The organism is Kitasatospora purpeofusca, assembly GCF_042691725.1.
In the GTDB taxonomy this organism is placed as follows: Bacteria; Actinomycetota; Actinomycetes; order Streptomycetales; family Streptomycetaceae; genus Kitasatospora; species Kitasatospora purpeofusca_B.
Window position 1 is genome coordinate 2496415 of record NZ_CP170483.1, and the last position, 55721, is coordinate 2552135.

Annotated in this window: 48 protein-coding genes and 2 pseudogenes (2 of these 50 only partly in view); 26 read left to right on the plus strand and 24 right to left on the minus strand. The window is 73.9% G+C overall.

The window, feature by feature from the left end; all coding sequences use genetic code 11:
• Positions 1–2281, plus strand: partial view of a DNRLRE domain-containing protein gene (locus tag ACFCLZ_RS10210; RefSeq protein WP_380284506.1) — the end only. The gene continues 3965 nt to the left of window position 1, outside the view; 2281 of the gene's 6246 nt are visible here — the last part of the coding sequence; the start codon falls outside the window, past its left edge; it ends in the stop codon at positions 2279–2281.
• An 87-nt stretch (positions 2282–2368) separates the two neighbouring features.
• Here ACFCLZ_RS10210 and ACFCLZ_RS10215 read toward each other — a convergent pair whose 3' ends face one another.
• Complete coding sequence (locus tag ACFCLZ_RS10215; protein WP_380284507.1) at positions 2369–3472, minus strand: HoxN/HupN/NixA family nickel/cobalt transporter; 1104 nt, start codon at positions 3470–3472, stop codon at positions 2369–2371.
• 286 nt (positions 3473–3758) lie between these two features.
• Here ACFCLZ_RS10215 and ACFCLZ_RS10220 point away from each other — a divergent pair, with 286 nt between their 5' ends.
• The 3 genes from ACFCLZ_RS10220 (at position 3759) to ACFCLZ_RS10230 (ending at position 6790) form a co-directional block, all read left to right on the plus strand.
• A complete protein-coding gene (locus ACFCLZ_RS10220; protein WP_380284508.1) occupies positions 3759–5600 on the plus strand; it encodes a CocE/NonD family hydrolase in 1842 nt (613 codons plus the stop codon).
• Positions 5601–5650: 50 nt separating this feature from the next.
• Positions 5651–6124, plus strand: a complete 474-nt coding sequence (locus tag ACFCLZ_RS10225) for a hypothetical protein (protein WP_380284509.1) — start codon at positions 5651–5653, stop codon at positions 6122–6124.
• 198 nt (positions 6125–6322) lie between these two features.
• Entirely contained in the window at positions 6323–6790 is a 468-nt protein-coding gene (locus ACFCLZ_RS10230; protein WP_380284510.1) for a SitI3 family protein, read from the plus strand.
• A 456-nt stretch (positions 6791–7246) separates the two neighbouring features.
• Here ACFCLZ_RS10230 and ACFCLZ_RS10235 read toward each other — a convergent pair.
• From ACFCLZ_RS10235 to ACFCLZ_RS10250, 4 genes and pseudogenes are all read right to left on the minus strand, one after another.
• A pseudogene (locus tag ACFCLZ_RS10235) lies at positions 7247–7969 on the minus strand (putative Ig domain-containing protein); the annotation flags it as partial.
• 210 nt (positions 7970–8179) lie between these two features.
• Positions 8180–8800, minus strand: a pseudogene (locus tag ACFCLZ_RS10240) (serine protease); the annotation flags it as partial.
• A gap of 410 nt (positions 8801–9210) precedes the next feature.
• On the minus strand, positions 9211–10020 hold the full coding sequence (locus ACFCLZ_RS10245) for a hypothetical protein (RefSeq protein WP_380284511.1): 810 nt from the start codon (positions 10018–10020) through the stop codon (positions 9211–9213).
• A 191-nt stretch (positions 10021–10211) separates the two neighbouring features.
• The gene (locus ACFCLZ_RS10250; protein WP_380284512.1) at positions 10212–11213 is read right to left on the minus strand and encodes a hypothetical protein; all 1002 of its coding nucleotides are present in this window, start codon (positions 11211–11213) and stop codon (positions 10212–10214) included.
• A gap of 149 nt (positions 11214–11362) precedes the next feature.
• Here ACFCLZ_RS10250 and ACFCLZ_RS10255 point away from each other — a divergent pair, with 149 nt between their 5' ends.
• Positions 11363–12487, plus strand: a complete 1125-nt coding sequence (locus ACFCLZ_RS10255; RefSeq protein WP_380284513.1) for an alpha/beta hydrolase — start codon at positions 11363–11365, stop codon at positions 12485–12487.
• A 102-nt stretch (positions 12488–12589) separates the two neighbouring features.
• Positions 12590–15013 carry an ArnT family glycosyltransferase gene (locus ACFCLZ_RS10260; protein WP_380284514.1) on the plus strand — a complete coding sequence of 808 codons (2424 nt, stop codon included), beginning with the start codon at positions 12590–12592 and terminating at the stop codon, positions 15011–15013.
• 74 nt (positions 15014–15087) lie between these two features.
• On the opposite strand, the gene ACFCLZ_RS10265 is transcribed toward ACFCLZ_RS10260, so the two are convergent.
• The 3 genes from ACFCLZ_RS10265 to ACFCLZ_RS10275 all read right to left on the minus strand — a co-directional run bounded on the left by ACFCLZ_RS10265 (position 15088) and on the right by ACFCLZ_RS10275 (position 17888).
• Positions 15088–16710: an alpha/beta hydrolase gene (locus ACFCLZ_RS10265; protein ID WP_380284515.1), complete on the minus strand. Its 1623-nt coding sequence runs from the start codon at positions 16708–16710 to the stop codon at positions 15088–15090.
• Between the two features lie 145 nt (positions 16711–16855).
• Positions 16856–17629, minus strand: a complete 774-nt coding sequence (locus ACFCLZ_RS10270) for an HNH endonuclease family protein (RefSeq protein ID WP_380284516.1) — start codon at positions 17627–17629, stop codon at positions 16856–16858.
• Between the two features lie 136 nt (positions 17630–17765).
• Entirely contained in the window at positions 17766–17888 is a 123-nt protein-coding gene (locus ACFCLZ_RS10275) for a hypothetical protein (RefSeq protein WP_380284517.1), read from the minus strand.
• A gap of 98 nt (positions 17889–17986) precedes the next feature.
• Here ACFCLZ_RS10275 and ACFCLZ_RS10280 point away from each other — a divergent pair, with 98 nt between their 5' ends.
• The 5 genes from ACFCLZ_RS10280 to ACFCLZ_RS10300 all read left to right on the plus strand — a co-directional run bounded on the left by ACFCLZ_RS10280 (position 17987) and on the right by ACFCLZ_RS10300 (position 23436).
• Positions 17987–18586 carry an NTP transferase domain-containing protein gene (locus ACFCLZ_RS10280; RefSeq protein ID WP_380284518.1) on the plus strand — a complete coding sequence of 200 codons (600 nt, stop codon included), beginning with the start codon at positions 17987–17989 and terminating at the stop codon, positions 18584–18586.
• Between the two features lie 218 nt (positions 18587–18804).
• A complete protein-coding gene (locus ACFCLZ_RS10285) occupies positions 18805–19674 on the plus strand; it encodes a hypothetical protein (RefSeq protein ID WP_380284520.1) in 870 nt (289 codons plus the stop codon).
• A 274-nt stretch (positions 19675–19948) separates the two neighbouring features.
• Entirely contained in the window at positions 19949–20716 is a 768-nt protein-coding gene (locus tag ACFCLZ_RS10290; protein ID WP_380284521.1) for a hypothetical protein, read from the plus strand.
• A 210-nt stretch (positions 20717–20926) separates the two neighbouring features.
• A complete protein-coding gene (locus ACFCLZ_RS10295; RefSeq protein ID WP_380284522.1) occupies positions 20927–22135 on the plus strand; it encodes a (2Fe-2S)-binding protein in 1209 nt (402 codons plus the stop codon).
• A gap of 236 nt (positions 22136–22371) precedes the next feature.
• The gene (locus ACFCLZ_RS10300; RefSeq protein WP_380284523.1) at positions 22372–23436 is read left to right on the plus strand and encodes a DUF2637 domain-containing protein; all 1065 of its coding nucleotides are present in this window, start codon (positions 22372–22374) and stop codon (positions 23434–23436) included.
• A gap of 53 nt (positions 23437–23489) precedes the next feature.
• Here ACFCLZ_RS10300 and ACFCLZ_RS10305 read toward each other — a convergent pair whose 3' ends face one another.
• Positions 23490–25739, minus strand: a complete 2250-nt coding sequence (locus ACFCLZ_RS10305) for a SpoIIE family protein phosphatase (protein ID WP_380284524.1) — start codon at positions 25737–25739, stop codon at positions 23490–23492.
• Between the two features lie 288 nt (positions 25740–26027).
• Positions 26028–26525: an ATP-binding protein gene (locus ACFCLZ_RS10310; protein WP_380284525.1), complete on the minus strand. Its 498-nt coding sequence runs from the start codon at positions 26523–26525 to the stop codon at positions 26028–26030.
• Positions 26526–26951: 426 nt separating this feature from the next.
• Between ACFCLZ_RS10310 and ACFCLZ_RS10315 the strand changes: the two genes are divergently transcribed.
• Genes ACFCLZ_RS10315 through ACFCLZ_RS10325 form a run of 3 tightly spaced genes read left to right on the plus strand, consistent with a single transcriptional unit; the run spans position 26952 to position 30448 of the window.
• Entirely contained in the window at positions 26952–27662 is a 711-nt protein-coding gene (locus ACFCLZ_RS10315; RefSeq protein ID WP_380284526.1) for an urease subunit gamma, read from the plus strand.
• Positions 27659–29374 (plus strand): urease subunit alpha, encoded by a 1716-nt coding sequence (locus tag ACFCLZ_RS10320; RefSeq protein ID WP_380284527.1) that lies wholly within the window; start codon positions 27659–27661, stop codon positions 29372–29374. The genes ACFCLZ_RS10315 and ACFCLZ_RS10320 overlap by 4 nt, the downstream gene beginning before the upstream one ends.
• 30 nt (positions 29375–29404) lie before the next feature.
• Complete coding sequence (locus tag ACFCLZ_RS10325) at positions 29405–30448, plus strand: agmatine/peptidylarginine deiminase (RefSeq protein WP_380284529.1); 1044 nt, start codon at positions 29405–29407, stop codon at positions 30446–30448.
• A gap of 12 nt (positions 30449–30460) precedes the next feature.
• Here ACFCLZ_RS10325 and ACFCLZ_RS10330 read toward each other — a convergent pair whose 3' ends face one another.
• Complete coding sequence (locus ACFCLZ_RS10330) at positions 30461–30685, minus strand: hypothetical protein (RefSeq protein WP_380284530.1); 225 nt, start codon at positions 30683–30685, stop codon at positions 30461–30463.
• Between the two features lie 140 nt (positions 30686–30825).
• Between ACFCLZ_RS10330 and ACFCLZ_RS10335 the strand changes: the two genes are divergently transcribed.
• Complete coding sequence (locus ACFCLZ_RS10335; RefSeq protein ID WP_380284531.1) at positions 30826–31434, plus strand: TetR/AcrR family transcriptional regulator; 609 nt, start codon at positions 30826–30828, stop codon at positions 31432–31434.
• A 25-nt stretch (positions 31435–31459) separates the two neighbouring features.
• Here the strand turns inward: ACFCLZ_RS10335 and ACFCLZ_RS10340 are convergent, their stop codons facing one another.
• Together ACFCLZ_RS10340 and ACFCLZ_RS10345 are read right to left on the minus strand one after the other, a co-directional pair.
• A complete protein-coding gene (locus ACFCLZ_RS10340; RefSeq protein WP_380284532.1) occupies positions 31460–32080 on the minus strand; it encodes a DUF1707 domain-containing protein in 621 nt (206 codons plus the stop codon).
• A gap of 27 nt (positions 32081–32107) precedes the next feature.
• Complete coding sequence (locus ACFCLZ_RS10345) at positions 32108–33670, minus strand: hypothetical protein (protein WP_380284533.1); 1563 nt, start codon at positions 33668–33670, stop codon at positions 32108–32110.
• 253 nt (positions 33671–33923) lie between these two features.
• Here ACFCLZ_RS10345 and ACFCLZ_RS10350 point away from each other — a divergent pair, with 253 nt between their 5' ends.
• From ACFCLZ_RS10350 to ACFCLZ_RS10360, 3 genes are all read left to right on the plus strand, one after another.
• The gene (locus ACFCLZ_RS10350; protein WP_380284534.1) at positions 33924–34484 is read left to right on the plus strand and encodes a hypothetical protein; all 561 of its coding nucleotides are present in this window, start codon (positions 33924–33926) and stop codon (positions 34482–34484) included.
• 135 nt (positions 34485–34619) lie between these two features.
• A complete protein-coding gene (locus ACFCLZ_RS10355; protein ID WP_380284535.1) occupies positions 34620–35306 on the plus strand; it encodes a DUF3105 domain-containing protein in 687 nt (228 codons plus the stop codon).
• Complete coding sequence (locus ACFCLZ_RS10360; protein ID WP_380284536.1) at positions 35303–36037, plus strand: DUF305 domain-containing protein; 735 nt, start codon at positions 35303–35305, stop codon at positions 36035–36037. The genes ACFCLZ_RS10355 and ACFCLZ_RS10360 overlap by 4 nt, the downstream gene beginning before the upstream one ends.
• Positions 36038–36104: 67 nt before the next feature.
• Here ACFCLZ_RS10360 and ACFCLZ_RS10365 read toward each other — a convergent pair whose 3' ends face one another.
• On the minus strand, positions 36105–37595 hold the full coding sequence (locus ACFCLZ_RS10365) for an MFS transporter (RefSeq protein WP_380284537.1): 1491 nt from the start codon (positions 37593–37595) through the stop codon (positions 36105–36107).
• Between the two features lie 142 nt (positions 37596–37737).
• Here ACFCLZ_RS10365 and ACFCLZ_RS10370 point away from each other — a divergent pair, with 142 nt between their 5' ends.
• Entirely contained in the window at positions 37738–38256 is a 519-nt protein-coding gene (locus tag ACFCLZ_RS10370) for a MarR family winged helix-turn-helix transcriptional regulator (RefSeq protein WP_380284538.1), read from the plus strand.
• 68 nt (positions 38257–38324) lie between these two features.
• The gene (locus ACFCLZ_RS10375) at positions 38325–38846 is read left to right on the plus strand and encodes a GNAT family N-acetyltransferase (RefSeq protein ID WP_380284539.1); all 522 of its coding nucleotides are present in this window, start codon (positions 38325–38327) and stop codon (positions 38844–38846) included.
• A 47-nt stretch (positions 38847–38893) separates the two neighbouring features.
• Here the strand turns inward: ACFCLZ_RS10375 and ACFCLZ_RS10380 are convergent, their stop codons facing one another.
• A complete protein-coding gene (locus ACFCLZ_RS10380; RefSeq protein WP_380284540.1) occupies positions 38894–39406 on the minus strand; it encodes a methylated-DNA--[protein]-cysteine S-methyltransferase in 513 nt (170 codons plus the stop codon).
• Positions 39403–40974, minus strand: coding sequence for a DNA-3-methyladenine glycosylase 2 family protein (locus ACFCLZ_RS10385; protein ID WP_380284542.1), 1572 nt, complete (start codon positions 40972–40974; stop codon positions 39403–39405). Before ACFCLZ_RS10385 ends, ACFCLZ_RS10380 begins: the two co-directional genes overlap by 4 nt.
• Before the next feature lie 129 nt (positions 40975–41103).
• Here ACFCLZ_RS10385 and ACFCLZ_RS10390 point away from each other — a divergent pair, with 129 nt between their 5' ends.
• Positions 41104–41559: an ASCH domain-containing protein gene (locus ACFCLZ_RS10390; RefSeq protein ID WP_380284543.1), complete on the plus strand. Its 456-nt coding sequence runs from the start codon at positions 41104–41106 to the stop codon at positions 41557–41559.
• A 61-nt stretch (positions 41560–41620) separates the two neighbouring features.
• Here ACFCLZ_RS10390 and rsgA read toward each other — a convergent pair whose 3' ends face one another.
• The 7 genes from rsgA to ACFCLZ_RS10425 all read right to left on the minus strand — a co-directional run bounded on the left by rsgA (position 41621) and on the right by ACFCLZ_RS10425 (position 49977).
• Positions 41621–42757, minus strand: a complete 1137-nt coding sequence (gene rsgA / locus ACFCLZ_RS10395) for a ribosome small subunit-dependent GTPase A (protein WP_380284544.1) — start codon at positions 42755–42757, stop codon at positions 41621–41623.
• 309 nt (positions 42758–43066) lie between these two features.
• Positions 43067–43837 (minus strand): helix-turn-helix domain-containing protein, encoded by a 771-nt coding sequence (locus tag ACFCLZ_RS10400; RefSeq protein ID WP_380284546.1) that lies wholly within the window; start codon positions 43835–43837, stop codon positions 43067–43069.
• An 88-nt stretch (positions 43838–43925) separates the two neighbouring features.
• On the minus strand, positions 43926–44963 hold the full coding sequence (locus ACFCLZ_RS10405; RefSeq protein WP_380284547.1) for a methyltransferase: 1038 nt from the start codon (positions 44961–44963) through the stop codon (positions 43926–43928).
• Positions 44964–45025: 62 nt separating this feature from the next.
• Complete coding sequence (locus tag ACFCLZ_RS10410) at positions 45026–46525, minus strand: FAD-binding oxidoreductase (protein WP_380284548.1); 1500 nt, start codon at positions 46523–46525, stop codon at positions 45026–45028.
• Between the two features lie 83 nt (positions 46526–46608).
• Positions 46609–47616 carry a glutathione S-transferase family protein gene (locus ACFCLZ_RS10415; protein ID WP_380284550.1) on the minus strand — a complete coding sequence of 336 codons (1008 nt, stop codon included), beginning with the start codon at positions 47614–47616 and terminating at the stop codon, positions 46609–46611.
• Positions 47613–49034 carry an FAD-binding oxidoreductase gene (locus ACFCLZ_RS10420; protein WP_380284551.1) on the minus strand — a complete coding sequence of 474 codons (1422 nt, stop codon included), beginning with the start codon at positions 49032–49034 and terminating at the stop codon, positions 47613–47615. Before ACFCLZ_RS10420 ends, ACFCLZ_RS10415 begins: the two co-directional genes overlap by 4 nt.
• 22 nt (positions 49035–49056) lie before the next feature.
• Positions 49057–49977, minus strand: a complete 921-nt coding sequence (locus tag ACFCLZ_RS10425; protein WP_380284552.1) for an LLM class flavin-dependent oxidoreductase — start codon at positions 49975–49977, stop codon at positions 49057–49059.
• 397 nt (positions 49978–50374) lie between these two features.
• Here ACFCLZ_RS10425 and ACFCLZ_RS10430 point away from each other — a divergent pair, with 397 nt between their 5' ends.
• Positions 50375–51445 carry a DUF6081 family protein gene (locus tag ACFCLZ_RS10430; RefSeq protein ID WP_380284554.1) on the plus strand — a complete coding sequence of 357 codons (1071 nt, stop codon included), beginning with the start codon at positions 50375–50377 and terminating at the stop codon, positions 51443–51445.
• 295 nt (positions 51446–51740) lie between these two features.
• Here the strand turns inward: ACFCLZ_RS10430 and ACFCLZ_RS10435 are convergent, their stop codons facing one another.
• Entirely contained in the window at positions 51741–53042 is a 1302-nt protein-coding gene (locus ACFCLZ_RS10435) for a YihY/virulence factor BrkB family protein (protein WP_380284556.1), read from the minus strand.
• Positions 53043–53313: 271 nt separating this feature from the next.
• Between ACFCLZ_RS10435 and ACFCLZ_RS10440 the strand changes: the two genes are divergently transcribed.
• From ACFCLZ_RS10440 to ACFCLZ_RS10455, 4 genes are all read left to right on the plus strand, one after another.
• Positions 53314–53397 (plus strand): putative leader peptide, encoded by an 84-nt coding sequence (locus ACFCLZ_RS10440; RefSeq protein WP_310593185.1) that lies wholly within the window; start codon positions 53314–53316, stop codon positions 53395–53397.
• A 198-nt stretch (positions 53398–53595) separates the two neighbouring features.
• Positions 53596–55320, plus strand: coding sequence for a nitrite/sulfite reductase (locus ACFCLZ_RS10445; protein ID WP_380284557.1), 1725 nt, complete (start codon positions 53596–53598; stop codon positions 55318–55320).
• Positions 55321–55384: 64 nt separating this feature from the next.
• Positions 55385–55564 (plus strand): hypothetical protein, encoded by a 180-nt coding sequence (locus tag ACFCLZ_RS10450; protein ID WP_350543785.1) that lies wholly within the window; start codon positions 55385–55387, stop codon positions 55562–55564.
• A protein-coding gene (locus ACFCLZ_RS10455; protein WP_380284558.1) for a phosphoadenylyl-sulfate reductase crosses the window boundary here: on the plus strand, positions 55545–55721 show its 5' end (the start). 525 nt of this gene lie beyond the right edge of the window; only the first 177 of its 702 coding nucleotides appear in the window; its start codon is at positions 55545–55547; its stop codon lies beyond the right edge, outside the window. The genes ACFCLZ_RS10450 and ACFCLZ_RS10455 overlap by 20 nt, the downstream gene beginning before the upstream one ends.

Consider the following 55721-nt stretch of genomic DNA (forward strand, 5'->3'; position numbering starts at 1 on the left):
CTCCGGCTCCGGCCCGGCCCGCCCGGCCGGCGACGAGGTCCCGGCCCGCACGCACACCGTGACCGCCTACGACGAGGGCCGCCCGGCCAACGCCGTGGTCGCCAACCAGCCCACCACGGCCGCCATCGGCGCGCGGATCGACGGCTACCCGGCCGACGCCGACGTCCGCACCACCAGCACCGGCTACGACTGGACGAAGGGCCTGACCACCAAGGTGGTCGAGGACCCGGCCGGTCTGGCGCTCACCAAGAACCTCACGTACGACGCCCAGGGCCGCCCGGTCAGGATGACCCAGCCCAAGTCGAACGGCAACGACGTCGGCACCACGGTGACCGCATACTGGTCCGCCACCGGCACCGGCGCCTGCGCGGGCCGCCCCGAGTGGGCCGACCTGCCCTGCGCCACCGGTCCGGCCGCCACGGTCGCCGACGCCGGCAGCAACCCGGCGGAGCTCCCGACGAAGACCACCGAGTACGACCGCTGGGGCAACCCGGCCGTCGTCAGGGAGACCGCCAACGGCGTCACCCGCACCACCACCACGACCTACGACGCCGCCGGACGACCGGTGAAGACCGCCGTCACCGGTGGCACCGGCACCGCCGTCCCGGACGCCACGACGACCTACGACGCCGCCACCGGCCGGGCCGTCTCGGTGTCCAACGGCACCTCCACCGTCACCACCGGCTACGACAGGCTCGGCCGCCCCGTCAGCTACAACGACGGCGCCGGCAACGTCACCACCACCGAGTACGACGTCGCCAACCGGATCGTCAAGGAGTCCGACTCCTCGCCGTCCACCACCACCTACACCTACGACTCCGCCGGCCGCCCGCAGTCGACCACCGACTCGGTCGCCGGCACCCACAGCGCCGAGTACGACGCCGACGGCCGGATCGCCCGGCAGACCCTGCCCGGCGGCTACGTCCTCACCAACACCTACAACCCGCAGGGCGTGCTGACCGGCAAGGTGTACACCGCCGCCGACGGCACCGTCGTCCTCGCCGACCTCGCGGACTACAACGTCCACGGCCAGCAGGCCGGGCACACCCAGAGCGCCGGCAGCGCCGTGGAGAGCGCCTTCACCTACGACGCCTTCGGCCGCCTCACCAAGGCCGCCGACAGGACCCCGAGCGGCTGCACCACCCGCGGCTACGCCTTCGACAAGAACGGCAACCGCACCTCGCTGACCACCACCACGGAGGACTGCGACCCGGCCACCAACGACATCACCAGCACGATGGTGTCGTCCGACCACGACTCGGCCGACCGGCTCAAGGGCGCCGGCTACGACGCCTTCGGCCGGATCACCACGCACCCGAAGAACGGCGCCCAGTTCGGCTACTACGCCACCGGCCTGGTCCGCAGCGAGACCCTCGGCACCCAGCGCAACACCTGGGCGCTCGACGCGGCCGGCCGCCTGGCCTCCCGCACCGGCGAGACCCAGGCCGGCGACGGCACCTGGAGCACCACCTCCGGCGCCGTCAACCACTACGGCTGCGCCTGTGACAGCCCGACCTGGAGCACGGGCGACGGCGGCGAGGTCGTCCGACTCGTCACCGACCTCACCGAGACCCTGAGCGCCGTCACCGGAGCCACCGGCGCCACCGTCCTCCAGCTGACCAACCTGCACGGCGACGTGTCGGTCCAGCTGCCGCTCGACCCGGCCGAGTCGGTCGTGGTCCGCGCCTACGACGAGTACGGCAACCTGCTGGCCGGCCTGAGCACCCCGGCCACCCCGGCCACCGGCTACGGCTGGGTCGGCGGCCAGCAGCGCGACAGCGCCACCCTCAGCGGCGTCGTCCTGATGGGCTCGCGCCTGTACGACCCGACCCTCGGCCGGTTCCTGCAGACGGACGCGCTGCTCGGCGGCAACGCCAACGCGTACGCCTACCCCACCGACCCGGTCAACATGTTCGACCTCGACGGTCGCTGGAGCTGGTCCAAGACCCGCTACTACTCCTGGGGCCGGGCGACCGCGTACGTCAGCGCCAGCATCGGCTGGGGCGGCCTGAAGTACAAGCTGGGCCTGAAGCTGGTCTTCAACCGCTCGTACACCGCCAAGATCGGCCGCAGCGCCCACTACTTCTGGGGCCCCCTCGCGGCGGCCATGGCCCTGTTCGGCCCGGTCGGCGCCGCCCTCGGCGTGGTGACGGCGGCCAAGCTCGGCTGGATCCAGAAGACCGCGGCGAAGGCGAACCACTACAAGAAGTGCGTCGCCGTGAAGTTCGAGGCCCGCGGCCTCACGCTGGGTCTCGGCGAGACCTGGGTCTCGTCCTGCTGACCTGACCCGCCGAGGCGGAACGGACAAGGCCGGGCCCGGGGGATCCTTCCCCCGGGCCCGGCCGGTTCGCCGTTCCCGCCGGCGGCGCTACTCGCCCTTGTCGGCCGCCGCGGCGGTGAGCCCGGCGGACCACTTCTCCTCGACCTTGCCGAACTTCCAGTAGGCGATCGCCGCCGCCCAGGTGAGCACGAAGAGGCCGACGATCGCGTAGCCGACGAGGTCGAGGTTCAGCTCGCCGATCCAGGCGACCGGCCCGCTGGTGACGTCCAGCTTCTCGCCGAGCAGCCCGATCAGCTCGATCGAGCCGATGACCAGGGCGACCAGCACGGAGAGGCCGGTGACGGTGAGGTTGTAGTAGATCTTGCGGACCGGCTTGGAGAACGCCCACTCGTAGGCGAAGTTCATGAACGAGCCGTCGATGGTGTCCAGCAGGCTCATCCCGGCGGCGAACAGGACCGGCAGCACCAGCAGCGCGTACCAGGGCAGCTGGAACGCCGCCGCGCCGCCGGCCAGCACCAGCAGCGACACCTCGGTGGCGGTGTCGAAGCCCAGGCCGAACAGCAGGCCGACCGGGTACATGTGCCAGGGCTTGGTGACGGCCTTGGTCACCCGGCCGAGGATGCGGTTCATGAAGCCGCGCTTCTCCAGCTGCGCCTCCAGCTCCGCCTCGTCGAACTCGCCCTCGCGCATCCGGCGGAAGACCTTGAGGATGCCGTTGAACGCGCCCAGGTTGATCAGGCCGAGGGCGAGCAGGAAGGTGCCGGAGACGGCGACGCCGATCAGGCCGGTGGTCTCGTGCAGGGTGGAGTCGTCCGACTCGATCTGCCCGGCGAGCGAGCGGATGCCGAAGGCGAGCAGCGCGCAGAGGCCGAAGACGATCGACGAGTGGCCGAGCGAGAACCAGAAGCCGACCGACAGCGGCCGCTTGCCCTGGCCCATCAGCTTGCGGGTGGTGTTGTCGATGGCCGCGATGTGGTCGGCGTCGAAGGCGTGCCGCATGCCGAGGGTGTACGCGGTGAGGCCCATGCCGGCACCGAAGACCTGGCCGCCGACGTCGTAGTGCTCGGGCACGACGAGCGCGAGCAGGGTGAACCAGCCGATCACGTGCAGGGCGAGGATGAAGCCGCCCATGCCTGCGAGGCGGATCCACTCCTCACGGGTGAGCCGGTCGCGCCAGCGGGGGCCGGTCATCGGGGGTCCTTTCATGAGGCCGTCGAAGCTCCGGGGGTCCTGTCCGGCCCGCGGAGCTGGGCCATCTTTCCTTCTTGTCGCAATTAGTTGCAAGTCATTCGCAATTACAACCTGGTCACCAGGTCGCGGACGAACGGGAGGATGACGGGAGCCGGGCAAGGCCTGACGGCCCTCCCGGCGCCGCCGCGCGCCCGGCCGCTCCTTCGCCGGGCGCGCGCCCGCTTCCTCCCCTACTGTCGGAATGATCCGCACCGATGCGCACCGACCGGGACCCGATGGAGCGGCCATGCCCTCGTACCCCTACCGCACCACCCGCGAGGACCTGCGCGTCCCCCTCCCCGACGGCACCGAGCTGTTCGCCCGCCTCTGGCGCCCGGTGACCGACGAGCCCGTCCCCGTCGTGCTGGAGTACTCCACCGGCCGCCTCACCGACTGGACCGCCACCGACGACGCCCGCCGCCACCCCTGGATCGCCGGCCACGGCCACGCCGCCGTCCGGGTCGACGCCCGCGGCCACGGCAACTCCGGCGGCGTCCCGTCGTCCGCCGAGAGCCTCGCCGCCGACGGCGCCGAGGTCGTCCGCCGGCTCGCCGCCCTGCCCTGGTGCAGCGGCCGGGTCGGCCTGCTCGGCACCGGCGCCGCCGGGGAGACCGCCCTGCGCCTGGCCGCCCTCGCCCCGGACGCCGTCCACGCCGCGGTCGTCGCCTGCCCCGACGGCCCGCACCGCCTCGGCGGCGCCGTCCTCGCCGCCGACGGCCACACCCGCGCCACCGACCGGCTCGCCGACGCGGCCCGCCCACCGGACCCGCAGTACGTCGGCGACGACTGGCGGGCGATGTGGCTGGCCCGGCTCGACGCCCTCGAACCGCCGCTCGCCGACTGGCTCACCGCCGCCCCCGCCCCCGCACCGGCCGCCGCCGTCCCCACCCTGGTCGTCGCCGGCTGGTCCGACCCGTCCGCCGCCGCCGTCCTCGCCCTCGCCGGCACCACCGGGCCCGCGGTGCGCGCCGTCCTCGGCCCCTGGCCGCACGGCCTGCCCGACGAACTCCTCCCCGAGGCCCTGCGCTGGTACGACCACTGGCTGCGCGACATCGACGCCGGCGCCCTCGCCGCACCCGCCCTGCGGAGCTGGCGCGGCGGCCGGTGGACCGGCGACGACACCTGGCCCTCGCCCGACGTCCGCGAGGTCCACTACGGCCTCGACGGCCCGCTGCGCACCGCCGGCACCGCCTCCGAGGACCGCTGGGTGCACGTCCGCTCGCCGCAGCACACCGGCCTCGACGCCGGCGCCCACGTCCCGCTCGGCCGCCCCGCCGACCAGCCGCCCGACCAGCGCGAGGAGGACGGCCGCTCGGTCTGCTTCGACTCGCGCCCGCTGCCCGAGCCGCTGGACCTGCTCGGCACGCCGTCCCTGGCCCTGCACCTCCACCCGGACGCCCCGCCCGCCCTGATCGCCGCCCGCCTGTGCGCCGTCGCCCCCGACGGCACCTCCACCCTGCTCACCCGGGGCCTGCTCACCCCCGAAGGCACCGGCGCCACCGTCGCGTTCGCCCCGGCCGGCGCCACCGTCCCCACCGGCCACCGGCTGCGGCTCGCCCTCTCCTCCACCTACTGGCCGTGGATCTGGCCCGGCCCCGAACCGGCCGGCTTCGCCCTCGACCCCTCCCGGTCCACCCTCACCCTCCCCGTCCGCCGCCCCACCGCCCACACCGACGACCTCACCCTCCGCTCGCCCACCCTCCCGCTCCCGCCCCCGCTCCACTTCACCGAACCGCTCACCGCCCGCCCCGAACGCGTCACCGTCCACGACATCGGCCGCCGCGAATGGCGCACCGAGCTCACCCCCGCCGCCGACGGCACCCGCACCCACCCCGACGGCCTGGTCCGCGCCGAACAGACCGTCACCGCCTACCGCGTCCTCACCGCCACCCCCCTCAGCGCCCGCGCCCGCACCGACCGCACCGTCCGCCTGGAACGCCCCGCCCTCGGCTGGGACGCCACCGTCCACACCCGCACCGAACTGCGCTGCGACCCCACCCACCTCCTCGCCCACACCCAGCTCCGGGCGGAGGAGGCCGGCAACGTCGTCTTCAGCAGGGAGTGGCGCCACCGCATCCCCCGCGAGTGACCCGGCCTGAGCCGCTTCCGCACGAGGACATCCGAGCTACTGTGGATGTCATGACTGCGGCCTACGAGGAGATCCCCTTCAGCGAGCTGCTCCACCGGCCCGCTGCCACCACCAGCAGACTCGACGCCGTGCGCGCGCTCAGGCTCCGCCGCCGTGACGCCGGCGATCTCGCGCTGATGCGTGTCGACCAGCTGGAACAGGACACCACCGTCGTCGACTTCACGTCCCGCCTGCTCAGCGGGCTGGTGCGGACCGGGAACGTCGCCGCCCTCCGCGCCGCGCTGCCCGAGGCTCTGCCGTGGGTGACGTTCCTCCCCGACGAGGACGTGGACGAGCTCCTCGGTGAACTGGTGAACGTCGCCCGCGGTGCGGTCGCCCTCGACAACCTCGCCCCGATCGCCCTGCTCCTCACCCAGTGGCGACACACGGCCGAGGTCCACGCCGACCCCGCCCTGTACGCCGCCCTGACCCGCGAGCCCGACGGCGACCTCGGGCCGGTGCCCCGACCCGGAGCTCCCGAGTGAGCAGGAGTTGGAACGCCGGCAGTACGAGGTCACCGGCGGCGGGCGGATCCGGTACCTGGTCGACAATCCGGACCGGATCGCCTGGATCACCTACGCGGGCACCGGCCGCCCCAAGGAGACCGACTGAACCGCCGACGGGTCGCACCCCCGGCCGGGCGTGCGTGACGGCCGGTGAGAATCGACCTGCGAGAATCCCCCGTGGCCATCTCCCACTACCTCGACCTCGCGACGCGCACACCGCTGCCGGACGTCGCCCGTTCCGTCCTCGACGCCGGACACGTCCCGGGGCTGGTCTCCCAACTCCTCGACGACGGCGTCCTGACCGCCTCCGGCACCTGGATCCGGGCTGTGGACGCCAACCCCCGGCCCTGGTCCCCGGACGTCACCGACCTCGGCATCACGGCCACCGTGACCGTCGCCTTCCGCCTCGCGAAGAACGACGACATGACCGGCCAGGACGACGACATCATCCGCCTGGTCGCCCGCCTGCTGGCTCGCATCGACGGCGACGCCGTCCTCAAGTACCACGGCGAGACCATCTGGCTCCTGCGCCGCAACGGCGATCTCAGCCTGCACGAGCGCGCCGACCTGTGGCCGGACCGACGCCTCGCCGCCTTCGCCGACCTCCCGCACCACCGCCGGACCCACACCTACACGGACGCCTGAGCCCGGCACGCCCCTTCGCCGAACCCACCGGCCGGCCTCTCATGCCAGGACGGCGAGAAGAACCGCCAGATCATCCCCACCTGCGCGGGGAGCAGTGTTCGGTGTTCAGCTTGTACTTGCCGGTCATGGGACCATCCCCGCGCGTGCGGGGAGCAGGCGGTGGTGCGCACGTCGGTGGTGACCGCGCCGGGACCATCCCCGCGCGTGCGGGGAGCAGGGGTCGTTGCTGTCGCGGAAGAAGTTGCCGTAGGGACCATCCCCGCGTGCGGGGAGCAGAGTTGCTGAGCTGCGGGTTCATGCGGGGGTGGGGCGGGATTCTGCAACTTGCTGTGAGTCGGGCCTATCAGGCCTTTGCGGATGCTTCGCGATGTGCGCGGTTGAAGACCCTATCCGAGCTCATCGCGCGTCGGCCGCCCGGCTGGGGGCCGGGCGGCCGACGGTGGGTCAGCCGGCGGGTCAGCCGGTCGCGATGGAGGTGTCGTCGATCACGAAGCTGGTCTGCAGCGAGGCGTCCTCGGTGCCGGTGAACTTGAGGGTCACCGTCTGGCCCGCGTAGGCCGACAGGTCGAAGGTCCGCAGCTGGTAGCCGGCGGCCGCGTCGACGTTCGAGTAGGTCTTCAGCGTGGTGCCGTTGACCTGGACCGACAGCTTGTCGTACGCCGTCGTGCCGGACTCACCGGTGTCGATGTGCAGGTAGAAGCTCAGCGTCGCCCTGCAGCCCGCCGGGATGCTCACCGACTGGGACAGCGTGTCGCTGTGCGTCGACCCGTAGCCGTTCAGCCACGCCTTCCACGAACCGCCGTGCGGCGCCTGCGAGGACGAGCTGTCGACCACGCCACTGGAGGTCGCCCAGGGCGCGGCCGTACCCGTCTCGAAGCCCGCGTTGCCGAGCAGCTGCGCCGGCGTGCAGGTGCCGCCACCGCCGCCGGTGACCACCCAGGTGAAGCTCGTGCTGCCCGTCCTGGCGGCCGAGTCCTTGGCCGTGACGGTCACGTTGTACGTGCCCGCCGTGGTCGCGGTGCCGCTGATCACGCCGGTGGAGGCGTTGATGGAGAGACCCGCCGGCAGGCCGGTGGCCGAGTAGGTGTACGGCGTCGAACCGCCGCCGGCCTGGATCTGGAGGCCGGCCGAACCGCCCACCGCCGTCGACTGGTTGCCCGGGTTCACGACCGAGACGGAGCCGCTGCCCGCGGGCTTCGTCAGCAGGCAACCGCTGACGTTGAGGTCGATGACGCGCCCGTTGCCCAGGCAGGTGGTGAACCAGTAGGTCTCCTGGCCGTAACTCTGGCCCTTGGTCGCGGTGGTGGTGCCGTCGGCCGCCACCTCGCAGGGGTTGTTGAGCGTGCACATCTGGCCGTCGTCGTTGCCGGTGTTGTTGATGCCGACGACCTTCTTCGTCGCGGCGTCGACGATCGGCGAACCCGAGGTGCCGTGCGTGGTGTTGCAGCCGGAGCTGTAGCGGAGGGAGTCGCGCCAGGTCCACGCGTCCTCGCGCAGCGTGCCGACGAAGCCGTTGATGGAGCAGTTCCAGGTCTGCTTCCAGTACGAGGACGGTATGAACATCGCCGAACCGTCGACCGGGTGGGTGTCGCTGATGGTGAGCGCCGTCGCGGCGTACTTGGAGGCGATCGACCCGAAGGTGTCGGTGAGTTGGTACAGCGCGACGTCCGTGCCGGTCATCGTGGCGTAGAGGATCTTGTCGGCCGTCACGGTGCCGAGGGAACCGCCCGAAGCGTTGAGCAGGGTGCCGCTGCGGCTGGCGGCCTGGTTCTGGATGACCTGGCCGGCGGGGGGCATGGTCGGCAGGCAGTGGCCGTTGGTGAGCATGAGAGCCCGGTCGGTGTCGACCGAGGAGGGGTAACGCACCAGCGAGGCGGAGCAGTTGCTCAACGCGATGGTGGACGTCAGGTCACCGGCCTGCACCGCCTGCGCGGGCGCGACTGCCAGGGAGGTCAGGGCCCCGGCTATGACAGCGCTCGCGGCGGACGCGGCGGTAAGTCTCTTGAACATGGCTCTCCTTGTGGGGGATGCGGGGCATACGACCGGTTGCGGACGCCCGCGCCGCACGAAAGTGCCATGACCACTTCAATTGGTCAACCGTGTGGACGAAAGTCAGTTGGAGCAGGCATGCCTGAACGAGCGAGGACGGGCCGGCGCCGACGGGCTGTTGCCGACTCCCCCGCCTTCAGGGCTACTCAGCTATCGTTTGGGCGCGTCGACGGTCGATCCACCGCCCCGAAAGACCGATACGCCCGACTCTCGACAAGTTGCACGAACCAGCCACTGGCCGGTGTAGACCCGCCGGTCCGCAACTCTGCTCCCCGCACGTGCGGGGATGGCCCCACGGCTGTGGTCACCATCCCCACCCGTGATGCCTGCTCCCCGCGCGTGCGGGGATGGTCCAGGAGGAGCAGCCCCCCTCAGCGGAGGGGGAGGACGGGGCGGGTGGAGAGGTCGTCGGTGCAGTAGTCGCCGGCCTCGTCGAAGACCATGGCGGCGAGGTCCGGGTGCCGGTTGGACGTGGCGAGGGGCAGCCAGGCGAGGACGGTGCCGTAGCCGCCGCAGACCGACTCGCCGCCGTCGCCGCCGTAGATGGAGCCGGGCTCGCTGGTGATCTCCGAGCGGTAGGTGTCGTGGGCGATGCGCAGGCCGAAGGCGTTGGGCCCGGTGTGCGGGCCGGTGGTGTCGCCGTACGGGATGCGGTCGAGCGGGCACTCGTCGCCCCAGCGGAACAGGGTGTGGGCTCCGGCCCCGCAGGCGTGCTCCCACTCGTCGGGCGTGGGCAGGCGCAGGCCCTCGTGGGCGAGGACGGCCGGCATGTCGGCGGGCTCCTCCTCCAGCGGCTCGTCCTCGACGGCCATCAGCAGGGTCGGCACGGTGACGGTCCGGCGCGGGCTGAGGACGCGGGCGAGGTGGGCGTGCAGGTCCCCGTCGCCGAAGCCCTGGCTGACGCTCTCCTCCCGGTAGCTGGCGAGGAGTTCGGCCGACGGCCGCCAACTCGCCGCGTCGAACCCGACGGTGACCCGCCCACCCGGTATCAACGCGAACACCCGCCCGCCGCGTTCGACCAGGACACGGTGCAGCGGCGCCCCCAGGTGCTCGACCTCCTCGACGCGGTCCAGTCGCCCGCCCACGCTGCCCGCGACCTGGGCGGCGAGACGGCTGGCGGCGGTGCGGTCGAAACGGCGCCAGGCGGCGAAGGTGAGGGTGGCGAGCGGTTCAGGAGCCATGCCGGGAGTCTGGCACGGGCCACCGACAATGGCCCGGCAACAGGCGCGCGACAGTCCGGTCCGCCGCCGAAGTCCCTCCGCCGGAGGCGATATGGGCGATCGGCGGGACTCCGGGCCCGCCGTTCCGGTGGGCGGGGCCGAGACCCGGGCACCGCCGGCGCTCCGGCCGGCGGTGCCCGCGTCGGCGGTCGCTACGGCTGCGGGAAGTTCTCCTCGTCCACGTCGCTGGTCTTCGCGTTGCCGCCGACCTTCGCGGTCAGCGTGATCGACCAGACCGAGTACGTCGTCCGGTCGGTCTCGAAGGCCATGGTGTCGTCGAACTTCGTGTAGCTGCAGTTCTGGGTGAACATCTTCAGCGACGGGTCCCAGTCGACGCCGTCGGAGAAGAAGATGTCGTAGGTGCCGTCCTCGACGCCCTCGATCGACGCCTTCTTCCCCTTGCCGACGTACAGCGAGTGGACCGCCTTGCCGCTCTGGGAGAGCGAGACGACGGAGTCGGTGCTGCCGCCCGTGTTGTCGACGTTCAGCTCGCCCTTGCCGCGCAGCCGGCCCTTGGTGACGAAGGTGTCGTTCTCCTGCGAGCGGGTCTGCTGCGGCGGTGTCTGCGGGACGGTGAAGACGGTGGTGTACCCGGCGGCGGTCATCTCGGCCAGGGCGGCCGGGATCGCCTTCAGGCCCTCGGAGAGGCCGAGCTGGGCGAAGGCGGAGCCGGTGGTGCAGTAGGTCTTGGACTTGACGTCGCCGCGGAGCTTGGTCAGGTCCGTGGCGAGCTGTGACAGGGCCGTCACCAGCTGGCGCTTGGTGGTGCCGACGGCGACCGGTGTTTCGCTCAGGCCGAGTCCGCTGCTCGCGGAGTTGGCGGTGGTGGCCGCCTCCTGGAGACCGGCCAGGAAGGTGGTCAGGTCGGCGGCCGGGTTGATCTTGCCGAGCGCGGTGCCGACCGGGTTGACGAAGCCGGCGAGCACGGGCCCGTACGGCGTCGGGGTCGGGGTGGGCGTCGGTGTCGGGGTCCGGGTCGGTGCGGGCAGGGCGGTGCTGAAGCCGTCCGACGGCCCGGACGCGGCCGAGCCGCCCGAGCCCCCCGAACCGCCGCTCGAACAGGCCGCCAGCAGCAACGCGGTGCCCACCGCAACGCCGGCCTTGGTGAAGGACTTCATGCCGCTCCCCCGGGTGTTCTCTAGGTACTGATCCATGCACACTCCGTGCCGTCTGCTGTCCCCGCCGACATGATTCCGATCCAACAAGGCGCGGTCAACAGAGCGCACTTGCGGCGTACCGAAGCGTAGCGGGGGCGTGCGACAGGGCGCATGGAGCGGTCCTCCGCGTCAACTACGATCAGGACGTGCTCAGCCTCACGGGTGTCCCCCTCCAGATCCTCGCCTCCGTCATCGCGATCGGCGTCTTCGCCGCCACGATGTGGCTCTGGCCGAGATTCGGCGGAGGCGGCTGGAAGGCCTGGAGCGGGCGGATCGGCGCCTTCCTCGCCACCCAGCTCGCGGTACTCGTCGCCATGGGGCTGATCGCCAACGGCTACTTCGGCTTCTACAGCTCCTGGAGCGACCTGCTCGGCACCAACGGCAAGCCCGGCACGGTGGTCGACCACCAGCCGAACGCGGCCGCGTCCCTGGCCGTCACCGGCGAGAAGAACATGTACTCGGCGCAGGGCTCGGCCCGTGACCGCTCCGGGCTGATCCAGGAGGTCTCGCTCCGGGGCACGGCGAGCGGTCTGAGCAGCGACGCCTTCGTCTACCTGCCGCCGCAGTACTTCCAGCCGGAGTACGCGCAGCGCAGGTTCCCGATGGCCCTGGTGCTGGCCGGCTACCCGGGCTCGGCGGAGAAGCTGATCACGCTGATGCAGTACCCGGCGTCCGCGCTCACCGCGATCGAGCAGAACAAGCTGCCGCCGACCGTCCTGGTGCTGATGCGCCCGACGCTGTCCGGCAACCGCGACACCGAGTGCATGGACGTCCCCGGCGGGCCCCAGGTGGAGACCTTCTTCACCAGCGACCTGCCCACCGCGCTGGCCGCCAACTACCGGATCGGCACCGACCCGGCCAACCGCGCGGTGATCGGCAACTCGACCGGCGGCTACTGCGCGCTCAAGTTCGCGCTGCGCAAGCCGGACGCCTACCGCTCGGCCATCTCGCTGTCCGGCTACTACACCGCGCCGATCGACGAGACCACCGGCGACCTGTTCGCGGGCAACGCCCAGCTGAAGCAGGAGAACGACCTGGTCTGGCGGCTGAAGAACAAGCCCGCCGCGCCGGTCTCGCTGCTGCTCGCCACCAGCTACGACGAGAACAACTACGAGGGCACCCAGGCGATGGTCAACGCCTTCAAGGCGCCGACCAAGCTCTCCACCATCACCCTCGACACCGGCGGCCACAACTTCCACACCTGGACCCGGGAGATCCCCCCGGCGCTGGAGTGGCTCGGCAAGCACCTGACGATGCCGCAGGCCGCCTGACGGCGATGAACGCCGCGTGACAAAGCGCGCCCGGGCCGGGATCACAGGCCGCTCATACGCGTCTTTCACTGTTCTCTCAGACTGACGCCCCAGCGTAGCGCCATGACGACGACCAGCCACACCCCACCGGCCGGGGAGCCCTGGCCGGAGGCCGTGGACTACCCGCCCCCGGTCCTGCCGCCCGCCCCTTCGCCGGAGGGGGCGGCGTCCCGGCGGCCCGCCGAGCCGCCGCTGTACCCGGAGTTCCCGCTGCCGCCCACCGGCCCCAAGGGCCCGGCGTCCTGGGCGCAGCGGCTGCGCACCCTGCCGGGCCGGACCTGGCGCGGTCGCGCCGACGACCCGGGCTGGGTGCGGCCCGCGCTGCTCGCGCTGCTGGCCGCCACCGCCGTCCTCTACCTCTGGGGCCTGTCCGCCTCCGGGTGGGCCAACGCCTTCTACTCGGCCGCCGCCCAGGCGGGCAGCGAGAGCTGGAAGGCCTTCTTCTACGGCTCCTCGGACGCCGGGAACTTCATCACCGTCGACAAGCCGCCGCTGGCGCTCTGGCCGATGGCGCTCTCGGCGCGCGTGTTCGGGCTGTCCTCCTGGTCGGTGCTGGCCCCGCAGGCGCTGATGGCGGTGGCCGCGGTGGCCGTGCTGTACGCGACGGTGCGCCGGCGGTTCTCGCCGCTCGCCGGTCTACTGGCGGGCGCGGCGTTCGCGCTGACGCCGGTGGCGGCGCTGATGTTCCGCTTCAACAACCCGGACGCGCTGCTGGTGCTGCTGCTCACGCTGGCCGCCTACGGACTGGTCCGGGCCGTCGAGGTGGCGGGCACCCGGTGGCTGGTGTTCACCGGGGTGATGTTCGGACTGGCCTTCCTCACCAAGACGCTGCAGGCGTTCCTCGTCCTGCCCGCCTTCGCGCTGGTCTACCTGGTGGCGGCGCCGACCGGGCTGTGGCGGCGGGTGCGCCAGCTGCTGGCCGGCGGGCTGGCGATGGTGGTCGCGGGCGGCTGGTGGGTCGCGGTGGTCGAGCTGGTCCCGGCCTCGGCGCGGCCGTACGTCGGCGGCTCGCAGGACAACAGCTTCCTCTCGCTCACCTTCGGCTACAACGGCCTCGGCCGGCTGAACGGCAACGAGACCGGCAGCGTCGGGGGCGGGCCGGGCCGGTTCCCGGGCGGGATGGAGGGGGCGTTCGGCAACGCGGCCGCTGGCGCTACCGCCGGAGGCCCGCCCGGCGGGATGCGGGGCGGGGGCGGCTGGGGCCAGACCGGCATCACCCGGCTGTTCGACGGCGACATCGGCGGGCAGATCGCCTGGCTGATGCCGGCCGCGCTGATCCTGCTGGTGTTCGGCCTGTGGGCCACCCGGCGCCACGTCCGGACGGACACCGCGCGTGCGGCCTTCCTGGTCTGGGGCGGCTGGCTGCTCTGCACGGCGCTGACCTTCAGCTTCATGTCCGGGATCTTCCACCAGTACTACACGGTGGCACTGGCCCCGGCGGTCGCCGCGCTGGTCGGCATGGGCGTGGACGGGCTGTGGCGGGCGCGGCACCGGCTGCCGTACGCGGCGGTGCTGGCCGGCACGCTCGCGGTGACGGCGGTGTGGGCGTACGTGCTGCTCGGGCGCAGCGCGGACTTCCTGCCGTGGCTGCGGCCGACAGTGCTGGTGGTCGGGCTGCTCGCGGCGGTGGCGCTGGCGGCGGCCGGACCGCTGGCGGCGCGGCTCGCGGGCCGCGCGGCCGGGGACGGGGTCGGGGACGGGGACGGCGGCGGCGCGGGCGGGCGTTCGCGGCTCGCCGGGCGGCTGACCGCGGTGGCGGGTCTGGTCGGTGCGGCGGCGGCGCTGGGCGGTCCGGCGGCGTACGCGGTGGAGACGGTCAACACCCCGCACCAGGGCTCGATCGTGCTGGCCGGGCCCGCCGTGGAGGGCGGTTCCGGTCCGGGCGGCTTCGGCCGGCGCGGCGCGGGCGGCGCGGGCGCCTTCCCCGGCTTCCCCGGAGCCGGCGCCCCGCCGCAGGACGGCGGCCAGGACGGCGGCGGCAACCGCACCCGCGGTGGCTTCCCGGGCGGCCTGGGCGCCACGGGCCGCGGCCCCGGCGGCATCGGCGGGCTGCTGAACGGCACCAAGGTGAGCGACGAGGCGGCCACCCTGCTGAAGGAGGGCGCCGACGGCTACCGCTGGGCCGCCGCGACCAGCGGTTCGCAGAACGCCGCCGGCTACCAGCTCGCCTCCGGCGTCCCCGTGATGGCCCTCGGCGGCTTCAACAGCAGCGACCCCTCGCTCAGCCTGAGCGCCTTCCAGCAGTACGTGAAGGAGGGCAAGGTGCACTGGTTCATCGCCGGCGGGGACCTGCGCGGCGCCCTCACCGAGGCGAACGGCACGAACGGCATGAACGGGGCGAACGGTCCGGGCGCCGGGAACGGCCGGGACGGCGAGTCGGCGACGTCGCAGACCTCCCGGATCTCGGAGTGGGTGACGAGCCACTACACCGCCCGCACGGTCGGCGGCTCGACCTTCTACGACCTCAGCCGGCCGCCCTCCTCCTGACAGCCGGCCGGTCCCGAACGGCGGGGCGCACCACGGTGAACGACCGTGGCGCGCCCCGCCGCCGCGCTGTCACGTCACTGCGCGGGTTCGCTCTTGCAGCGCGTCCCGGCGGCCGGCGCGGTGCCCTCCAGCAGGAAGGTGTCCACGGCGGCCCGGATGCAGGTGCTCCACCCGTATCCGGTGTGGCCCTCGCCCTCACGGGTGAGCAGCACGGCGTTGCCGAGCTGGGCGGCGAGCTTCTCGGCGTTGGCGTACGGCGTGGCCGCGTCGCCGGTGGAGCCGACCACGACGATCGGCGCCTGCGCCTTGGAGGTGATGGCGTGCGCCTTCTCGGGCGAACGGAACGGCCAGCTCCGGCAGTCCGGGTCGAAGACGGCCGCGCTCGGCTCGTGCCGGCTGATCAGCGGGGCCTTGGCGGCCAGGTCGGCGTAGGCGGCCTGGAGCGCCTCGCCGGCCGGGACGTCGGTCGCCCCGTCGGCGCAGTGGATGGCGGTGTAGGCGTCGGCGGAGACGCTGTACCGGCCGTCCTTGTCGCGCCGGTTGTAGGAGTCGGCGTAGCCGAGCAGGTAGTCGCCCTTGCCGTTGACCATGGCCTGGGTCAGCACGGTCCGCAGCTGTACCCAGGCACTCTCGTCCCCGTAGAGGCCCTCGATCACGCCGGTCCACGCCGTGGTGGCGGTGACGACGCGGCCGGTGCTCGTGGTGAGCGGCTTCTGCTTGAGCCCGTCGAGGAAGTCGGCGAGCTTGCCGGCGGCCCGGTCGGGGTCCTTGCCGAGCGGGCACTGGGCCTTCTTGGCGCAGTCGGCGGCGAAGGCGTTGAGCGAGCGCTCGAACCCGGCGTACTGCTCGATGTTGTGCTGGGCGAGCGGCAGGGACGGGTCGGTCGCGCCGTCCAGGACGAGCCGGCCGACGCGGTCCGGGAACTCCTCGGCATAGACGCTGCCGATGTAGGTGCCGTAGGAGAGGCCGAAGTAGGTGAGCTTCTGCTCGCCGAGGGCGGCGCGCAGCACGTCCATGTCGCGCACGGAGTTGCGGGTGCCGATGAAGGGCAGCAGCTTGCCGTACTTGGCCTGGCAGGCGTCCGCGAGGACCTTGCCGTGCTCGGGGCCGAGGTCGTCGTCGGCGGCCCAAGTGTCACGGGTCCGGTCGTCGAGGCAGTTCACCGGGGAGGTGCCGCCGACGCCGCGCGGATCGAAGCCGACGGTGTCGAAGCGCTCCCGGACGCCCTGCTGGAAGTACTCGGGGTTGCGCTGGACGAATCCGACCCCGGTGCCGCCGGGGCCGCCGGGGTTGACGACGACGGCGCCGACCCGCTGGTCGGGCTTGGTGGCGGGCTTGCGGACCACCGCGACGTCGATCGTGTCGGCGCCCGGGTTGGCGTAGTCCAGCGGGACCTTGAGGGTGGTGCACTGCACCACCGACTCGTCGATCGTCTCGGTCTTCGGGTCGTCCTTGCAGGCCGCCCAGGTGAGCTGCTGGCCGTAGAAGGCCTGGAGGGCGGGGTCGGCCTGGCCGGTGGGCTTCACGGTCGGCGTGGGCGTGGGTGTGGCGGTCGGGGTGGGCGACGACGTGGTGGTCGCGGCGGTGGACGGCGCGCCGGAGGCCGCACCCGTGGTGCCGCCCGAGCTGCTGCAGGCGGCCAGCAGGGCGGCCGCGGCGACGGTGGGAAGGGCGCGTCGCGAGAGTCGGATGATCATCGAATGCACCGCACACGAATACCACCCGGCGATCCCACAGTTGACGGTGGCCCACCCGTCGCGCCCCACCCGCCGTGCACGCTTCCGGACAAAGGGCGACGAACTCTCCGAGGAAACGATTCGTCAGCCGTTCGTCAGCCCCTCGTCAGCCGCCGCACTGCTGCAGCATCGCCTTCTTGTCCGCCTCCGTCACCGGCAGCTGGTACTTCAGCGACACCTGCGCGAAGCGCACCGCGTACGCACAGCGGATCTCCGGGTTGGCGGGCAGCCAGGCGGACGGGCCGGAGTCGCCCTTGGAGGCGTTCTGCGAACCGTCGGCCGGAATGAGGTTGAGCGGGTCGTTGGCGATCTGCACCCGCTTCAGCTTCTCCCACTTGCTCGCGCCCATCTGCCAGTCGTAGGACAGCGGCATCACGTGGTCGATCTGGATCTTCGAGGCCTGCTGCTTGTTCCACTCCACCGTCTTGCCGGTGTAGGGGTCGAAGATGGTCATCGAGGTGACCGTGCACTTCGAGCCGTCCTTGCGCTCGACCGCCGAACCGTCCCGGGCCAGCAGGTCGTTGCGGGTGTCGCAGTTGTTGTGGCCGCCGGGTATGCCGTCCACGTTGTCGGTCCAGGCCGGTCCGAACTCATTGCGGTCGTAGCCGTCCTTGGGGCCGACCGCGGCGGTGGCGACCTTGGCGATCAGCGCACGGCCCGCCTTCTGGTCCTCGGCCGAAGTCAGCGGCGCCAGACCGGGCTTGGTGCCGTCGGGGTTCTCCAGGGGGCTGGTGCCCCGGTTCACGGCGCCCGCCGCCCCGCCCCCGGCGGAGGACCCGCCGTCCGCCGGCTTCTTGTCGTCCGAGCAGCTGCTCAGCACCAGGGCGGATATCAGGAAGACGGTGGCGGCGGCGGACAGGGTGGTGCGACGGGCGGGCACGGGGACTCCCCAGATGGGCGGGCGGCTGACGGCGCACCAGCAGACCAGCCGCCCCCCGGGCGGTCAAGCCACCACAACACGGAGCATTTCGATCATGGCGAAGCTCACACCGGCCACCGCCCCGTGCGCCACCCGCTCAGGGCCGCGACGCGCGGGCGATCTCCTCGACCTCGGCGAGGATCTCATCGCCGGAGCGGGCCGGCTCCGCCCCCGACACCGCCGTGAGGGCCGGCTCCGGCGCGCCGGCCGCCGCCGGCATCCACCCAGCACAGGAGGCCCGGCGGCGCCGGCGGCGGCATCGTCCAGGGGCCGCCGGGCCTCCCGTGTGGCGGCGGCGGGGGCGGGCAGGCTGGACGCATGGAACAGAGCGAGACGGTGGCCGCCCTGGTGCTGGCCGCCGGGGGCGGACGGCGGTTGGGCGGGCGGCCGAAGGCGCTGCTCCGCTACCGGGGGCGGCCGCTGGTGGAGCACGCGGTGGCGGTGGTCCGGGCGGGCGGCTGCCGGGAGGTGACGGTGGTGCTGGGCGCGGACCGGGAACGGGTGCGGTCCACCGCCCATCTGCCGGGCTGTCGGCTGGTGGCCAATCCGGACTGGGAGGGCGGCATGGGCTCCTCCCTGCGCGTCGGTCTGGCCGCCCTGCCCGCCCGCGCCTCGGCGGCGCTGGTGATGCTGGTGGACACGCCGGGGGTGAGCCCGGCCGCGGTGGCCCGGCTGCTGGCCGCGCACCGGGCCGGGGCGCAGCTGGCCGCCGCGGCGTACGGGGGGCGGCGCGGGCACCCGGTGCTGATCGGGGCCCGGCACTTCGCCGAGGCCGCGGAGGGCGCGCACGGGGACGCGGGGGCGCGCGCCCTGCTGGCGGCGCACCCGGACGACCTCATCCTGGTGGAGTGCGCCGACGTCGCCGCCCCGGACGATCTGGACACCCCAGCCGACCTCGCCCGCTGGGGCGCGGAGTGACAGCCGGGCCGCACCGGACCACAGCCGTGCGCCCCCGTACCGGCGATCGAGGGCCCGGCTCCCGCGCGAGGGGGACGCGTCTCCTCCTCACCGCCGATCAATCGAGCGCACACCCCTGATTCCTCCCTGAGGATTGCCGCATTCCGCGCCGCACCTCCCGGGTTTCGGGGAGCATGGGACACGTCACCCACCCCCGATTCGAACGGACGGTGCCCGCGATGCCCGGACTGCCCGACGACTTCACCGGACACGACCCGGCCGGGCGCGGCCCGGGGGCGGCGGGTGGCGCCCGGGCGATCCGCTGCCCCGCCTGCCGACGGGAGCACCTGTACGAGCCGCCGTCGCTGCCCTGCCCGTGCGGCGCCTCGCTCAAGGTGCCGCTGCTGCGCGGCGGAGTGCCGGTGCAGGTCCGCTTCCGGTCCTGGGAGGACTCCTGGCTGAGCATGCGCTGTCCGCACTGCGGGCGCTCCGACCAGTGGCCGCAGCCCGAGTTCACCTGCAACTGCGGGGCCACCGTGCGGCTCCCGGTGGACCGGACGACCCGGCTGGGCGGCGGTTCCACGGCCGGCCCGCTGGGCGCCGCCGCCGGCCCGCGGGCCTCCCACCCGCACCCGGCCCGCCCCGCGCACTCGCTGGACGCGCCCGCCGCCGCGCCGCCGGCCACGGGGGCGGGCGCTCCGGCCGCGCCGTGGCGGCGGCGAGCGCCGTTCCGCCCGCACCCGGTGCGGACCTCGCAGGACGCCGTCTTCACCGCCGCCCGCTACCTGGAGTGGCTCGGCTTCGACGACCTGGAGCTGACGGAGGCCCAGGAGCGCGACGGGGTGACCCTGCTGGGCAGCCGGATGGTCGCGCAGGTGGACACCTGGACGGAGCCGGCCGACGTGAAGTCGGTCGAGTGCCTGTGGCTGCAGACCCTGCACGCGGAGGAGATGGCCGCCGCGATGTTCACTCTTGCGGGCTATTCGCACCAGGCCACGGTGCGCGGGGAACAGCTGCTGGTGGCCCTGTTCAGCCTGGACCTGGCGGGTGTGCCGCAGCCCGCGAACGGCGCCGCGGAGGCCCTGATGGAGACCGGCTGGACGTCCTGAGGCCCCGTTCGGGCCCCGACCGGCCGTCCGCTGATCGTTTAGACGAAAAGCCGCCCGAACGCAACAACCTCCGCTCGTGATCTGGTGCACAAGCTCGCCCCCGTGTTGAATTGCCGCCACAGCGCGGGCCTGTGGCACGTCGTGCCACGCAAGGGGAGGGGTCCGTTTCCTGCTGGATGGCGCACACAAGGAGGTGGCGTTGTCGGAGCACGGATGGGGCCCTAGCGGCCGGGACGCACGGGGGCCGGCGGCACCCCCGGAGCAGGGGGACACCGTGTGGCGGCTGCGGTCCAGGGCGTGCTGGCAGGAGGCCGCCGACCTGTTACGCCCCGCCGCCGAACGCGACCCCGAAGCGGCGCTCGTCAGGGCCGAACTGCTGATCGAGCAGTGCCTGTTCACCACCGCCCACTGGGGCCAGGCCGAACAGGCGCTGCGGCTGGCCGAGGCCGTCGCGGCGACCACCGAACAGCGCGCGGCGGCGGCCTGCGCCCGGGGCTTCCTGGCGTACGTGGCCAGTGTGCTCGGCACCCGCGACCGGCTGGACGAGGCCCAGGCCGCGCTCGGCCGCACCTCGGCGCTGCTGCCGCCGGACGCGCCGGGCCGGCCGCTGCTGGACTTCCGCCGGGGGCTGGTCGCGGAGAACCTGCTGCGCGACCCGACGGCGGCCTGGATCGCCTACCGGCGGGCGCACGACGGCGCGGGCGAGCGCGGCGACGAGCTGCTCCGCTCGTCGACCTGGCGGCACCTGGCCGCGCTGGCGCTCGCGGCGGGGGACCGCGAGCGGGCGCGGGAGGGGTTCGACGCCTCGCTGCGACTGCGCGAGCAGCTGGGCTTCACGGTGGGGGTGGCACCGGCACTGGCGGCGCTGGCCGAGGTGTCCGAGCCGGCCGAGGCCGCGCGGCTGCGGGCGGAGGCGGCCCGGCTGGTGCAGGCGCTCGGGGGCGTGCCGGTCTGGCTCGCCCGCCAGCTGGGCGCGGGGCGTGCGCCCGGCGCCACCCCGGACGGACGCGTCGAGAGGCAGGTCCAGGGGCCGATCAGCTAAGGTGAGGCTAACCTGGCCGGGTCGAGCAGTGCCCCGGCCAGGTCGGCCTTGCCGTTCCCGGGCTCCGCCAGGCCCCGGCCGGCCGGGCCCGGACGTACGGCGCGGCGGCGCCACGGCGCCCCCGTCCGGGGCGCGCCGGCGGCGGACGGGCTCCGGCCCGGGCGCGGACCGGACGGTCCGGCCGGCCCGGTCGACCCGATGGGCGCGACCATGACCGTGAGCAGCACCCGGCCCGCCTCCGAGCCCCCCGCCCCGGAACCGCCTGTCCTCGACCGGCCCCCCGGCACCGCACGGTTCCACGGCCCCGCCGCCGCCCTCCGGACCGCCGAGCCGACGAGCACCGCGCACCCCGACACCCCGCCCGCACCCCGGGACCGCACCACCACACCGGCACCCACCGCCCCCGAACAGGCCCGCGACGCCACGCACTTCCACCACCCCACGACCGGCAGCCGCACCGCCCCCACCCCACCCACAACCCGGGACCGCGCCACCACACCGGCACCCGTTCCCGGCGCCGCCGCCCCGGCAGCGTCCGAGGCCGCCGCCGTGCCCCTCCCGCCCTGGACGGGCGCCTACCGGCGGCTCGGGGAGGTGGCTCCCGAGCCGCGGGTGCTCTGCGCGCCGCCGCGGAGCGGGCGGGGGTGGATCGCGGGGGCGGAACTGCTGGCCGATCCGGCGGCGCTGCGGGAGCTGGTGGCACACGACGCCCGGCAGGGACTGGCCCGCTACGGCCGGGCGCTGCGGCCGGACGTGGCGGCCTCCATCGGGCTGCACCGGTTCGTCTGGCCGGTCTCGCTGCTGTTCACCCTGCCGTGGTTCCTGGAGCGCCGAGTGCCGCTGCTCGCGCCCGCCGACGTGTCGATCCACCGCCGCAGCGGCGAACTGACGGTCCGCCCCGGCGCGTTCGCCTGCCTGCCCGACGACCCGGCGGCGCGGTCGGCCCCGGCGCGGTCGACCCCGACGCGGTCGGCCCCGGCGGCGCGGTCGACCCCGACGCGGTCGGCCCCGGCGGCCCGGCCGGTGGCCGACGAGACGGCGCTGGCCGCCGAGCTCCGGGCGGCGCTGGCGGGCTTCCTGACCCCGGTGCTGGCCGCCTTCCGCCCGGAGGTGCGGCGCGGACCGCGCACGCTCTGGGCGATGGCCACGGACGCGGTGGTGGAGGGCCTCTGGTACGTCGGCGGGCGGCTCGGCGAGGAGGAGCGCGCACGGACGGAGCTCACCGCCCTCTTCGCCCCGAGCGCTCCCGGCGCGCCGGAGTGCGCGCCCTTCACGCCGGGCGCCGGATTCACCGCCCCGGCGCCCGACTCCCCGGCCCGCACCGACTGCTCCGAGCGGTGCCGGGCCAGCTGCTGCCTCGTCTACACCGTGCGGATCGAGGCGATGTGCGCCGGCTGTCCCCGTGTCACGCGGGGTTGACGGAGGTCGGAAGCGGTCCGACCACCCGCCGTCGCCCCGCTCGTCGCGACCTCCGGAATTCCGGAATTCCCCGCTCCAGTACAAATGTGACGATAAGAATTACCCCTCGCCCGATATCCCCCTCTTCGGTGCATTGACAGGAAATCAGCCATTCTCCGGCCGAGCATCCGTCATGATGGTCCCCGCCATCACGACGCAGGAAATCGCGCCGCAGGAAAGCGAGGCTGGTCCAGGCGATGAAATTGTCCGACATACCGCTGGTTTGGGCCGTCACCGGCGTTGCGGTGCTGCTGATCAGCGGGCTCCTGGTGGCCCTGGTCCGTAGCCGGGGAACGACGAACGGCGGGAGCGGCGCGGATTCCTGGGAGCGCTCCGAGGAACGCCGCCGCCGCAAGGAGTCCCTGTACGGCGGAGCCTCGTACACGCTGCTGTTCTGCTGCGCGGCGGTGGCCGCCGCGCTCTCCTTCCACGGCCTGGTCGGCTTCGGGGTGCAGAACCTCAACCTCTCCGGCGGCTGGGAGTACCTGGTGCCGTTCGGCCTGGACGGGGCGGCGATGTTCTGCTCCGTGCTGGCCGTCCGCGAGGCCAGCCACGGCGACGCGGCGCTCGGCTCCCGGCTGCTGGTCTGGCTGTTCGCCGGGGCCTCGGCGTGGTTCAACTGGGTGCACGCCCCGCGCGGCTTCGGCCACGCCGGCGCGCCGCAGTTCTTCGCGGGGATGTCGCTCTCGGCCGCCGTGCTGTTCGACCGGGCGCTCAAGCAGACCCGCCGGGCCGCGCTGCGCGAGCAGGGGCTCGTCCCCCGCCCGCTGCCGCAGATCCGGATCGTCCGCTGGCTCCGCGCCCCGCGCGAGACCTACGCGGCCTGGTCGCTGATGCTGCTGGAGGGCGTGCGGAGCCTGGACGAAGCGGTCGACGAGGTCCGCGACGACAAGCGCGACCGCGCCCGCGAAAGGGAGCGCCGAAAGCTGGCGGGGCGCCGCGAGCGCGCCGAGATCCGGGCGATCAACCGCACCAACAGCGTCTGGCGCCAGCGCGGTGGCGGCGGCGCGCCCCCGGCGGCCCGCCAGCTGGAGTCCGGCCCGGAGTCCGCCATAGCCGGCGGCACCGGCGGTACCGACAGCGGCAACGGCGGGCCCGGGCCGGGGCGGGCCGCCGTCGAGGGCACGGTCGCGCAGCCCGGCCTGCCGGCCAGGCCCGAGCGGCGCACCATCGACCTCACGACGGAGGACGACACCGTGCCCCTGCCCCGGCTGGAGGAGCTGGAGCAGAAGCTGAAGGACCTGGAGCAGCAGTTCGGCTGACGCCCCGGAGGCCACCTTGCGGGCATCACCTCACGGGCGTCACCCCACCGGCGTCACTCCGCAGGCGTCACGCTGAGCTCGAACCACATCCGCTTGCCCGTCCCCCGGGGCTCCACGCCCCAGCCGTCGGCCAGCGCCTCGACCAGCATCAGCCCACGCCCGGAGGAGGCCTGCTCCCCCGGTGTGCGGCGGGTCGGCCAGAGGTCCGACTCGTCCTCCACCTCGACCCGCAGCCGCGCCCGTCCGCCGTCCGCGGCCGGCTCCCGGTAGAGGCGGGCGGTGAACATGGCGTCCCGGTCGGTGTGCCGGATGGCGTTGGTGACCAGCTCGGAGGAGAGCAGTTCGGCGGTGTCGATCAGCTCCGCCACCCCCCAGCGGCGCAGCGCGTCGCGCAGCTCGGCGCGGACCTCGGCGATCCGGGCGAGGTCCGCCTGGCCGATCCGGCGGCGCAGCTGCTGGGCGGCCAGACCGCCCTCGGGGCCGTCCCAGCGCAGCAGGAGCAGCGCTATGTCGTCCTCGCGCTCGCTGGAGTCGGCGGCCCGGGAGGCGATCCGGTCGGCGAGGTCGTCCAGCGGGTCGCGGCCGGTCTCGACCGGGTCCGCGAGCGGTTCGGAGAGCACCGCGGTGAGCCGGGCGATGCCCTCGTCGAGGTCCATGCCGCGCGCCTCGACCAGGCCGTCGGTGCAGAGCAGCACGGTCTCGCCCGGGTCGAGGCTGAACCGGGTGACCCGGTACTCCTCGTCCGGGGCGATGCCGAGCGGCAGTCCGCCGGCCACCGGGACGGAGGTGGCGGTGCCGTCGCCGCGCCGCACCACCGGGTCGAGGTGGCCGGCCCGGACGGCGTAGACCACGCCGTAGTCGACGTTGACCTCGGCGTAGGTGCAGGTGGCGAAGTGGTCGGTGTCGAGGTCGGCGAGGAAGCGGGAGGCCCGGGCCATCACCGCGGCGGGCGGGTGGCCCTCGGCGGCGTAGGCGCGCAGCGCGATCCGCAGCTGGCCCATGATGCCGGCCGCGTGCACGTCGTGGCCCTGGACGTCGCCGATCACCAGGCCGACGTGGCCGCCGGGCAGCGGCACCACGTCGTACCAGTCGCCGCCGATCTGCAGTCCCGAGCCGGCCGCCAGGTAGCGGACGGCGGTGGTGACGCCCGGGACGGACGGCACGGTGCGCGGCAGCATGACGCGCTGGAGGCCGGCCGCCAGCTCGTGCTCGGCGTCGTGCAGCCGGGCCCGGGCCAGCGACTGGGCGACCAGGCCGCCGAGGGTGGAGAGCAGGGTGCGCTCGTCGGCGTCGAGCTGGCGGTCGTCGTCGAAGCTGACCACGCAGACGCCGATCGCCCGGCCGCTGGCGACCAGCGGCAGGAAGGCCCAGGAGCTGCGGGTGGTGCGGCGGGCCCGCTCCCAGACGTCCGGATAGCGCTCGCGGTACTCCTCGCGGCTGGCACAGAACACCGGGGCGCGGCCCCGCAGCGCCTCGGCGGCGGGGTGGGCCGGCGGCAGCATCGAGCGGTCGTAGGCGGCCAGCTCCTCGGTGCGGTAGCCGGAGGCGCCGAGGATCTGCACCCGGCCGGCCTCGAAGGAGGCCAGCACCAGGCCGTCCGGCGGCAGGCCGGGCAGCGGCAGCTCGGTGAAGACCCGGGCGACGTCCCGTACGGTGACCGCCTCGGAGAGCGCGCGGGCGGCCTCCTTGATGAAGCGGGAGCGCTCCTCGCGCAGCAGGGCGAGCCGGTCGGCGCGGTCGCGCTTGTGCAGCTCGACGGTGGCGTCCCAGACGAAGCCGACCATCCGGGAGGCGCGGCCGAAGGCGTCGGCGAGGACCCGGCCGCGGAACCGGACGGCCCGCGTGGCGCCGCCCTGACCGAGCGTCCGGTAGTAGGCGCCGCACTGGCCGAGCTCGGCGACGGCGCGCTCGACCCGGCGGCGCACCACGGGGGCGTCCTCGGGGTGGAGCAGGGCCAGGAAGGAGGCGGAGGAGCGGTCGAAGCGGCCCTTCTCGGCGGCGTCGAGGCCGACGATGATGCAGGCCCGCTGGTCGCCCTCCAGGATGTCGCGGCGGATGTCCCAGTCGAACGAGCCGATGCCGTTGGCGGCCATCGCGGGCTCCAGCCAGTCCGGCGTGGAGTCGCCCGGGGAGAGCGGCAGACCGCCGGAGAGCATCGGCGCGAGCCGGCCGGCCGCCAGGCCGGGGGCGGTGCGCAGCGCGTTCCGCCGGGCCGCCTGCGCGGGGGGTCTGGCCCGCCCGGAGCCGGTCGTGGGCGGACCGGAAGGGAGGGCCGGCCCCGGTGACTCGGGCTCAGTGGGCATGCTGCTCCTGCCGCTGCCGTGGCGGACCGCGCCGACCGTCCGGACGGGCCGCGTGGCGGGTGATGGGTGGTGCTCGACGGTCGCGCGCCGACGGGCGGTCAATGGTCGAGGTGGTCTTTCCCCGCCGCTTCTCGCACGTGGGCACACATTCCCACCATCCTGGCCAATGTTCGGCCGAGCGGCAATGGCAACGGGCCGGGAATCTCACCCTCCGCCTTCACTTCCGGGCATCGTTCGGCAGCGAACAGTGCTCGTGCGACAAACGGCGGCCGACGGTGCCGGGCGGCTTCAGGCGCCGACGGTGCCCAGCTCGAACCAGGTGACCTTGCCGTCGCCGCGCAACTGGACGCCCCAGGAGTCGGCGAGCGCCTCGACCAGCAGCAGCCCGCGGCCCGAGGTGGCGTACTCCGGGTCCGGGTCGCGGCGGCGGCCGGGCAGCCGGGCCGTGCCGTCCTGGACCTCGATGCGCAGCCGCTGGTCACCGGTGAGCACCGCGTCGAAGACCGCGCCCTGGCCGGTGTGCTGCAGCGCGTTGGTGACCAGTTCGGAGGTGAGCAGCTCGGCGGTGTCGGCCAGCTCGGGCACCCCCCACAGGCCGAGTGCGGCGCGCAGCCGGCGGCGCACCGCGCCGACGCCGACCAGGTCGGCGGCCTCCAGTGCCAGGTGGAGCCGGCGGTTGAGCGCGCATCCGGGTGCCGGTACGCCCGGCCGGGTGACGCCCGCCGCGCCCAGCGCGTTCGCGGGGCCCGCCGTGCCGGCCGGGGCGCCCTGGCCGGTTCCGGTCACCCGGAAGGCTCCTCCCGAACTCGTCCGCTGCCGCGGGAATCGCGACTGACCGTCCATCACCCCTGCCCCCGCCCTCGTTCCGGGCCGCCGGGCCGGATCCCCCGCCCGCCGGTCGGCCCCCTTGGTACTGACCAATCATCCTCATGCCCAGCTTTCGGCATTTGGAACAGTGCCCCGGCGATCACCTGGGGTGAAAGGGGCACGGGGCGGTTCGCGTGATCCAACTGCCCGCGCCGGGCAGGTTTGCGGAGCGTACGGGCGGTTTTCGGTCTCCGGCGCCGCCGCGCCCGCCCCTCGGCGAGCCGATCGCCGCGGGAGCGGCAAGGCTGGACAGGGCGGGCGGCTCCGGGTTCAATGACCGGAGATGTTTGAACGCTGTTCTAACAACCCTCACCCCCCTCTCCCGGCGACCGCGAGCGAGGAACCGTGCGACTGACCCCCACCGAGCGGGACCGGCTGCTGATCTTCACAGCAGCCGAGCTGGCCCGCGCCCGCCGCGCCCGAGGCGTCCGCCTCAACATCCCCGAGGCGACCGCGCTGATCGCCGACGCCGTCTGCGAGGCCGCCCGGGACGGCCGGCGCCTCGCCGAGGCCATCGAGGCCGGCCGCTCCGTGCTCACCGCCGAGGACGTGCTGCCCGGCGTGCCCGACGTGGTCACCGTGGTCCAGGTGGAGGCGGTGTTCGACGACGGCACCCGGCTGGCCGTGGTCAACGACCCGTTCCGGGGCGCCGGCTCGCTCGGCGACGAGGCCCCCGGCGGCGCGCTGCTCGGCGACGGCGCCGGCTACGACCCGGTCGAGGAGACCGTCGTGCTGCCCGTCCACAACACCTCCGGGGTGCCGATCTCGGTCACCTCGCACTTCCACTTCTTCGAGGCCAACCCCCGCCTGGCCTTCGACCGCGCCGCCGCCTACGGCACCCACCTGGCGATCCCGGCCGGCTCCTCGGTGCGCTTCGACCCGGGCGCCACCGTCGAGGTCGGCCTGGTGCCGATCGGCGGCGGGCGGGTCGCGATCGGCTTCGCCGGCCTGGTCGACGGCCCGCTGGACGCCCCCGGCGCCAAGGACGCCGCGCTGGCCAAGGCCCGCGCCACCGGCTACCTCACCCACTTCGACGACGCGGAGGTCGAGTCGTGACGTCCATCACCCCCCACGACTACATCTCCGTGCACGGCCCGCGCGCCGGCGACCGGATCCGGCTCGGCGACTCCGGGCTGATCGTCCGCGTCGAGTCCGACTCGCAGGCGCCCGGGGACGAGTTCCTGGCCGGCTTCGGCAAGACCGCCCGCGACGGCCTGCACCTCAAGCCCGCCGCCGTCCGCGACACCTGCGACGTGGTGATCAGCAACGTCCTGGTGATCGACGCGATCCAGGGCATCCGCAAGACCTCGATCGGCCTGATCGCCGGCCGGATCGCCTCGATCGGCCGGGCCGGCAACCCGGACACCATGGACGGCGTCGACGTGGTCGTCGGCACCGGGACCACGATCGTCTCCGGCGAGGGCATGATCGCCACCGCCGGCGCCATCGACACCCACGTCCACCTGCTGTCGCCGCGGATCATGGAGGCCTCGCTCGCCTCCGGCGTCACCACGATCATCGGCCAGGAGTTCGGCCCGGTCTGGGGCGTCGGCGTCAACTCGCCGTGGGCCCTGCGGCACGCCTTCAACGCCTTCGACGCCTGGCCGGTCAACATCGGCTTCCTCGGCCGCGGCTCCTCCTCCGACGAGGCCCCGCTGATCGAGGCCCTGGCGGAGGGCGGCGCCTCCGGCTTCAAGGTGCACGAGGACATGGGCGCGCACACCCGCGCCCTGGACACCGCGCTGCGGGTCGCCGAGGAGTACGACGTCCAGGTCGCCCTGCACACCGACGGCCTCAACGAGTGCCTGTCCGTCGAGGACACCCTCAAGGTGCTGGAGGGCCGGACCATCCACGCCTTCCACATCGAGGGCTGCGGCGGCGGCCACGTGCCCAACGTGCTCAAGATGGCGGGCGTGCCGAACGTCATCGGCTCCTCCACCAACCCCACCCTGCCCTTCGGCCGGGACGCGCTGGGCGAGCACTTCGGCATGATCGTCTCCGCGCACGACCTCAAGGTCGACCTGCCCGGCGACGCCGCGATGGCCCGCGACCGCATCCGGGCCGGCACGATGGGCGCCGAGGACGTCCTGCACGACCTCGGCGTCATCGGCATCACCTCCTCCGACGCCCAGGGCATGGGCCGGGCCGGCGAGACCGTGCGCCGCACCTTCGCGATGGCCGGCAAGATGAAGGCCGAGCTCGGCCCGCTCGGCGGTGGCTACGGCACCACCGAGGGCGGCGACGACAACGAGCGGGTGCTGCGCTACATCGCCAAGCTCACCATCAACCCCGCCATCGCCCACGGCCTGGCCCACGAGGTCGGCTCGATCGAGATCGGCAAGCTCGCCGACATCGTGCTGTGGCGCCCGGACCACTTCGGCGCCAAGCCGCAGCTGGTCCTCAAGGCCGGCTTCCCGGCCTACGGCGTGGTCGGCGACCCCAACGCCTCCACCGACCGCTGCGAGCCCCTCGTGCTGGGCCCGCAGTTCGGCGCGCACGGCGCCACCGCCGCCGACATCTCGGTCGCCTTCGTCGCCCAGGCCGCCGCCGACGGCGCCTACCTCGACCGCCCCGCCGACGGCCTGCCCACCCGGCGCCGGCGCGTCGGCGTCCGGGGCACCCGCGGCATCGGCCCGCGCGACATGGTGCGCAACGCCCGGGTCGGCCGCGTGGAGGTCACCGAGACCGGCCTGGTCTCGCTCGACGGCGACCCGCTGCGCTCCGAGCCCGCCGACAGCGTCTCGCTCAGCCGCCTCTACTTCCTCTGACCCTCCCCCGCCCCACCGAAGGACGCCGCGATGACCACCCCCACCCCCGCCTCGCTCGGCTACCGGATGCCCGCCGAGTGGCACCCGCACGACCGCACCTGGATGGCCTTCCCGACCGACAACCCGACCTTCGACACCCCCGAGCACCTGCACGCGGCGCGCGAGGCCTGGGCGAACGTCGCCAACACCGTCGTCCGGTACGAGCCGGTCACCCTGGTGGTGAACACCGGCGAGAGCGCGGAGGCCCGCAAGTACGTCGCGGACGGGGTCGAGATCGTCGAGCGCCCGCTGAACGACGCCTGGATGCGCGACATCGGCCCGAGCTTCCTGATCGACGGCAAGGGCGGCCTGGCCGCCGCCGACTGGATCTTCAACGGCTGGGGCGCGCAGTCCTGGGCCCGCTGGGACAAGGACCAGCACGTCGCCGAGCACATCAGCGAGCTGACCGAGGTCCAGCGGTTCGCCTCGAAGCTCATCAACGAGGGCGGCGGCATCCACGTCGACGGCGAGGGCACCGTGCTCGTCACCGAGACCGTCCAGCTCGGCGAGGGCCGCAACGCCGACTGGACCAAGGAGGAGGTCGAGGCCGAACTGCACGCCTTCCTCGGCACCACCAAGGCGGTCTGGCTGCCGCGCGGCCTCACCCGCGACTACGACGAGTTCGGCACCCGCGGCCACATCGACATCGTGGCCTCCTTCGTCCGCCCCGGCGTCGTGGTCGCCCACGTCCAGCCGGACCCGGCGCACCCCGACCACGAGGTGTGCCGGGAGCTGGTGGCGGTCCTGCGCGCCTCCACCGACGCCCAGGGCCGCCCGCTGGAGGTCATCGAGCTGCCCGCCCCCACCGTCCTGCTGGACGAGGAGGGCGAGCCGGTCGACTACTCGTACATCAACCACTACGTCGCCAACGGCGCCGTGGTGCTGTGCGCCTTCGACGACCCGCGCGACCAGGAGGCCGCCGCCGTCCTGGCCGAGGCCTACCCCGGCCGCACGGTCGAGCTGGTCGACGCCCGCGAGATCTTCGCCAACGGCGGCGGCATCCACTGCATCACGCAGCAGCAGCCGAAGGCCTGATCCCGCCCGGTCCTACCGGTGGTACCTCCCCAGGTCGTCGGTGGTGAGTCCGTGGGAGCTGTGCATCGCGATCGAGCTGTAGGAGGAGCGGAGGGCCCGCAACTGGGCCAGCCGCTCCTGCTCGGCCAGCACCCCGTCGAGGTTCTCGGTCGGACCGTTGCGGCGCCGGTGCAGGTACACCGTCAGGCCGGTCACCAGGACGGCGAGGCCGGCGAACAGGGCGATCATCGTGGCCATGGCCACCCCCTCGGGTCGGAATGTCCCGACTGGTACGTACCCGCAGGATCCGCACGCCGAAACGGCCGATGCCCCGCTCCGTGGCCGCCCGGACACGGCCGGTATCGTAAGGCCCCCTTGAGTCCGGAGGAGCAGCACCGATGGCCGACGCCCGCCCGCGCCGACCGGCCCGCCCCCGCGAGGAGGTGTTCGCCGCCGCACGCGCCGCGATCGCCGAGCACGGGCTCGCCAAGCTCACCATGGCCGGCCTCGGCAAGCAGCTGCAGATGAGCGCCGGCCACCTGCTCTACTACTTCGGCAGCAAGGACCAGCTGCTGCTGGAGACCCTCCGGTGGAGCGAGGACCAGCTCGGCGTCCGCCGCCGGGCGATGCTCGCCGACGGCGGCCGCGACGTCGGCCGGCGGCTGGAGGAGTACACCGCGCTCTACCTCCCGGAGGGGCCGGGGGACCCGCGCTGGATCCTCTGGGTCGAGGTGTGGGGGCGCTCCCCCGCCGGCGAGGAGCTGCGGCAGGGCCAGCTGGAGATCGAGGCGCCCTGGCAGGCCGACCTGGTCGCGCTGATCGAGGAGGGCACCGCCGCCGCCCGCTTCGGCCCCGGCGACGCCACCGAGCGGGCCATCCAGATCCGCGCCCTCCTCGACGGCCTCGCCGTCCCCCTCGCCCTGGGCCTGCCGGGGGCCGACCGCCCCCGCGCCCACCACCTCGCCACCACCGCCTGCGCCGCCCTCCTCGGGCGCGCCCCGGCCTGACCCGGGCGGGGAGCCGGCGTACCGGCTAGCTGTTCTGCGCCGGATCGCCGTGCAGCTTGCGCCGTTCCCGGCGGTTGGGGTGGCGGACGACCACTCCCGCCATGCCGCCGGACCCGGTGAGCCGGATCAGCGGAGTTCCCGGGAGCCGGTCGGGAGTGGTCCTGTCCCTCAGGCCGCCGAGGCCGGGATCCATGCCGCCGGTGTCCGCGGCCCAGGTGTCGGGGATGACGATCGTGACGCCGGCCATCTCCCCGTACGCCTCCACCACGACCTCCGCGAGGCGGCACTCGACCCGGGTGAAGTCGACCTTCACGCCCCCCAGCCCTCCGTGCGCGATCACGTGCGCGGGAACCTCCCAGCGCCCGGGGCCGCGGGACGCTCCGGACATGCCGCCCTTGAGCACCAGCGGCTGGGCGCTCTCCGCGGGCTTCGGCCTGGGCAGGTCGGCGGTCAGGACCGCCAACTCGCCATGGGTCTTCGACGTCAGTGCCTGCTCCAGGCGCGCGTCCAGCTCGTCGAGATCGATTCGCCCCTCGGCCGCCGCATCGCGCAGTTGCTCCACCACTGCTTCGCGGTCGTCGTGGGAGGCGCGGATTTCTCCGGCCGGAACGGTGCGCGGAGGGATCTCCGGAGGCTGGGCGGTCATGGCCACAAGAGTAGGCAGCCGCCGGGGCTACTCGGTCCAGACGGCGGCGGCGGTGCGGTCGTCGGTGTAGCCCTTGGCGCGGACCTGGACCTGGCGGAGGAAGTCGACGGTGCCCGGAGGGAGGGGGTGGGCCCAGTGGGAGGCCAGGAAATGGGCGACGGCCGGCTCCTCGGCGATCGGGCGGGCCAGGCCGGGGGTGCCGAGCAGCAGGATGTCGCCCGGGGTCGCCGGGACCATCCGGAAGCGGAACGGCCGCGGGTCCGCTGCCGGAGTCTCCGGCACCGGCGGCTGGCCGTCGGGGTGGTGCAGCAGCCGGGCCGCGTAGGCGTCGATCCAGTGGCCGGAGCGCAGCAGGAACAGCCCGCCCGGGCCGACCCCGAACGCCGCCCGGTAGCCGGCCGCCGGGTCGAGCGAGACCAGCAGGCAGTGCAGGGAGGCCGGGGACGACTCGCCGTCCGCGCCGTCCGTGGTGTCCGTGCCGTCCGCGGCGCCCCCCGGCTCCAGGGCGCGGAGCGGGGCGACGGCGCTCAGCGCGAGCCGCTGGAGGCCGTAGCGGAGCCGGTCGCGGGCGCCGTCGCGCAGGTCGGCGGCCAGGCTCGCGCGGCTGCGGCCGACCGCGCCGGCGAGCTGGCGGCAGGCCTCGGCCGCCGCGGTGGCGACCGCCTCGGCGGTCGGCCCCGCGTGGTCGAAGGCGCCGAGCACCGCGAGCAGCAGGCCGTCCGCTCCCTCGCCGAACCGGGTCACCAGCAGCGAGTCCCGGCGGGGCTCGCCCCGGTGGCGGGCGGAGTCACCGCGGACGGAGGCCGCCCGCAGGGTGGTGGCGGCGTACTGGGCGCCCTCCAGCACGGTGTCGGCGACGACGCCGCCCAGCGCGCCGGGGTCGGCCTCGGGGACGGCGGTCGGCTCGGGACCGTAGGCGGGCGGGCGCTCGCCGACGTGCGGCACGGCGGGCGCGGCGCCGGGCCGCCCGGGCCGGGGCGCCGGGCGCGGCGCGGGCGGCTCGACGGCGGCCGGACCGGGCGCGGCGTCCTCGGCGAGGACCGGCTCGGGTCCGGGCTCCGGCTCGCGTTCCGGTTCCGGTTCCGGTTCCGGAATCGGCTCGGGCTCGGGCTCCGGAGCGGGCTCCGGTTCCGGGGCCGACGCGGCCGCGGGCCCGGGCTTGGGGCGCGGCTCGGGTACCCGGGCGTCCGCGGCCCAGGAGGGGGCGGGGAAGCGGTGCGTCTCATCGGCCGCCGGAACCTCGGCCACCGGAACCTCGACCGCCGGAACCTCCTCGGCGACCGGGGGCTGCGGGGCGATCACACCGACGGCGGTGTCGAACCAGTCGTCGATGCTGTCCCGCCCCGGCTCCTCCGGAGGAGGCACCGCCGCCTGCGCCACCACCGCGTCGGCCGCCGGTCCTTCCTCCTCGGGCGCGCTCCGCTGCTGCCCGATGAGTCCGGCCGCGGTCTCGAACCAGTCGTCGACGCTGCCCTCCGACGAGGCCCCCGGGGTGTCGGGGAGGGTGCCGGACGGGCCCGCGTAGACCGTGTCCCACCAGCCGTCGTCCGGCCGGTGCTGCTGCTGCGCGGGTGCACCCTGCTTGGTCATCTGGCGGCTCCTGGTCGCTGGCTCGACGTCATTGTCCCCAAGCACCACCACGCTGTCCGGGTTTCGACCACAACCGCGTGCACATCGGCCGATATCGATCACCGGGTTCGCCGCCCGTTTCGTTTCTGTTCCTCCCGCAGTCGACCGAACCGCCCCGACCAGGGTGTTTACGGGGTATTCCGGCGGCTCCGCCCTTGAAAATGAGATCCGAGGAGGGGACTCGCTTCACTCGTTCGGCTGATTAAATGTGCGCATGACCGCGTCGGCCCCCAGCAACCCCCGACCGGGGAGCGCCGCACTCGCGGTCCGCCCCGTGGGCACGCTGTGGATCCTGCTGCTGGTCGGACTGCTGATGGCGCTGCCGTGCGCGGCACACGCCAAGGCGGCCACGGCCGAGCGGCCGGGCCTCCCGGTGACCGGCCCGGCCGATCCCCCGGTGGGTCCCCCGACCGGTCTCGCCGCCGACGCCGCAACCGGCATCGCGGCCGGCGCCCCGGTCCACCTCGACGGCACCGCCGCCACCGGTCCGGCCACCGCGCCGCAGACCCTGGCCGACCGGATCCGCGCGGAGAGCCACCGGCACTGGACCTGGTGCTCGGTCGACGGCGACCCGCCGCACCGCAACAACGGCTGCTCCAGCCACCCGTACTGCGCCCAGGACGCCCAGCTCCCCAACCCGCCGCCGCACCCGCAACCCGCTGCGGCGCCTCTGACGGAGACCCCCGAGGCGCTGCCCCGGGTGGTGCCCGCCGGGCTGCTGGTCGGCCCGCACCCCGCGCCCGACCTGCACGAACTCCAAGTACACCGGTCCTGAGCGGAACCCGCCGCCGGCCCCGGCCCTCCCCCGCCGACCACCGCGTCGCCGGGCGGGCGGGACCGACGGATCCGCCCCATCCCGCCATCTCTTCAGACCGCCGCGCCCGATGCACGGCGGGGACAAGGACACCACATGGGTTCCGCCTCCAAGCAGACGCAGCCGAACAAGGCGCAGGGCAACAAGCCGAGCGGCAAGCAGACGAGCAACGACCGCCGCGCCCGGATCGCCGAGCTGCGCGCCGTCGAGCAGCGCCGCGACCGCCGCAACAAGATCATCGCCGGTTCGGTCGCCGGTGTGCTGGTGATCGCGGCGATAGCCACCGGCACCTGGATCGTGGTCGACGCCAACAAGGACAAGAAGGCCAAGGAGACCGCCGCCGCGGCCCCGATCGACGGCGTGCAGACCTTCGGCGACCTGACCCGCAACCACGTCAAGGAGAAGGTCACCTACCCGCAGACCCCGCCGGTCGGCGGCGACCACAACGCGATCTGGCTGGACTGCATGGGCACCGTCTACGACCAGCCGGTCGAGAACGAGCGCGCCGTCCACTCGCTGGAGCACGGCGCGGTCTGGGTGACCTACAACAGCAAGGCCACCCCGGAGGACATCAAGACCCTCTCGGAGAAGGTCAAGGCCACCCCGTACTCGCTGATGAGCCCGTACCCGGACGAGCAGGGCGCCATCACCCTGAGCGCCTGGTCGACCCAGCTCACCGTGGACAGCGCGAGCGACCCCCGGGTGAACCAGTTCTTCACCAAGTACGTCCAGGGCAAGCAGACCCAGGAGCCGGGCGCCTCCTGCACCATGGGGGCGATGTGACCGCCGCCGACGGCTCCGCCGAGGCCGCCTCCGCCCAGGAGGACGCCGCGCAGGGGCCGGACCGCGCGGCCGCGCGCCGGCGGATCTGGTGGCCGGCCGCGCTGGCCGCCGCGCTCGCCCTCGCGCTCGGCGTGCCGGCCCTGGTGGCGGGCGGGACCTCCGCCTCCGGGTCCTCCTCGCTCAGCGTGCCGGCGGACAGCTCGCCGGAGGCCGGGTTCGCCCGCGACATGTCGACCCACCACCAGCAGGCGGTGGACCTGTCGTTCATCGTCCGCGACCGGACGTCGGACGAGCCGACCCGCACGCTCGCCTTCGACATCATCAACACCCAGGCCAACCAGCGCGGCATGATGATGGGCTGGCTCGACCAGTGGGGGCTCACCCAGCACTCGACGGCCAAGCCGATGGCGTGGATGGCGATGGGCGGCCACGGCCACGGCGCGGACTACCAGGCGCACGACGGCTCGCTGATGCCCGGCATGGCCACCACCACGCAGCTCGCCAAGCTCCGTTCGCTGAGCGGGCGGGACGCCGAGGTGTTCTACCTGCAGCTGATGCTGGAGCACCACAAGGGCGGGGTGGAGATGGCCCAGGGCTATGTCGACATGGCGCGCAACGAGGCGGAGAAGCGCCTCGCGCAGTCGATGGTGGCCGGGCAGACCTCGGAGATCGGCCTGATCACCGACATGCTCAAGGAGCGCGGCGCCGCCCCCGGCGTGCCCGCCTCCTGACCCGAGGCACCCGACGGCCGGGGCGGTGGACGGACCTCCGTCCACCGCCCCGGCCGTTTCCGCGTCCTCAGCGCCGCCGCACCGGCCGGGTGAGCGCCACGGCCAGGACCGCGACGGCGGCCAGCGCCAGCAGCACCGAGCGCCCGCCCACCACCGGTCCGGCCAGGTGGACGCCGAGCACCGGCAGCGCGGTGCCGAGCGCCGTCCCGAGGCTGCGGGCCATGTTGACCATGCCGCCGCCGACCGCCGAGCACTCGGCCGGTATCGCCCGCATCACCAGGGCGTTGTTGGCGGGCAGCAGCAGGCCGAGGCCGCCGCCGGCCACCAGCAGCGGGAACGCCAGCCCCGACACGGGGGCGCCCGCGGCGGGCAGCAGCACGCAGCTCAGCAGCCCGGCCCCGGCGAGGGCCGCGCCGAAGCGGCAGCGGGCGACGTCCGACCAGCCGCGCGGCAGCAGCGCGCCGCCGACCGTCGCGGCCACCGCGAACGCGGCCGGGAGCAGGGTGACCACCAGACCGGCCCGCCCGGCCGACAGGCCCGCCTCGGCGAGCAGCACCGGCCCGAGCACCAGCGGGCAGAACAGCAGCAGGTAGCCGATCAGCGAGACGGCCAGGCCGGGGCGCACACCGGGGGTGTTGACCAGGCCGGGGGCGAGGATCGGCCGGGTGGCGCGGCGCTCCTGGCGGACCAGGCCGAGCCCGCACAGCACCGCGGCGAGCAACAGGGCGGCGACGGCCCAGCCGGGCAGCGGCAGGCCGGAGGCGGCGGAGAGGGCGAGCAGCAGCGCGGTGGAGGAGCCGGCGAGCAGCAGCAGGCCGGCCAGGTCGAAGCGCCCGCCGTCCGGGGCGGCCCGGGAGGCGCCCCGCGGCCGGGGGACCGGGCGGGGCAGCTCGCGCGGCACCGGGTCGGCGTCCGGGCGGCGCGTGCGGGGCAGCAGGAACCAGCCGGCCAGGATGCCCGCCAGGGCGACCGGCACGTTGATCCAGAACACCCAGCGCCAGGAGGCGTGCTCGACCAGCAGCCCGCCGAGGCTGGGCCCGAGCGCCAGGCCGAGGCCCTGCGCGGCGGCCTGGATGCCGAGCGCCCGGCGCATCGCGTGCCCGGGCACGCCGCGGGCGACCAGGGCCACGCTGTTGGCCTGCATCATCGCGCCGCCGACGGCCTGGACGGCGCGGCAGGCGATCAGGGTGCCGAGGCCGCCGGCGAACCCGGCGCCGAGCGAGGCGAGGCCGAAGACGGCGAACCCTCCGATGTACATGGTCTTGCGCCCGACCAGGTCGGAGAGCCGGCCGATCGGCGCGAGCAGCGCCACCAGGACCAGCAGGTAGGCGAGGGCGACCCATTCGACGGCGGCGAAGCCGGTGTCGAAGTGGCGCTGGAGCGTCGGGTAGACGAGGGCGGTGATGCCCGCGGTCAGTTGGCCGAGGAAGGCGCCGAGGCAGACGGTGCCGACGGCGAGCCAGTGGGCGTGCCGCCAGCCGGCTATGCCGCGCGGCCGGGGGCGCTCGGTGAGCAGCCCGGTGGTGAGCCGGGCGGTGAGGGTCGACGCCGCGTTCATACGGCGAAATATATCGGATACAGATATGTTCTCTCTACGATCTGATCGGCATGCGATCGGACCGTTACGCACCGGGGTCGGTCGTTCCCGACCCGTCCCCGGCGTTCGAGCGGCGTCCGAACCAGGCGCTACGCTGTCGGCCATGCCGTCGTCACCGTCTGTTCCCGAACCCGCTGCCGAGCCGCAGGCCGTGGAGCCGGCGGCGATCGAGCGCGCCCGGCGGCTCACCGACGCGGTCACCCGGCTCCGCCGGGCGCTGCGCAGCAGCATCCGCACCGACTACCCGTGGGAGTCCCTGCCGATGGCGCAGGTCGAACTCCTCCAGACCCTCGCCGCCGCCCCGCTGCGGGTCGGCGAGCTGGCCGCCCGGCAGCGGCTCGCCCCCAACACCGTGAGCGGCCTGGTCGGCAAGCTGCTGGACGCCGGGTTCGTCGACCGCCAGACCGACCCCGGGGACCGCCGCACCGCGCGGATCGCGCTCACCCCGGCCGGGCGGCGCCAGCTCGACGACTGGCAGCGGGCCCACGAACGGCGGATCGCCTCCGCGCTCGACACCCTCTCCCCCGCCGACCGCGACGCGGTGATGCACGCGCTGCCCGCCCTGGAGAACCTGGCCCGCGCGCTCGCCGACCCCGCGGGCGGCTCACCGGCGGGCGGCTGACCCCGCGGATCCGCCCGGCCCGGAAAACCCGGTACCGCGCCGGACTCCCGCCCGGCTACCGTCCCGCCATGGACCCCGCCCTGCTCCGCCTCGAACCCTGGACCGACGCCGACCTCGCCCTGCTGCGCCTGGTCAACACCCCGGAGATGCGCAAGCACACCGGCGGCCCGGAGGACGAGCGGCGGATGCTCCTCCGGCACCGGCGCTACCTGGACCTCGTCCCCTCCGGCCTCGGCTGCATGTACCGCGTCGTCCTGGAGCCGGAGGGGGTGGCGGTCGGCACCGTCGGTTACGCCGAGCGCATCTGGCAGGGCGGCACCGTCCACGAGATGGGCTGGAACGTCCTGCCGCCGTACCAGGGCCGGGGCATCGCCGCGGTCGCGGCGCGGGCCGCCGTCGAGGCCGCCGCCCGCACCGCCCGCCACCGGTACCTGCACGCCTTCCCCTCGGTCGGCAACCCGGCCTCCAACGCCGTCTGCCGCCGGGCCGGCTTCACCCTCCTCGGCGAGACCGACTTCGAGTTCCCGCCCGGCCGCCGGATGCGCAGCAACGACTGGCGGGTGGACCTGCGGGCGCTCCCGGCCGCCTGACCGGGAGCGCCGCCTGACCGGGAGCGCCCGCGGGCTCGCCGAACCGCTCAGAACAGCGAGGTGCCGCACTCCAGGTCGAGCAGCCAGCGCTTGCGGTCGACCCCGGCGGCGAAGCCGGTGAGGGCACCGTTGGCGCCGAGGACGCGGTGGCAGGGGCGGACGATCAGCAGCGGGTTGGCGCCGACCGCCCCGCCCACCGCGCGCACCGCGCGCGGGGACTCGCCGGCCAGGTCGGCGAGCTGCCCGTAGGTGACGGTCTCGCCGTAGGGGATCTTGTCGAGGACGTCCCAGATCCGGCGGCGGAACTCGGTGCCGACCGGGGCGAGCGGCAGGTCGAAGGCGGTGCGCTCGCCGGCGAAGTACTCGGTGAGCTGGGTGACCGGCTCGGTGAGCGCCTCCGGGTCGTGCACCCAGTCGTCGGCGGGCTCGGCGAGCGCGTACCGCTGGCCGGGGGCGGTGACGGTGGCCAGTGCGGCCGGGCCGCCGCCGTCCGGGACGACGCCGCTGAGCAGCAGTCGGCCGAACGGGCTCTCCATGAAGGTGAAGACGGTGGTGCTCATGCTGCGGTGTTCTCCGTTCCGGTGCTGGGGTCTGCGGCCGCGCCCGCCCAGAGGCGGTGCACGGCGTACGAGCGCCAGGGGGCCCAGGCCTCGGCCGCGAGGGCGGCGGACCTCGGGTCCCCCGGGGCGCCGAGCCGGAGCAGTCCGTGCTTGACGCCGATGTCGCTCGGGAGGAAGACGTCGGGGTCGGCGAGGGCGCGCATCCGCAGGTAGCCGACGGTCCACGGGCCGATGCCGGGCAGGGCGAGCAGCTGGGCGGCCGCCTCCTGCCGGTCGACCCCGCCGTCGAGCCGGACGACGCCCTCGGCGAGGGCGGCGCACAGGCCGGTGAGGGCGCGGCGCCGGGCGGCCGGCATCGCGAAGTCCTCCGGGTCCGCGGTCGCCAGGACGGCGGCGGTGGGGAAGAGCAGCCGCAGTCCGCCGCTGGCCTCGGGCAGCGCGGTGCCGTACTTCTCGGCGAGCCGCCCGGCCAGGGTGCGGGCCGCGCCGACGCTGATCTGCTGACCGAGGACGGCGCGCACGGCGAGTTCGTGCGGGTCGACGTGGCCCGGCGAGCGCAGTCCGGGGCGGGCCCGGACGAGCGTGCCGAGCAGCGGGTCGCCGCCGAGCTGCTCGTCGACCGCGACCGGGTCGGCGTCCAGGTCGAACAGGACGCGCAGGCGCTGGACGGAGGTCGGCAGGTCGCGCAGGTCGGTGAGCAGCAGCCGGCAGTCCAGCCAGCCGCGGGTGGCCGGGTCCCCGGGGGCGAGGCCGTCCACCTCGGCGATGCCGTGGCCGTACGGGAGCGCGAGGGTGCGGCGGTAGGTGCGCACGCCGGGGCGCGGTCCCGGCACGACCTCCTCCACACCGGGCACGGCGCGCAGCGCCAGGAAGTCGATCAGGTGGTCGCTGTCCAGGGCGCCCCGGTAGGCGAGCCGCAGGGCGAGGCCGCCTGCCGGGGTGGCGGTGCGCCGGCCGGACGCCACCTCGGCGCGCAGCCCGCTGGGGGTGCGGTCGTAGACCTCGCGGACGGTGTCGTTGAACTGCCGCACCGAGGCGAAGCCGGCGGCGAAGGCGATGTCGGTGACCGGCAGCTCGGTGGTCTGCAGCAGCAGCCGGGCGGTCTGGGCGCGGCGGGCGCGGGCCAGCGCGATCGGGCCGGCGCCGAGTTCGGCGGTGAGCTGGCGCTGGAGCTGGCGGGAGCTGTAGCCGAGGCGGTGGGCCAGGCCGGCCACGCCCTCGCGGTCCACGACGCCGTCGCCGATCAGCCGCATGGCCCGGCCGACCAGGTCGGCCCGGTGGTTCCACTCGGGCGAGCCGGGGACGGAGTCCGGGCGGCAACGGCGGCAGGCCCGGAAGCCGGCGCTCTGCGCGGCGGCGGCGCTGGGGTAGAAGGTGCAGTTGACGCGCTTCGGGGTCACGGCCGGGCAGCTCGGCCGGCAGTAGATGCCGGTCGAGGTGACGGCCGTGAAGAAGACGCCGTCGAAGCGGGCGTCCCGGCTGTCCACGGCGCGGTACCGGATGTCGTCGTCGATCACGCTGTCCAGTCTGCGGCACCCGGCGGCTCTCGACTGGCGGGAATCGGACATGGGCGTCACGGGGGCCGGGCGGGCCGACGGGCCGGGCCGGCCGGCCGGCCGGCGGGAAAGTCGCGCGCCCCGGCGGCCGCCGTCCGGATAGCCTGCGCACGGCCCCGTCCCCGAACCCCAGGAGGCCCCGTGTCCGAGCAGCCCTACACCGGCGCGGACGATCCCCGGGTCGGCGCGCTGCCGGTCGACGAGTTCGCCTTCCCCGGACCGCTGCGGGACCGGCTGGTCGGCGCCGTGCTGTCCGGCGCCAAGACCAGCACCACGGCCCTGCTGGCCGAGTACGAGCACGACGGCGAACCGCTGCCGGAGGCCGGTACTCGCGCCGCGGTGGCCGACTCGGCCGGGCGGATCGTCGCGGTGATCGAGACCACCGGGGTCAGGGTGGTCCCGCTCGGCGAGGTCGATCTTCGGCACGCCCTCGACGAGGGCGAGGGGTACGCGTCGCTCGCCGAGTGGCGGGCCGGGCACGAGGGGTTCTGGCACAGCGAGGAGCTGCGCGCGTCGCTCGACGAGCCGGCGTTCACCGTCGACGACAGCACGGCCGTGGTCCTGGAGCGCTTCCGGCTGGTGGCCGACTTCCGCTGACGCCGCGTGCGCCGGGCCGCCGGACGACGGGGCGGGCGCCCCGCTGCCGGCGGCCCGGAGGTCACCACTTCACGGTTCCCCCCGCCGCGCGCATCGTCTTGGTGATGGTCTTCCACTTCTTCACCCGGGCCGAGGCCAGCCGGGCGTCCGAGCGGGAGGCGATCCACTCGTTCTCCCGCTGGAGCTTGCGGTAGCTCTCCATCCGGCGCTCCGGCAGCGAGCCGTCCGCGAGCGCCGCCCGCACCGCGCAGCCGGGCTCGCTGTCGTGGTGGCAGTCGTGGAAGCGGCACTGCCCGGCCAGCTCCTCGATGTCGGCGAAGGCGAGCGCCACGCCCTCGCCACCGTAGAGGCCGACCTCGCGCAGGCCGGGGGTGTCGATCAGCACCCCGCCGCCGGGCAGCGGGACGAGTTCGCGGGTGGTCGTGGTGTGCCGGCCCTTCTGGTCGCCGGAGCGGGCCTCCTGGACCGCCATCACATCGACCCCGGCGAGCACATTGGTCAGGGTGGACTTGCCGACGCCGGACTGCCCGAGCACGGCGGTGGTGCCGGGCGTGCAGGCGCGCAGCACGTCGATCCCCTCGCCGGTCTCGGCGCTGACCACCAGTACGGTGACGCCGGGTGCGGCGGCCTCGACGTCGGCGCGGATGAAGTCGGCGTCGTCGACCAGGTCGGCCTTGGTGAGCACGACCACCGGCTCGGCGCCGGACTCCCAGGCGAGGGCGAGGAAGCGCTCGATCCGCCCGAGGTCGGGCTCGGCGGCGAGCGAGGCGGCGACCACCACGGTGTCGACGTTGGCGGCGAGCACCTGGCCGTCGGAGCGCTTGCCCGCGACCTTGCGGATGATCGCGGTGGAGCGCGGCAGCAGGGCCGCGACGGCGGGCATGGGCAGGCCGGCCGAGAGGTCGACGGCGGCCCAGTCCCCGGTGCACGGGCAGTTGATCATGTCGGCGTCGCCGACCTGCCGGGTGTCGGCCCGGACGGTGCGCAGCTCGCCGGTCGCCGGGTCGGCGAGCACGGCGTCGCACTGGCCGCGGTCGACCCGGACGATCCGGGCGGCGACCAGTCCGGCCTCGGCGAGCGGCGCGAACAGCTCGTCGTGCTCGGCCGTCCAGCCGTAGCCGGCCAGCGGGGAGACGGCGTCGAAGGAGCCGTCGGTGGAAAGGGTGGAGGAAGACGGAACGGAGGCAGCGTCGAACAACGCAGTGGGCCCTTCGGGAGGAAAGCGATCCCGCCGGGCTGCTGCGGCTGCGTGCGCGAAGGGCTACGTCAGCCGGCGGCCGGCAGGGAGAGGTGGACGCGAATGCTGCCCGGGGCAGCCGTCATGACAGTCGTGGCCACGGGACTCACCTCCTGCTTTCTCTCGACGAACCGACACCGTTCCCTCGGGAAGGGATACGCGACACCATAGCCCCACCCCTGAACCCGGCACCATCGATTAAATCCGCGACCCCCGCCCGTCCGACACGTGCCGCGGACGAACCGGCCGCACGCCTCGAGGCGGGCGCGCTCAGGTGCCGTACTGGCGTACCCGGGCCGGTGTGAGGCCGGTCAGGCGGCCCAGTTCCCTCGTCATGTGGGGCTGGTCGGCGTAGCCGGCGGTGAGGGCGATGTCGACCATCGTGGACGGGGTGCCGGGGCTCGCCGGGGCCGGGGTGTCGCGCAGCAGGGTCAGGGCCCGGGCCAGCCGGAAGACGCCCTGGAGGGTCTTGGGGCTGTAGCCGACGGCGCCCACGAAGCGGCGGCGGAGCTGGCGCTCGGAGATGCCGAAGTCCGCCGCGAGCGCGGCGACCGGGCGCTCGCGGCGGGAACCGAGCGCGCTCACCGCGCCGCGAACGACGGCGTCGGCGGGAGCGAAGTCGGCGAGGCGGCGGACGACGGTCCGCTCCATGATCTGGGCGATCTCCCGGGGGCGGCCGGCCTCGGCGAGGCGCTCGCTCAGCTCGCGGGCTTCCCGGGCGCCCCACAGTTCGGTCAGATCGAGCTCCTGGTCCCGCCACTCCCCCATGGGGTGGTCGCCGAAGAGCGGGCGGGCCTCGCCCGGGTTGAAGCGGATGCCGACGATGAAGGAGCCGGCGGGCAGGGACTCCATCCGCCAGGCCGTGTCGGGGCCGGCCACGCAGAGCCGGCCGTCGCGCCACAGGAGGTCGGTGCAGCCGTCCGGCAGCACCCGGTGGGCGAGCGCCCGGCCGCCGGGCATCACCTCCTGGCACCACACGCTGTGGACGTGGGCGGCGAGTTCCGGCACGGCGGCCCGCTCACGGTATCGAGATGCAGTCATGGGTCACTTCACAAGGTCGGGAGCCAGGACGTACTCGATCGTCCAGCGTAACGTCCTGGCTCCCCCGGGCACGGCTCGGTGATCGATATCAGGCCATCGGCACGGCCTCGATGATCCGCAGGCCGCCGTCTCCCACCGGGATGCCCCGCCGGATCGTGAAGCCCGCCTCCTCGGCGAGGGCGCGGTAGTCGGACTCGGGCCGGTCCTGCCCGCCGACGAGCACGGTGAGCAGGAGCCCGCGGAAGAGCGCCTCCTGGTCCGAGTCCTCGTCCACGACCCCCTCGATGACCAGCAGCACCGAGTCGGGGCGCATGGCCTCCCGGATGCGCCGCAGGATGCGAACGATGGTGGCGTCGTCCCAGTCGTGCAGGGCCCGCTTGATCGTGTAGACGTCCGCGCCCGCGGGGACCTCCTCGAAGAAGTCGCCCGCGACCGTCTCGTACCGCCCCTCGACATCCGCCTTCCCGAGCAGTTCCCGGGCGAGCGGCACGATCTCGGGGCGCTCCAGGAGCGTGCCGCGCACCGCGGGGTGGGCGGTCAGGATCGCGGCGAGGAGGCTGCCGAGGCCGCCCGCGACGTCGACCACGTGGCGCGCGGACGAGAAGTCGTAGGCCCGGGCGATGTCGGCGCTCTCCTCCAGGGAGACGGCGCTCATCGCCGCGTTGAAGCGCTGCTTGGCGTCGGGGTCGGTCTTGGTGAGCTCCCAGAAGGACACCCCGTCGTTGGCGACCTCGAAGGAGGAGGTGCCGGTGCGGACGGTGTGCAGCAGCTCGCCCCAGGCGGCCCAGTGCCAGCCGGCGGCCATGAACCGGGCGTCGGTGGACTCGGCGTTGCCGGGGGTGGAGACCAGCACGGCGGAGAGCGGCGACTGGGCGTACGTCCGCCCGTCGGGCAGCCGCCGGAAGACGCCGAAGGTGGTCAGCGCCCGCAGCAGGCGCCCCAGGGTGGGGGCGTGGGTGTCGGTCGCGGCGGCGAGCTCGTCGACCGTGCGCTCGCCCTCCGCGAGCAGGTCGGGGAGGCCGAGCTCGGTGGCGACGTGGATGGCGCGGGACCGCCACGCGCCCTGGAGCAGCGCCACCATCTCCTTGTTGACAGCCTTGTCCACAGGACCAACGTGCTCCGTCATCTGCGTCTCCACGGTCGTCGGGGCGGGGTGCGGAACGGGGCCGTGCTGCGGAGCGGGCGGTGTCACCGGATCGCCTGGGCGAACCGGAAGAACCTCTCGGGGTCGTAGCTGCGCTTGACCTGGGAGAGCCTGGCGTAGTTCTCGGCGTAGTAGGCCGACTGCCAGCCGTCGAGCAGGGAGTCGATGAAGTTCTGGTACCCCTCGCCGTTCGAGTACGGGTCGATGGCGTCGAACGCGCTGGTGACCCAGGCCCGGGCGGCGGTGCGGTCGTCCTCGGTGGCGGTGGGAGAGCTGAGTCCGACGACGTTGGCCACGTACAGCTCGGTCGTGCGGTGCACGTAGGCCGTCGCGTCGCGCGGCAGGTCGTTGGCGGCGCCGCCGAGCGCGAAGATGCTGATGTAGCGGAACTGCCCGGCGCGCGGGGCGGCCGTGAAGTTGTCGAGGATCGTGCGGATGCCCTCGGCCGGTATCGCGCGGGAGACCATGCGGTTGCGGTCCAGGGAGTACGTCTGGCGCGGGAGCTGGCTCTCCGGCAGGTAGCCGATCCGGTGGCACTGGCTGGTGTCGAGGTCCTGGCAGCCGTACCACTGCATCATCGCCTGCCGGTAGGGCTTCTCGGCGACGGCGCTGGTGGTGGGCTGGGTGCCGACGGCCGAGACGAGGGCGGCGAGCTGCTGGTCGAAGGCGGCCCGGTTCCCGGCGAAGCCGCCGTAGACGAGGACGTCGGGGTGGCCGGTGCCGGCGTCGACCCACTGGATGCCGAGGGCGCCGCCGAGGTCGCGCGAACCACCGATCATCCAGTCCTGCCAGGCCTCGATGACCGTGGCGGCCTGCTCCCAGGGCCAGGTGAGGTTGTAGTTCACCATGGTGGGGATCTTGATCGGCCGCACCTCGAAGCGGGTGACGACGCCGAAGTTGCCGCCGCCGCCCCCGCGCAGCGCCCAGAACAGGTCGGGGTGCTCGTACTCGGAACAGTGCACGAAGCGGCCGTCGGCGAGGACGACGTCCGCGGAGACCAGCCGGTCGGTGGCGACGCCCGCGCGGCGGGTCAGCCAGCCGATGCCGCCGCCCTGGAGGAAGCCGCCGGGGCAGACGGTGGGGCAGAGGCCGCTGGGGAGGGCGAGGCCGTGGGCGTCGACGGCGGCCAGGGCGTCCACCTGCTGGGCGCCGGGGCCGAGCGTGACGGTGGAGGCGCCGACGGTGGTCCGGTTCAGCCGCGACACGTCGAGGATCAGGCCCTCGTTGGTGGAGTAGCCGGCGTAGCTGTGGCCGCCGCTGCGGGGCACGGTGTGCAGGTCGTGCCAGTGCGCGAAGCTCAGCGCCTTCCGGACGTCGGCCGGTGTCTCGCAGAAGGCGACGGCCTGCGGGCGCAGATAGTCGAACTGGAGGAAGTGCGACTGGCGCGCCTTGTCGTATCCGGCGTCGCCGGGGACGAGGACGTCGCCCTGGAGCGAGGCGCGTAACCGGTCCCAGTTGCCTCGCGGCCTCGCGACCGCCGGGCCGGCGGCGGTGAGGGCGGCGGCAGCGGCACCTGCCAGCAGGACAGACCTACGACGGAGCATGGTGTTCCTTTCCGGGGCCGGGCGGCGGCGGGCCGCCGCCCGGGTCGAAGGGTGTCTACCGTCCGGTCGGGTCGGCCTCCGGGTCAGAGGCGTTCGCCGGCCGGAACGGGGCCGGGGGCGGTGCCCGCGCCGAAGGGGGCGCCGCCGAGGCTCTCGCGGTGGTGCGCGGTCAGCCAGCCGCGCGTGTCGGGCCCCGCGGCGATCACCCGGGTCGGGTTGATGGCCGCGTGCACGTAGTAGTAGTGGGTGCGGATGTGGCCGAAGTGCGTCGTGTCGCCGAAGCCCGGGGTCTGGAAGAGGTCGCGGGCGTAGGCCCACAGCGCCGGGTACTCGGACAGCTTGCGGATGTTGCACTTGAAGTGGCCGTGGTAGACGGCGTCGAAGCGCACGAGGGTGGGGAAGAGCCGGATGTCGGCCTCGGTGAGGGCGTCGCCCAGCAGGTAGCGGCGGCCGGTGAGGCGTTCCTCCAGCGCGTCGAGGCGGCCGAAGACGGCGCCGACCGCCGCGTCGTAGTGCTTCTGGTCCGGGGCGAAACCGGCCCGGTACACGGCGTTGTTGAGGTCCTGGTAGATCTCCTCGCACAGCGTGTCGATCTCGTCGCGCAGGGCCTCGGGGTACAGCTCGGGGGCGCCGGGCCGGGCCAGCGGGGCCCATTCGGCGCCCAGGTCAAGGGTGAGGCGGTCGAAGTCGTTGGTCACCAGGTGGCCGGTCTCGACGTCGACGAGCGCGGGCACGCTGACCCCGCCGGTGTACCGGGGGTCGCGGGCGAGGTAGGCCTCCCGCAGCGCGTGGATGCCGAGCACCGGGTCCTTGCCCCCGGGGCTGCCCGTCCCCTCGCTGAACACCCAGTGGTCCTCGCCGGCGATGACCTCCTGGAGGGGGTCGGTGACGGCGAGCGAGATGGCGTCCTCCAGGCCCATGAGCCGGCGGACGATCACGGCCCGGTGCGCCCACGGGCAGGCGCGGTTGATGACGAGGCGGTAGCGGCCTGCCACGGCCTCGCGGCCGAAGCGGCCGTCCGCGGTCACCCGGTCGGTGAAGGCCGCGGGGGCCCGCCGCAGTTCCTCGGTGGGAGGGGAGTCGGAGCTCACGCGCGCGGACCCTTCGTCGTCGGCGGGATGTTGTGGTTGTAGCGGAACATGTTCCCCGGGTCGTACGCGCTCTTGGCGGCGACCAGCCGCTCGTACGCCTCCGGCGTGAAGGCCTGGCGGACGTCCTCGGGGTCGGTGTGCGCCACGCCCGCCATGAAGTTGAGGGTGCGGGTGCCGTTGTTCCACGGCCGGAAGGTCTCGACGACCAGGTCGTGTCCGTCGAGGACGGCCTGGTCCTCACCGATGCCGAGGACGCCCGCCGAGTACAGCTGGAAGGCGGCGGAGGTGTGCGCGACGGCGTTGGGCACCCGGGGCGGCCGGGACAGGGCGCCGCCGAGGTGGCGGATCTCGATGCCGACGGCGCTCTTCGTGCCGGGGCCGACCAGGGCGAGGATCGCCTCGACCGTGTGGTGGTCGAGTCGGGTCAGCTGGAAGGTGTTGATGTGGTACGAGCCGGGCGTGGGCGGGTCGTTGTGGATCGTGCCCACGTCGGTGTACGGGATGTCGGCGAGGGTGTCCAGGAGCGGGGTGGCGACCGCGCGCAGCGGCGCGACGAGCCGGGCGCCCTCCTCCTCCGGGCCCAGGTAGGACAGCCGCAGGTGGAGGGCGAAGCGGCCGCGGATCTCCTCGGGGACCTCCGGGACGTCCGGCCAGTCGAGCATGAAGAAGGAGGAGCTGAACTCGTCCGGCAGCTCCTCGATCCAGGTGCGGTAGAAGTGCAGCACCTCGCGGACGGACTCGGCCGGGAAGAACAGCCCGCCGCCGTAGAGCCGCCGGACCGGGACGAGTTCGGCCTCCAGGGCGGTGACGACGCCGAAGTTCCCCTTGCCGCCGCGCAGCGCCCAGAACAGCTCGGGGTTCTCGTCCTCGGTGGCGGTGCGCGCCTCGCCGTCGGCGGTGACGACCTCGATCCGCCGGACGTGGTCGGCGGCGTAGCCGTAGCGCCGGGAGAGCAGGCCGATGCCGCCGCCGAGCGTGTACGAGACGGCGCCGACGAACGGCGCGGAGCCGTTCAGCGGTGCGAGGCCGTGCCGGGCTGCCGCCGGGATCACGTCCTGCCACAGCGTGCCGGCCTCGACGCGGACGGTGCGCCGGTCGGGGTCGACCTGACAGCCGTTCATCCTGCGGGTGGTGAGGAGCAGGGCACCGCCGTCGGCGCCGAGGGCCGCACCGTGCCCGGTGGCCTGGACGGCGACACCCAGACCGTGGTCGCGGGCGAAGCGGACGGCGGCGACGACGTCGTCCGCGTGGACGGCTCCGACGATCAGGGCCGGGTGGTGGACGACGGAGCGGTCGAAGCCCAGGGCCTCGTCGTCGTAGCCGGGGTCACCGGGCAGGAGGACCGGGCCGCGGACGGTCTCGGCCAGGGCCCGGACCGCCTCGGGAGGAAGGTCCGCCGGACGGTTCTGCTCACTCACGTGTGGTTCCTCGACTCGTGGATCAGTTGCTCGGGGCGCCGGCGGTGGTGAACTCGAAGGTGGGGGTGCGCCGGGCCCCTACCCGCTCCAGCGTCTCGGCCAGCAGGTGGACCTGGTCGAGCGAGCTGTTGGCGGGGTAGAGGATGAGGTCGTCGACGCCCGCCTCGCTGAGGGTGACCAGCTCTTGGTGGAGCCGCTCGTCGCTGTCGAGGGAGTCGCCGCGGACCCCCGGGTAGTACGGCGATTCCTTGGAGCCGTAGTAGTGGGCCACGTAGTCGTCGGTGAGTCCGACGGCCTCGGGGCCGCAGCAGAAGTAGCGTCCGGTGATGACCTGCGGGCGGTCCGCGCGGTCGGCCCTGGCCCAGGCCTCGTTGACCCCCTTCACGCCGCTGCGCAGGAGGTCCGCGTTGAACGTCGGGGCGACCCAGCCGTCGCCGAAGCGCGCGGCCCGGTCGTATCCGGCCTGGATGAGACCGCCGATGAGCAGCTTGGGGCGCCCCTTTCCGGGCAGGGGGGTGGGACCGGAGAGGCCGGTGATCTCGCCGTCCCACACCCGGCGCATCTCCTGGAGGGCGTCGTCGAAGAGCCGGCCGTGGCCGTTCGCCGGGGCGCCGCTGATGACGAAGTCGTCGGGCCAGCCGCCGATGCCGAGGCCCGCGGTGAGTCGGCCGCCGGAGATCAGGTCGATCGAGGCGAGCTGCTTGGCGAACAGGATGGGGTTGTTGCGCCAGCCGACGTTCAGGACGCTGGTGAGCAGTTGGACGCGCTCGGTCGCGGCGGCGGCGATGCCGAGGCAGACCAGCGGGTCGAGGACGTCGTACAGCAGCCGGTCGATCGAGCCCAGGGAGTGGAAGCCCACCTGCTCGCTCTCCTCCGCCCACCGCTTGATCTCACGCGGAGGACGCCCGGGGATGGCGTTGGGCAGACCAATTCCGATTTTCACAATGACTCCATCCGGCCTGGGGCATGACGCGACCAGCGCGCCCGAGTGCGGGATTCCGCGCAGGTGTCGGACGCGCAGGAGGACGATAGGCGCAGAGATCCATCCGGGTCTTGAACGGATCGGACACATGTGTCCGGGCGCACCGAGGGCCTGATCTCCTCCTCAAGGAGCCTTGGCCAGACCGGTCCGGTGCTTTAGATTGCCCGCATCACGTGACGGGCTTTCCCGGGGCTCTGTCACGCACGGGGGGATCTCGGGTAGCCGGCCGGTCCGACGGCCGGAGGCAGTCATCAGCGTTGCTCGACTCCTGTTGATTCCCGCCGTTTGCGTGGGCGCAAAGCCATGCCTCCAGACAGGGGCTCCGAGGCCGGACCCGCCTCCACCGAGAGGATCTTCGATGCTTCACAGGACGCGCCTGTTACTCCTGTCCCTGATCGCCGCGCTGTGCGCCGCGCTGCTGTCCGCGCCCGCCGCCGCCGCGACGGACACCGGCTCGCGGCACTACCGGCTGGTGTGGGACGATTTCCGCAGAGGCTTCCGCGACTCCGGACCCAACGCCCGCTGGGTGTACGCGGGCTACGGTCCCTTCACGCCGGACGACGCGGTGGCGAGCACCTCGCCGCGCGGCCTCCGGCTGGTGCCGAAGGGGGTCAACTCCCGTACGGGAGAACCGGCGTTCTCGCAGACCGTCCCCCAGGACTACCCGATGGGCGGAGAGCTCGACCACGCCAAGTGGGTCACCCTGACGTCCCATCAGGCCTCCACGGGTTACGCCGGGTTCGACGCGGTTCCGGGATACGAGCTGAGCTGTGAGACCTGGCTGACGGCCCGCACGTACGGAACCGCCGGGCACCCCTTCGGCCCGTCCGTCCCCGCCGACGACCTGCGGCTCGCCGCGGCCGCCGTCAACGCCGTCGACGCCGAGACGGGCCTGATATTCGACTTCTTCGTCACCGGCGACAAGGTGTACGCCTTCTACGAGCGCAGCCCGTACTACCACGACACGCTGGGCGACTACGCCTCGTTCGCGTTCGCGATACCGGTGGCGGACCGGAACCCGGCGACGAAGAACCACCTCCGGATAGGCTACGACCGCGCCGCGGGGGTCGTGCGCTGGTACGTCGACGGCAAGAAGGTCTACGAGGTGGGCCGGCTCGGTCACCACGTGTCCCGGGCCCACATGGTCCTGGACCACGGCGGGACGCAGAAAGACGTCCGCCCGCGCCAGCTGAACTGCGGGATGGGGCTGTTCTCCGTGCTGGACGGCTCCGCCCCCGGCCGCCCGGGCTCCGGTCTCGTGCGACTCACGGACGCGAAGCCGTTCTACTTCGACCCGGCGACCGGGGCGCCCGCGGAGCAGCGCTTCCAGGACGACGCGAGCCTGCCGGGCAGCCGGCTCTTCGGGCAGGGCGCGGAGCTCGCGATGGATCGTTACGTCATATCCAGCCGACCTGTCGGCAGGGACTGACCGGCGTGGTCCCGGGGCCGTCGAGTCACGCTCGGCGGCCTGCCGGTCGGCTGCCGTCCGAGGCCGGGCCGGTCAGCAGCACCCTTCGCGCCTGCGGTCGTCCCTCGCGGCCTCGGACACCTTCTCGTCGGCCCTGGTGGCGCCCCGCTCGACGAGGCGGGAGGAAAGCGATCCCGCCGGGCTGCTGCGGCCGCGTGCGCGCCCGATCCGGACACTGACACGCCAGCGGCCCGAACGCACCCTGCCAACCGGTTCTCCACCTGCGGACATCCGCCCGAGGGGGCCGCCGGTGCGCTCAGCGCTGGTCCCACGGCGGGCGCGGCGGGCGGGTCGGGAGCGGGTACTCGGGGGGCGGGGCGGTCGGGCGGTCGCTGTCCGGCGGGGGCGGGGAGGGGCGGTGGTGCGGGCCGCCGCCGCGGGCGGTGATGCGGCCGCGGACGTTGTCGGCGGCGAGCACGTCGGCCCACCGCTCGGGGTACTCGGAGGGCACGTCGAGGTCCTCGCCCTCGTCCTCCCAGTACTCCTCCTCGCCGCCCTCGGCGAGGCCGAGCTCGCGCGCCCGGCGGGCCCGTTCGACGGCGCGCCGGGCGGCCACCTCGCGGACCACGGCGGCGGCCGCCTCCTCGTGGGCGCGCTCGTTCTCGGCGCGGGCGTCGGCGGTCTCCAGGGTGGGCCAGCGGCGGTCTATGGCCGCGTTCATGGCCGCGCCGATGAGCACCGCGAGCGCCACCACGAAGATCCACAGCAGCACGGCCACCGGCGCGGCCAGCGAGCCGTACACCGAGTGGCCCTCGATCGAGCTGACCAGGTACAGCCGCAGCGCCACGCTGCAGAAGACCAGCACCACCAGGGCGACCAGGGCGCCGGGGATGTCCTCGCGCCAGGGCGTGGAGACCGGCACCGCCAGGTGGTAGAGGGTGGTCAGCGAGACGATCAGCAGCAGGATCGCGAACGGCCAGTAGACGGCGTTGAGCAGCCCGGCGCTCTCCGGCACCGCGTTGGTCACCAGTTCCGGCCCGGCCATCAGCAGCGGCAGCACCAGCGAGCCGATCACCAGCGCGCCGAGGTAGAGGCCGAGCGACATCAGCCGGGTCTTGACGATGCCCCGTCTGCCGTCCAGCCCGTACATCACGGTGATGGTGTCGATGAAGATGTAGAGCGCCCGGGACCCGGACCACAGCGACAGCAGGAAGCCGATCGAGATCAGGTCGGGCCGGGTCTGGTCGAAGACCTGTTTCAGCAGCGGCTGCACCACCTGGGTGATGGAGGAGTCCGAGAGGACCGTGCCGGCCGCCTTGACGATGTCGGCCTTCAGCTTCTCGATGGTGCCGGCGCCGAGGAAGTCGTCCAGGTAGCCGAGCGTGCCGGCCAGGCAGAGCAGCAGCGGCGGGATGGAGAGGAGGGTGAAGAAGGCCGCCTCCGCGGCGAGCCCGGTGACCCGGTACTCGACGCAGGTGTTGGTGGTGTCCTTGACCAGGGCCCAGGCGGTGGTCCGCCAGGTGACCTGCTTGGTCGCCCGCCGGCGCCGGGAGCCCTTGCCCCGCCGCCGGGAGGGCCGCTCGGGGTTCGGCCTGGTCGTTTCGCCTGCTGCTTGCACAGGGGTAACGGTATCGGGCCGGGACCGGTCGGCCGATCTCCCGGGGTCCCGGCGCCGCGCGGACGGCACCGGCGACGGTACGAGCGACGACATGAGCGGGTCCGTGAGCGAGACCGTGAGCGGGTCCATGAGCGGGACCGTGAGGACGGCCCGCGGGGCCCCGGTCGGCGGGAGCGGCGGGAACGCTCCGACATCTCATGATCCGAAACCACGGCATCCAGAATGCGGACGTTAGTGGACCGCGAGTCGTGCGCCGTGCGAATCTCTTGCCATGCCGAGCGCCGGAACCACCCTAGTAGGTCGACTGCACGTCGATCTCCTTCGCGTGTCCAGCGCCATCTGTCCGGTGACCTGAGCCCCTCCCCGCCGCCTCCCACCGCACCCGGCGCCATCTCCCCGCCATCCCCGCCGAAGCGGATGCGCAGGCGCCCGCCCGGCCACCGCGACTGCTCTCCCGGACCCGACAAAACCGCAGGTCACAGCAGCACCGCACCGCCGAGCACGCCCAGCGACCCACCCGGCGTCAGAGCCACCTGCCCCGAAGGACTTCACCATGGCCACCACCCCCGAGACCGCCGAGCCCCCGGCCGACCGCGCCCCCGCGCGCCGCCCCGCCGCCGCTCGCAAGGTGACCCGTCACCGCGGCGAGGGCCAGTGGGGCATGGGCCACTTCACCCCTCTGAACGCCAACGAGCAGTTCAAGAAGGATGACGACGGTCTCAATGTGCGGACACGTATTGAGACGATCTACGCGCACCGGGGCTTCGACTCGATCGACCCGGCCGACCTGCGCGGCCGGATGCGCTGGTGGGGTCTGTACACCCAGCGCAAGGAGGGCATCGACGGCGGCAAGACCGCGATCCTGGATCCGCACGAGCTCGACGCCGAGTACTTCATGCTCCGCGTCCGGATCGACGGCGGCCGGCTGACGGTCGCCCAGCTGCGCGCCATCGCCGAGGTCTCCGAGCAGTACGGCCGCAACACCGCCGACCTGACCGACCGCCAGAACGTCCAGTACCACTGGATCCGGATCGAGGACGTCCCGGCGATCTGGCAGAAGCTGGAGGCCGTCGGCCTGTCCACCACCGAGGCCTGCGGCGACACCCCGCGCGTCATCCTCGGCTCCCCGGTGGCCGGCATCGCCGAGGACGAGATCATCGACGGCACCCCCGCCATCGACGAGATCCACCGCCGCTTCATCGGCAACAAGGACTTCTCCAACCTGCCGCGCAAGTTCAAGTCCGCCGTCTCCGGCTCCCCGCTGCTGGACGTCGCCCACGAGATCAACGACATCGCCTTCGTCGGCGTGGTCCACCCCGAGCACGGCCCCGGCTTCGACCTCTGGGTCGGCGGCGGCCTGTCCACCAACCCCCGGCTCGGCGTCCGGCTCGGCGCGTGGGTCCCGCTGGACGAGGTCGCCGACGTCTTCGGCGGCGTCATCGGCATCTTCCGCGACTACGGCTACCGCCGCCTGCGCAACCGCGCCCGGCTGAAGTTCCTGGTCGCCGACTGGGGCACCGAGAAGTTCCGCCAGGTGCTGGAGGACGAGTACCTCAAGTACAAGCTGATCGACGGTCCCGCCCCGCAGCAGCCCGCCGGCCGCTGGCGCGACCACGTCGGCGTGCACCGGCAGCAGGACGGCAACTACTACGTCGGCTTCGCGCCGCGGGTCGGCCGGGTCGACGGCCGGCTGCTCGGGCAGATCGCCGACCTCGCCGAGGCGCACGGCAGCGACCGGCTGCGCACCACCGCCGAGCAGAAGATGATCGTCCTCGACGTCGCCGAGGACCGGGTCGAGTCGCTGGTGGCCGGGCTGGAGGCGCTGGACCTGCGGGTCACCCCCTCGCCGTTCCGCCGCGGCACCATGGCCTGCACCGGCATCGAGTACTGCAAGCTCGCCATCGTCGAGACCAAGGAGCGCGGCCGCACGCTCATCGACGAGATGGAGAAGCGGCTGCCCGAGTTCGACGAGCCGCTGACCATCAACATCAACGGCTGCCCGAACGCCTGCGCCCGCATCCAGGTCGCGGACATCGGTCTCAAGGGCCAGCTGGTGACGGACGAGCAGGGCAACCAGGTCGAGGGCTACCAGGTGCACCTGGGCGGCGCGCTCGGCCTGGAGGCCGGCTTCGGCCGCAAGGTCCGCGGCCTCAAGGTCACCAGCGAGGGCCTGCCCGACTACGTCGAGCGGGTGCTGACCCGGTACCAGGAGGACCGCACCGAGGGCGAGCGCTTCGCCCAGTGGGCGGCCCGGGCGAACGAGGAGCAGCTGTCGTGAGCGAGCGAACCGTCAAGAGGTGCGCGTCTCGCGAAGCGACCGCCGAGCGCAGCGAGGTGGCCGCATGAGCGAGCGCGCGGCCCCCTTCTTCTGCCCGTACTGCGGGGACGAGGACCTGCGCCCCTCGGAGGCCGGGCACGGCGCCTGGGAGTGCCACGGGTGCCGCCGGGCCTTCCAGCTGAAGTTCCTCGGCCTGCTGTCACCGACCAACGGGGGTAACCAGAGTGACCGGCACGACGACTGACCACGAGGAGCTGGCCACCCGGGCCGGCCGGGAGCTGGAGGAGGCCACCGCGCAGGAGATCCTGCGCTGGGCCGCCGACACCTTCGGCAGGCGCTTCTGCGTCACCTCCTCGATGGAGGACGCGGTCGTCGCCCACCTGGCCGCCTCGGCCCTCCCC

Excerpts from the sequence above, each read along its gene's own strand:
- ACFCLZ_RS10355 (WP_380284535.1), top strand. The coding sequence starts at position 34,620 with ATGGGTTCCGCCTCCAAGCAGACGCAGCCGAACAAGGCGCAGGGCAAC.
- ACFCLZ_RS10345 (WP_380284533.1), bottom strand. The coding sequence starts at position 33,670 with ATGACCAAGCAGGGTGCACCCGCGCAGCAGCAGCACCGGCCGGACGAC.
- ACFCLZ_RS10410 (WP_380284548.1), bottom strand. The coding sequence starts at position 46,525 with ATGCTCCGTCGTAGGTCTGTCCTGCTGGCAGGTGCCGCTGCCGCCGCC.
- ACFCLZ_RS10265 (WP_380284515.1), bottom strand. The coding sequence starts at position 16,710 with ATGATCATCCGACTCTCGCGACGCGCCCTTCCCACCGTCGCCGCGGCC.
- ACFCLZ_RS10225 (WP_380284509.1), top strand. The coding sequence starts at position 5,651 with ATGACTGCGGCCTACGAGGAGATCCCCTTCAGCGAGCTGCTCCACCGG.
- ACFCLZ_RS10350 (WP_380284534.1), top strand. The coding sequence starts at position 33,924 with ATGACCGCGTCGGCCCCCAGCAACCCCCGACCGGGGAGCGCCGCACTC.
- ACFCLZ_RS10370 (WP_380284538.1), top strand. The coding sequence starts at position 37,738 with ATGCCGTCGTCACCGTCTGTTCCCGAACCCGCTGCCGAGCCGCAGGCC.
- ACFCLZ_RS10220 (WP_380284508.1), top strand. The coding sequence starts at position 3,759 with ATGCCCTCGTACCCCTACCGCACCACCCGCGAGGACCTGCGCGTCCCC.
- ACFCLZ_RS10275 (WP_380284517.1), bottom strand. The coding sequence starts at position 17,888 with ATGCCGGCGGCGGCCGGCGCGCCGGAGCCGGCCCTCACGGCGGTGTCG.
- ACFCLZ_RS10375 (WP_380284539.1), top strand. The coding sequence starts at position 38,325 with ATGGACCCCGCCCTGCTCCGCCTCGAACCCTGGACCGACGCCGACCTC.
- ACFCLZ_RS10250 (WP_380284512.1), bottom strand. The coding sequence starts at position 11,213 with ATGGATCAGTACCTAGAGAACACCCGGGGGAGCGGCATGAAGTCCTTC.
- ACFCLZ_RS10305 (WP_380284524.1), bottom strand. The coding sequence starts at position 25,739 with ATGCCCACTGAGCCCGAGTCACCGGGGCCGGCCCTCCCTTCCGGTCCG.
- ACFCLZ_RS10260 (WP_380284514.1), top strand. The coding sequence starts at position 12,590 with ATGACGACGACCAGCCACACCCCACCGGCCGGGGAGCCCTGGCCGGAG.
- ACFCLZ_RS10405 (WP_380284547.1), bottom strand. The coding sequence starts at position 44,963 with ATGACGGAGCACGTTGGTCCTGTGGACAAGGCTGTCAACAAGGAGATG.
- ACFCLZ_RS10335 (WP_380284531.1), top strand. The coding sequence starts at position 30,826 with ATGGCCGACGCCCGCCCGCGCCGACCGGCCCGCCCCCGCGAGGAGGTG.
- ACFCLZ_RS10400 (WP_380284546.1), bottom strand. The coding sequence starts at position 43,837 with ATGACTGCATCTCGATACCGTGAGCGGGCCGCCGTGCCGGAACTCGCC.
- ACFCLZ_RS10380 (WP_380284540.1), bottom strand. The coding sequence starts at position 39,406 with ATGAGCACCACCGTCTTCACCTTCATGGAGAGCCCGTTCGGCCGACTG.
- ACFCLZ_RS10450 (WP_350543785.1), top strand. The coding sequence starts at position 55,385 with ATGAGCGAGCGCGCGGCCCCCTTCTTCTGCCCGTACTGCGGGGACGAG.
- ACFCLZ_RS10295 (WP_380284522.1), top strand. The coding sequence starts at position 20,927 with ATGACCGTGAGCAGCACCCGGCCCGCCTCCGAGCCCCCCGCCCCGGAA.
- ACFCLZ_RS10325 (WP_380284529.1), top strand. The coding sequence starts at position 29,405 with ATGACCACCCCCACCCCCGCCTCGCTCGGCTACCGGATGCCCGCCGAG.
- ACFCLZ_RS10365 (WP_380284537.1), bottom strand. The coding sequence starts at position 37,595 with ATGAACGCGGCGTCGACCCTCACCGCCCGGCTCACCACCGGGCTGCTC.
- ACFCLZ_RS10300 (WP_380284523.1), top strand. The coding sequence starts at position 22,372 with ATGAAATTGTCCGACATACCGCTGGTTTGGGCCGTCACCGGCGTTGCG.
- ACFCLZ_RS10330 (WP_380284530.1), bottom strand. The coding sequence starts at position 30,685 with ATGGCCACGATGATCGCCCTGTTCGCCGGCCTCGCCGTCCTGGTGACC.
- ACFCLZ_RS10245 (WP_380284511.1), bottom strand. The coding sequence starts at position 10,020 with ATGGCTCCTGAACCGCTCGCCACCCTCACCTTCGCCGCCTGGCGCCGT.
- ACFCLZ_RS10340 (WP_380284532.1), bottom strand. The coding sequence starts at position 32,080 with ATGACCGCCCAGCCTCCGGAGATCCCTCCGCGCACCGTTCCGGCCGGA.
- ACFCLZ_RS10440 (WP_310593185.1), top strand. The coding sequence starts at position 53,314 with ATGCCGAGCGCCGGAACCACCCTAGTAGGTCGACTGCACGTCGATCTC.
- ACFCLZ_RS10385 (WP_380284542.1), bottom strand. The coding sequence starts at position 40,974 with ATGTCCGATTCCCGCCAGTCGAGAGCCGCCGGGTGCCGCAGACTGGAC.
- ACFCLZ_RS10445 (WP_380284557.1), top strand. The coding sequence starts at position 53,596 with ATGGCCACCACCCCCGAGACCGCCGAGCCCCCGGCCGACCGCGCCCCC.
- ACFCLZ_RS10285 (WP_380284520.1), top strand. The coding sequence starts at position 18,805 with ATGCCCGGACTGCCCGACGACTTCACCGGACACGACCCGGCCGGGCGC.
- ACFCLZ_RS10430 (WP_380284554.1), top strand. The coding sequence starts at position 50,375 with ATGCTTCACAGGACGCGCCTGTTACTCCTGTCCCTGATCGCCGCGCTG.
- ACFCLZ_RS10215 (WP_380284507.1), bottom strand. The coding sequence starts at position 3,472 with ATGACCGGCCCCCGCTGGCGCGACCGGCTCACCCGTGAGGAGTGGATC.
- ACFCLZ_RS10280 (WP_380284518.1), top strand. The coding sequence starts at position 17,987 with ATGGAACAGAGCGAGACGGTGGCCGCCCTGGTGCTGGCCGCCGGGGGC.